The following is a 57671-nucleotide window of genomic DNA, read 5'->3' on the forward strand; positions in this document are numbered from 1 at the left end:
TACAAAGCCCGTCTTGAAGATATGAATTTTTTTTTAACCGGTAAAGAGAGTTCAGATTTCCCGGCAATCTACCTGTATGCTGAACCCAATTCTATTTAAAATCTAGCGCGTTAACGCTTAATTTTGCTGTCTTTGGATTTCTTTTTTGTTTTAATAAAGATGATTCCGTTTTGAGCTTTTCCATTAAAAAATTTAGATGCCTGGCTCGCATTTAAAACTTTAATGTCTTTAATTACATTCTGATCCAGATTAACAAATGTTGTATGATCAACCACTTTCCCATCTAAAACATATACCGGCTCACCATTTCCACGATAGACTGATGACATTCCCCCACGCATCATCGTAGGAGGTGCCGCAATCTCCTTCTGAATAGAAGGAACTGCTACCTTGCCTATTGACTGTTCCTGCACTTCATTCTGTTGATTATTAACTAAAAGATTTCCCGGTATTACTGTTGTTGATCCAAGCAGCTTTTTTTCATTTTTGTGACCATAAACTCTATAGAGCACAACATCTTTTATTTCTTCTGTTTGTAAAGTGTCATGGGGTTTCTTTTGCTGCGCATTTACAGAAACCAACCCTCCCGCCGTTAAAATAAAACCTACTGCGAATTTCATAAAAACTGAATTGATATAAGAATAATGCAGATTTCTATTGAGTTGAGATTCATAAAAATTTCCACAAATATCCTCTGAAGAATGAGATAAGACCTCTATGATTTCCTGATCAGAAGCAAGCGTAAAATCCCGGACAGTCTTAGAACAAACGGAACAAAATCTACCTTTCTCTTCGGGAGTCATCGTTTCCCAGTTTTCATGACACGGTTTTGGTATGGTGATTTTCATAGTCTCTTTTTATATAAAGATGCTTAATTGTAGGAAAAGGTTGGAAGACAAGACAGAAAAAATATTTAGCCACCATTTTTATTTTGATTAAAATAATATTTTCTACTTTTAATTGATGAAAGCTTACTTATTATACGAAGCCGGGGGAACCGACAAACTGACTTTGGGAGAAGTACCTGTACCTGCCTTAAAAAACGGAGAAGTTTTAGTGAAGGTCAAAGCCATTGGCATAAATCCGGCTGATACAATCTATCGTAATTCAGACGCATTTATCACGCATATATTCGGGGAAAAGCGACCTGTAATAATGGGTTGGGATATATCCGGAGAAATCGTAGAAAAGGCTGAGAATACAGATGGATTTGAGATTGGTGATGCCGTCTTTGCTCTTTTGCAAAATGCTGGCGGCTATGCTGAATTCGTTGCAGTCAATGTAGAATTATTAGCCCATAAGCCGGAGAACATTAAGTTCGAGGAAGCAGCAGCTGTACCGATGGCCGGTTTAACAGCCTGGCAGCCACTTATCCACGGAATGAATATTAAAAAAGGTGACAGAATCCTTATCCACGGAGCTTCTGGTGGTGTGGGGCATTATGCTGTGCAAATCGCTAAATATCTGGGAGCGGAAGTTATTGCAACCTCATCCGGCAAAAACCGTGATTTCGTTAAGTCTCTTGGTGCTGATCAACATATTGATTACCAAACCGAAAATTTTTGGGAAGCAATAGAAGAAGTTGATTTCGTGTTTGATACTATTGGAGGAGAAACTTTGGAACGTTCTATTGATATTACTAAACCAGGTGGCACAATTATATCAATTTTGGCTCTTACCAAAGAAGAAATGATGGCCAGAGCAGAGGAAAAAAACGTGAATTTGCGCCTATGGGGATTACAGTTCAACGGAAAAGACCTTAGAGCATTTGCAGATGTACTGGTACGGGGAATCATAAAACCACATATCGCTACAATATATCCTTTTACATCTATTGCAGAAGCGCATCAACAGGTGGAAACCCGCCGTACAGCTGGCAAAATTGTGATTACAGTTTAGTTGAAATTTCATGAAATAAAAGAGATACAACTTTGCATTAAAAATACTATCAATACTTAATTTGATATAAGATTTCAAAACCGTTCACACGAGTATATATAAGTATTGAAATTGATTTTCTGCTAAAATGAAGTAAGTAATTCTTATATTTTTCACCAATCAAATGATAGAACAGTAATCAATTTGATAAAAAGTTAAGATTTTATTAAAAAGCATAAAAATAAGTCTTCGTATAGGGAATATTGTTATATTTAGAATTCAACAAATAAAACAATTACTATGAAAAATCTAAAAAAGATTTCGAGGGAACAATTAAGACAAGTAAAGGGAGCTGGAAGTGTTCCCAACTGTAAAGTTGGATACATTTACAGATGTGATTCATATGGCATATGTGATGATATGACAGGCCAGGATGACTGCTTATGTGGATGCAGACCGGTAGTTCCTCACCCTTAATCATATAAACCCTCTTTTCAGAGGGTTTTTTATTGGTTTTATTTCTTCCGGTATTCTAAAACTTTTACGTTTTATTGCTCAATACACTGTTTATTGGCTCATAACCTACGAGCTCTTTCTTGCTGAACCATTTTCTTTGGTGGCTGTCACTGTAGAATTTTTCGCGGCCTTTACCAGTTCGTTCACATCATTATAGAACAGTTCGATGGTTTGTTTTACTAATGAGTATGAGGTTAGTAGCCTCCATTATGAAAAAATAGTTCCCATTAAGTTCATTTTTTTATATTTGATCATTATAGTTTTTAGTGTAGTTGTATTAATCTAAACAATAAAATCCTTCTACAAAACTGATAACAACAAAGAATTTAACATATGACAATAGACGAAATAATCGAAAAATTAAATTCAAAAAAATCTGCTGACCGAAGACGTGGGGCTAAGGAAATTGGAAAATTAAAAATTGTTCAGTTAGGGGAAGAACTTTATCAGAAATATGTAATTGAAAAATTAGATAAACGAACTTGGGAAACCCAATATGAGATGATAAAAGCTTTGGGAAGTATTGAGTTTAAAAAGGCAATTGAAGAAATTGAGCAAATTGTGCGGACTAATATTCCACACGATATGATAACTATGGCATCAGGAACAACATATGTGCAGCTGAAACGCAAATCCATACATGATGCAGCCCCAGTTTTAGAATTGTTAGAGTTTGGAAGTATTTCTGTAATTGACGGAGCACTGTTAGCCCTTGCTATTGACCAAATGAAACCTAACGAAAATGAAATAAGAAAAATTTTATCATACTGCAAAGACATTAATAAGCACAAAGACAGAATCGGACATGAATTTGGCCTTATAGACAGCAGGCAATATTTAGCTATCGCTTGTGCAAACTGGGATATAGAGCTTACAAAAGATTTTTTAAACCATTGCATTGACACAGCTTATGACATTAATAGCTTTGGAAAACCTGTAATAAACCAAAATCTGATTGACGTCTGCAAAAATTCATTAAAAGGAAAGTTTAGTAAAGCGTATTTGTTATAAAAATGCCCCTGACAAAAACGAATATTTAAAATATTATCTCGAAATGAACTTAATGCATTACAAATAGCATAAGCTTGGATTGGAATTACTGATGAGTGCAATTTTCATTTGTTTTTGTTTTAGAAAATATATTAAAAAGTTGTTAGGTTACAAACACTATTGCGCGTAATCTCCGGAGCACTTCTTTGGTTTCCTGCACCTTGCGCAAGACTTCCGGAGCCCTCCGGAGGTTACACCCACACTTGTTTTAAAGCTCCGGAGCGCTCCGGTAATTTGTTTCACTAGTAGGTGTGAGTTGCGGCGGGGTTGTAATTACGGAAATCCGTAATTTTATATGACTGGTGATATATATATATTTGAATATCATTAATTCCATAAAATTTAAACCATGACTAATTTCCTAACTAAAAAATTAGCTATTTTTTTAATAAAAAATAATTATAAAACTTTTGATTCAACATTAAAAACAAGTCTTATAACAAAATATGTATTAAAAGATGATATTGAACATGAAGGTCTTGTAATTATTGGACACGAGAAAAAACAAGAACCAGATTGGAAATACTTACTTCAAACAATTTGTAAGATGGATATTCCTGTTTTGAATAATTCTTCAAATAGAGCAGTTTTATTCTTTAAAACTGATAATCGAATTTATGCAATCTGTTTTGGTTATGGAAAATATTTATTAAAAGACGAATGTATTGAAAGAGAATTTGGACTTAAAACTGCTTTAAACCTAATTGATGCTGATAAGCTAATTAGTATTGATAAAGCTAATATTGGTGATTTGAACTTATTAACAAAAACTCAAGCATCTCAAAAAGGAAGTCCATATCATTTCGAAATTGATATATTAAGAGATTTGGTAAAAGGCATCACAGGTGAACCAAAAAAAGTTGATAATAAATTATTTGGTAATATAATAACTGGAAATGAGGCCTTACATATTTCACCTAAAGTAAAATTAAGAAGTATTCCAAGAATCTTAGGAGAATTAAATAAATCTTATTTATCAGATGAGTATAAAGATAGATTTGATTGGATAGATAATATTAAACCGGAAAAGGATCCTAAAATTTTAGAACAATTAAAATTGAAATTAGTTCAAGCAATTAATAAAAGAGAACAGAACTCTATTCATCTAGCCCCACCATATTTAATAGACTGGGAAAGTTTTGAATATTTATCATATACTCCAAAAGGTAAACAATTTAATGAGTTTGATATTAAATATTTTTACAAATATAAATTAGAAGATAATTTTGAATATGAAGACTGGGAAAAACTGACACATCAAAACTTTTATATAAAATTTTCAAGCTATCAAGAGCCTCTTTCAAACAAATTATGGAGATTTTTAAATTATGAGACAGAGCTTAATGGGTTTAGATATATTTTTACATCATCAAATTGGTATAAAATAAGTAAAAGTTATTTTGATGAAATTTATGAATATTGCAGTTTAATACCAGAGTCAGAATCAAATTTTATTGATTGTCACAAAAATTTAATTGGAAAATATGATGAGGGATTCTATAATGAACAGTTATCAAACTCAGATTCAAATTATATTTTATTTGATAAAAACTTGATAAAATCAGATGTTACTAGATCAAGAATTGAATTATGTGATGTTTTTAATAAATCTAATAATGAACTAATTCATGTTAAATTTAGAGAGAGTTCTTCAACATTAAGTCACTTATTTTCACAAGGAAAAGTTTCATCAAATTCTTTACAAAAAGATAAAACATTTCGAAAAAATATTAGAACATTTTTAAAAGCAGATAGAGATATTATTCCCCTGGAAAATAAAGATATAAATCCTAATAACTATACCGTGACTTACGCAATAATAGAAAATAAAAATAGAAATTTTGTTGATTCATTACCATTCTTTAGTTTAGTTAACTTTAGACTAACTCTTGATGATTTATTATCAAGAGGATTTAATGTAAGAGTAAAGAAAATATTAAAAAAATAAGTTTTGATAATAATAAATTTTTCCTTTTTATTTGATTTAGATTTTTATATTTAATGTTTATTTTTAAAATTGTTTCTGCACAGTTACTGATAATTGCAATTTTATAATAAGAACACATTTTATGTATAAAAAATTATTTCAACTATTAGCTTTAGTCTTTAATGTGTTATCATATGCTCAATCATACAAACAAGATACTTTGCGTGGTGAGTTCGCTTATCAGCTAAAAGCTAAAATCAATACACAAACTGATTATAAACATGAAGAACTATTTTCATTACAAATAGGAGATCATCGTGCATTCTTTGCGAGTGCCGTATCGCTGAAAGGTGATTCGGTAATGGCAACTTCAGGAACAATGACTCATAACCCAGATGGAAGTATAACGCTTGGCTGGAAAAAAGGAGTAGTGATTCCAAAAACAAGTTTTACGTTTACCATTATACAATCCAGTGAAAATATACAGTATTTTCAATTGGCAGGGATGTCATTACTGACCTATAAAGAACCCATCATAAAAAATTGGAAGCTTATAGATGAAACTAAAATTATCAATACCATTACCTGTAAAAAAGCGGAAGTAACCTTTAAAGGGAGAAACTGGACAGCATGGTATTCTACCGACATTCCGTTTCCGTATGGTCCGTATAAATTTAGTGGGTTACCAGGATTAATCATCAAAATAACAGATGATAAAGGAGATTATGATTTTGAACTGGTACAATCTATACCAAATTCTAAGTTGAAAGGTAAATTAATTACTGTAAATAAAAGAAGATATACTGAAGCGATAGAAACAACACAGCCTAAACTCAGACAAGCATTAAAAAATGCTAACGCCAATGCAGCTGCCGTCCTTGCAAGCTATGGAACCACCATCATAAAAGGGCAAGAGATTATCAGGCAAAGGCAGAAAGAACGGGAATTAAATATGAAATATGAAAACCCAATAGAACTGGAATAAATAAACAGGCAAGCATCATCTGATACTTGCCTGTTTATTTATATTTTGAAGCTTCATTCTTTATGAAGCGGTATTAAAAAGTTTTAAAACAAACTTTCATCCACAAAATTCGGAAGCGTTACTTTCAGATTGGGTTCTGCTTCCATGGCTCTTTTGATGGCGAAAACAGCGCCTTCATTTCTGGCCCAGCTTCTTCTTGAGATTCCGTTGTTCACGTCCCAGAACAGCATGGATTTTAATCTTCGGTCGGCATCATCAGAACCGTCGAGCAGCATTCCAAAACCACCGTTGATTACTTCTCCCCAGCCTACTCCACCACCGTTATGGATGGAAACCCAGGTCGCCCCACGGAAACTGTCACCAATCACATTCTGAATCGCCATATCGGCTGTAAATCTTGATCCGTCATAAATATTGGATGTCTCTCTGTACGGAGAATCTGTCCCGGAAACATCATGGTGATCTCTTCCCAGTACCACCGGTCCGATCTCTCCGTTTTTAATCGCTTTATTGAATGCTTCTGCAATCTTCATTCTTCCTTCTGCATCTGCATACAGGATTCTCGCCTGAGAACCTACGACCAGCTTATTTTCCTGCGCTCCTTTGATCCACTGGATATTATCTTTCATCTGCTGCTGGATTTCTTCGGGAGAGTTTTTCACCATTTCTTCCAACACGCCACATGCAATATCATCCGTCTTTTGCAGATCTTCAGGATTTCCACTGGCACATACCCAACGGAAAGGTCCGAAACCGTAATCGAAACACATTGGCCCCATAATATCCTGCACATAACTTGGGAACTTAAATTCTCTCCCCAATGTTGGATTTTCTGCCATTACATCCGCTCCGGCTCTTGAAGCCTCCAGCAGGAAAGCGTTTCCGTAATCGAAGAAATATGTTCCTTTTTGGGTATGTTTATTAATTGCTGCGGCGTGTCTTCTTAAAGTTTCCTGAACTTTTTCTTTGAATAATTCCGGATCTTCCGCCATCATCGTATTGGATTCTTCGAAGCTTTGTCCTGTAGGATAATATCCTCCTGCCCATGGATTGTGAAGCGAAGTCTGATCTGAACCGATATCAATTCTTACATTTTCCTGGTCGAATTTCTCCCAAACTTCTACAATATTTCCAAGGTACGCCAAAGAAACAGTTTCTTTATCTGCCTGCGCTTTTCTTACTCTTTCTACCAGTTCATCGAGGTTTTCATGGATTTCATTCACCCATTTCTGCTCATGACGGATCTTGGTGATCTTCGGATTCACTTCTGCACATACGGTAACACAGCCTGCAATATTTCCTGCTTTTGGCTGCGCACCACTCATTCCTCCTAATCCTGAAGTTACAAAAAGTCCGCCCTGAGGTTCTTTATTGATCTTTCTGAATGCATTTAAAACAGTGATGGTTGTTCCGTGAACAATTCCCTGCGGACCAATATACATATAGCTTCCCGCCGTCATCTGCCCGTACTGGGAAACCCCCAATGCATTGAATTTCTCCCAGTCATCCGGTTTGGAATAATTGGGAATCACCATTCCATTCGTCACCACGACTCTGGGTGCATCTTTATGAGACGGAAAAAGCCCCATCGGATGCCCTGAATACATAGTCAATGTCTGTTCATCGGTCATTTCAGACAAATATTTCATCGTCAAAAGATACTGCGCCCAGTTCTGGAACACCGCTCCGTTTCCACCGTACGTAATTAATTCATGCGGATGCTGAGCCACCGCATAATCCAGGTTATTCTGAATCATCAGCATAATTGATTTTGCCTGCTCCGATTTTCCGGGATAATCGGCAATCGGTCTCGCCTTCATTTCATAATCAGGACGGAAACGGTACATATAAATTCTTCCGTATTTTTCCAATTCTTCCTTAAATTCCGGTAATAATTCCGCATGAAATTGAGGCTCAAAATAACGCAAAGCATTCTTTAGCGCTAATTTTTTCTCTTCTTCACCTAAAATTTCTTTACGTTTCGGAGCGTGATTGATATTGGTTTCGTATGGTTTGGGCTGAGGCAGCTGTTGAGGGATGCCCTGTTGTATTTGTTCCTGGAAAGTCATTATATATGAGGTTTTCTACGTTTGAATGTTAAAATCTATTTCTGGTTTTAAAGATATTCAAATTAGAAAATATAGGCAACTAAAAAAGTGTGGTACTAAAAGGCCGGACAAGAAAAATTCCCCTCCCATGGAGGGGTGGATTTCAAAATTCCATGAATTTTGGAAGACGGGGTGGTTCCAAAATGCTGAATAATACCATCTTCGAGATCTTTGATAGCTATTGTACGGTTATGATGAACCACCCCGTCTTCGCCTTTCAGCCGAATCCACCCCTCCGCGGGAGGGGAATTTAGGAACTATAGTTTTCTATAATAAAATTCTCCAACTCTTTCATTACGACTCCTAAGTTGTTCTTTACATCAAAATCTATTATTCTGAATATTTTTAGTCCTAAAGATTTCAGGTATTCCTGTCTTTCCCTGTAGATTATAACTTCTTTCTTGCTCTGTTATGATGAACCACCCCGTCTTCGCCTTTCAGTCGAATCCACCCCTCCGCGGGAGGGGAATTTTAGGAACTATAGTTTTCAATAATAAATTTCTCTACATCTTTCATTACAACTCCTAAATTATTCTTTACATCAAAATCTGTTATTCTGAATATTTTTAATCCTAAAGATTCCAGGTATTCCTGTCTTTCGCCATCATACACCTGTTTTTCATCATGGCTTGATCCGTCAATTTCAATGACTAATCCTAATGTTTTCACATAAAAATCCACAATATAATTTCCGATAATTCTTTGACGGTCGAAATCTATCGCATGAAATGTTTTTGATCTCACTTTTTTCCAGAAAAGAACTTCACTGAGAATGCCTGCTTTACGTTTTTCTTTCAGCAATGGGATTAAATGAGGGCTAAAAGGTAGATTTTCCACAAAGTTTCTGTGGATGGGAATGTCATGAATATAGGTTATGATGTCTTTCATGCTTTGTGATTACATGCTTTGTTGTTATGAACCACCCCGTCTTCGCCCTTCGGGCGAATCCACCCCTCCAAGGGAGGGGAATTTTATACTGTTTCAGGATCCGGGGCGGATGTGTAGTGCAGGATAATAAATTGTTCCAGATCTTTCATTACAGCAGAAAGATCATGTTTAACCTCAACAGCCGTTTTTTTAAAAACTTTGATGCCTAAAGATTCAAGAAAATCCTGCCGGGTTTGGTCTTCAGATTGCTTCAAATCATTTCCCGGACGTCCGATTTCTATAGCCAAGCCTAGTTTCTTTGCATAAAAATCGATGATATGATCTCCAATAATTACCTGTCTTTCAAAATCAATTTTATGAAATGCTCTTGCCCGGACCTGTATCCAGAATAACATTTCACTTAAGATTCCTGTCTTCTGTTTATTTTTCAGAAGTGCTTTTATTTTTGGATTATAAGGAAGTTCTTCAACGAAATTGCTGGAGATGGGAACGTCATTGATATAGGTGAGAATCTGATTCATGCTTGTGTTTTACCGGGATACCCGGAGTTTCTTTATGGTTCAGGATTTCTCTAAAAAAGAAAAACTTCCATTCTCTAAGATAGAGAATAAAAGCTTATGTTTCTGTAACAAAAAACCTTACTCGGTGAGTAAGGTTGTATTTTTAGGTAAGGACATCATCATTTTCTTCTTCATGATCATCATTATTGTCACTGGTGCTCCAATAATTATTTTCTTCATCTTCCGAGCCGACTTCTTCCATATCATTGTCTTCATCAGATCCAGGAACATCCAGATCCATTTCCATATCGTTTTCTTCCTCCTGTTCATTGGTGATTGGGTTTCCATCGCCATCTAGAGGAATATGCTTTTCCTGGTTAAACAGATCTTCACTGGGACTGTAATTCATCTCTTTTAGTTTTCTGTTTTGCTCGTTTGTATTATCTTCTGGTATCATAATAGTGGAGTTTTGGGGTTTAGTGTTTAGTTGTTGGTTGTTGGTTGTTGGTTGTTGGTGTTTGGGACTATGTTGCGGGGTATAGAACAAAAATAATTCCAAGCTGGTGTATTATTTCAAAAGAATCGAATTTATTAGTTAGCAAGGTCTGTATTCGAGATACTGCGTTTCGTTGTTTTGATCTGATCTTTCAGCTTTCCAAATTTATAGTTGATATTAATACCAAATGACCGGTAATAGTCTCTGACATAATCGTTCTGATAAAAAGCACCACCATTAGTTTCAGTAACAGCTTTTCTGAAGGTATTGAACGGATTGTTGATATACGCTGAAAAGGAAAGCTGATCATCCAGTATACTTTTACTGATATTAAAAGACAATCCTGTATAGGCATTGGTAGCTTTCTGCAATCCTGCAGGCATTCTGCTCATGAATTCTATATTGGTGCCGACTCTCCAATGGTCTTCAAACTGATAATTGGCAGACAGATAAAGAGTATACGTAAACATATTATTTTTAATAAAGACATCATCTACTATTCCGCTGATGAAAAATACGGCAGCATTTCCATTTAAGCTGAGATTGAATTTCTTGCTCACAGGATAACTCAAATAATAATCCAGTCCCAATCTGCCGGCTTTATTAGAATTTCCATACGTTGTCTTTGTGATGTGGGTATCAGGATCATACGTAGAAACCTTAAGGTCTACTTTATTGGAAAAGGAGTAAGAAAGTCCCAGATTAAGATTGATTTTTTTATTGTATGAATATCCAGCCATCAAATCATTATTGATCACTGATTTCAAATAAGGATTTCCGCTGATTTGAAAATAGGGATTGGATTGATTGACAAAGGGATTAAGACGGATAATTCCCGGTCTTTTTATGCGCTGAGAAAACCCAAAACTCACTGTGTGATGGTCTTTCCAGGTTTTACTGATGGAAATATTGGGAATAAGGTTGAGGTAATTTTGATTGACGCTGGTATTTGTAGACGTGAAATCTACTTTTGTCTGTGTTCCTTCCAATCTGAGGCCTGTCTGGAAGTTCAGGCTTAACAGTGTGAATTGGGTAGAAATGTAGGCTCCAAAAATATTCTGGTTATTCATAAATTCATCCGAATTGTTGAGAGTTTCAGGAACTGAAGTATACCCACTGTTGTTTTTTCGTAGTATGGCTTTGACTCCTGTTTCCAAAGAAACATTTTTAATTTTCTTTACGAAATCAACCTGAAAAGTATGTTCGCTGTTATCATTATCATTCGTCTGATCAAGAGTATAGGATGAAGTATTGATCAGGTTTTGAACATCCGTGCTACTCATTATGTGGTAATCATAGGTGTTGAATTTATAGGACAGTGTTAAAAGCTGGGATTTATCATTTTTAAAACCAATCTGATAATTAGCCGCTGCTTCAAAACCATTTCCTCTGCTGTTGGAATTATTGAGCGAACGGTTATTTTCTGCCAGTGCATTTTGCTGGAAAAAATAAGAATCCAGGCCATCTTTTGATCTGCTGTTGGAAAAGTTCATTCCCAACTGAACATTCAGAAGCTGTAAACTGTCTATTTCATAGCTGATACTGGTATTAAAATAGCCTCCATTTCCTTTATTTGAGGTCCTTCCTTTCTGGCGAAGATTATCAGAGGAAGTCTGTTGAAAATTTTGATATTCAATTTCAGGCTGGTTGGTCAGAGAACCGCCGCCATAGGCAGAGATGCCCAGTTTTTTGTGCTGTATATTCATAGAAAAACCCATATTCTGCTCCTGCTTGGGAAACCTGGTCCCGAAGTTTACAGAGGCATTATATCCGTCACTCATCTTTTTGGTAGTGATGATATTAATAATTCCTGAAACGCCTTCCGCATCGTATTTCGAGGATGGATTGGTGATGATTTCTATGTTCTGAATGCTGCTGGCAGGAATGCTTTTCAATACTTCTTTTGCATTGGTATTCAGAAGCTGGGTTTCTTTACCGTTCATCAGGATTTTAAAATTAGTATTTCCTTTGAAGAGAACATTTTCATTAGGATCAACGGTGATGTAGGGCATCTTTTTCATCATTTCTATGAGACTTTTCGACTGGCTTTCAGGATCTGCCTGTACGTTATACACCAAACCGTCAATTTTATTTTTAATAAGAGGTTTCTTTACATTGATAACGACCGCTTTTATGTTGGAAACGGAATCTTTTACCGTTCCGGAAGTTGTTTCCTGAGCAGCTGTATTGCCTGTTATAAGGGCACAGGCAAGCCATGAAAGTACATATACTGTTTTCATAATAGGTTGGGTTATGGGCATAAGAATCCCGGGACAGTAGTTCTGTCTTTTTAAATGATCCGGGATGTGTATTGATTTATAGGAATAGGAAAATTATTTCTTCTGATTTTTCATTATGAAATAATAGGTAAGAAAACCGAGTGCAACAAAGACCGTCATCACTCCATAAGGAAGCGGCGTATTTTCATCGTGTGGAAGAAATTCCAGCACAATAAGACCTGCTCCGCCAAACAGTAAAATGATTCCCCATTTCAGCATTTCCGAATTAAATCCGGTAAGGTTGTTGAGGATCACAAACATCTTATCATCAAGATGCTCTTTATTCAGTATCTTTTTTTTCAGGTTGTAATTCGTGATCACCACGATCATGACAGAGACAGCGATGAGTATAGCGATCATGACGATAAAGGGTGCCAGATTTTTCATTTTGATTTCTATTTAGCCAATAGACAACATTCCATAGGTGAAGGTTACAAAAATTACAATATATTAGAAAGTTGTAACCTAAAGAAAAAAAAATGGTCTAATAGAATATGTTCAATGAAGAAAAAACCATTAACGATGTTCTGAAGGGAAACCTCAGTGCTTTCCAGCATATTGTAAAGCAATATCAGAATCTGGTGTATTCTATCTTGAACAGGATATTGAGCAATGATGAAGATATAGAAGATGTGGGACAGGAAGTTTTTATTAAGGTATTCAATAATCTTAAAAATTTTAAAAGAGAATCCAAACTTTCTACATGGATTGCCAAGATCACTTATCATGTAGCCCTTAATTATATAAAGAAAAATTCAAGGCATTATTTTGATACGATTGATGAAAATTCGGATTTTCAGTTCGCTTCTGAAACTCCGGAAACAAAGCTTATAGGAAAGGAATTTGACACATATATCAATAGACTGATCGGCGAACTTCCTTTGCAGTACAGAACGGTGATTACGCTGTATCATCTGGATGAATTCAGTATTCAGGAGATTCAGGAGATTCAGAATATCACCCAATTTCCTGAAGGAACCATTAAAGGATATTTATTCAGAGCCCGAAAATTATTAAAAGAAAAACTTGAAAACGATGGATACCCGTAAAGACAAAATACTTGAGCAATTCCAGGATCATGAGGATCGAATTATTCCGGAAAAGGATATAGAAACCTATGAATTCCTCTATGATGCATTGGAAAAGTCTCCGGATGCAGGATTCTCACTGGGATTTTCTCATCAGATCATCAGAAAAATTGAAGCTAAACAGCAACGTAAAGTTACTGTAAAGCTCTATTCTTTAGCCGCAGTTCTGATTGCAATGACATTAGGTTTCTCCGCTGTTTTTTTCAGTGAAGAACAATGTGCAATACTTTTCTCTATGATTTTGAAATATAAATTTGTGGTTATATTTTTACTTTCAGCTGTCAGTTTAATCCAGATAGGTACGAGAATATTTTCAACAAGAGAATTGGAGAATTAATCTAATATTATCCGTTAACTTCAACCCTCAGATCTGATGTCTGAAATCTAATTACCATACACATCCGGATTTACACAATGAGGCATTCTTTCACCCTTTGAGAAAGCAATGATATTTTCAGCGGCAATTCTAGCCATTCCGTCCCGGGCTTCTATGGTAGCCGAACCTATATGTGGCAATACACATACATTGGAAAGTCCTAAAATAGGATCATCTTTCATCATCGGCTCCGGATTGGTAACGTCCAGCCCTGCTCCCCAAAGTTCTCTTGCCACTAAAGCTTCATACAGATCTGTCTGTTGATGAAAACCACCTCTCGCCGTATTGATAAAGATCGCATTGGGTTTCATTTTTTCAAAAACCGAGCGGTTGAAAATATCTTTATGGTCCGGAGTAAAATTAGCATGAATACTTAAAACATCAGACTGTTCTACAAGCTCATCAAAAGAAACATAGGTTGCATTAAGCTCCTTTTCTGCCTCTTCATTTTGATGCCTGTTATGGTAGATAATATTCATATCAAAAGCTTTCTGAGCTTTTTTGCCCATCTCGAAACCGATTCTACCCAATCCGAAAATACCCAGCGTCTTACCGTATAATTCCTGTCCCAAAGCATGCAACGGATCAAAATCACCCCAATTCCCTTCTTTAACCTTCTGAAAATTGTAGGAAGCTCTTCTTGCGACAGATTGCATCAAAAGAAAAGCAACGTCTGAAGTCGCTTTGCTCAATACATCCGGTGTATTTCCAATGGGTACATTTCCCTGGTTGGCAGCCGCGATATCAACATGGTCAAAACCTACAGAATATAAAGCGATTGCCTTTACATTGGGGCATTCTTCAAAAAAATCTTTACCAAAAGTATGGTGCCCAACGTTGAGAATAGCATCGGTATCTTTACAGTAGCTTAGCCATTCTTCATGAGACAGGTTATCGTTTTCAGGAATACTAACGTCGAGTCCCGCTTCTTTCAGCAGGTTGATTCCTATTTCAGGAATTCTTTTATTGATAAATACTCTCATTATTTTTATTTTGTGATGCGTAATGTTAACAAAAAAAGCCTTGCTTCCGCAAAAAAGCAAGGCTGCTGAACTTCACTATTAAATTAAAAATTATTTTTTCTCATCCGACTGTATTGGTTATTTCTAAAGTAAAAACAGACTTCTACATTATTTTTTTGTTGTGAATTTTTTTCCAACTATTATTTAAATTGTATTATAATTTAAACAACTGTTCTAATATTTAAAAACAATTTTCATTCCGAAATGCTTTTTAAATCATGATAAAAATTTTACCGTCTATGATAAACAGAGGTGTTTTTCGGCTAAAGCCGGATGATTTTCAATCTATTATGAACGGGCTGAAGCCGTTTCTATTGAATGGAAAAGGTGATATTTATTTAATTTGATAGGTAATAGAATTGAAGGCAACAAGGCCTACTGCCTATTGATTGGTTTTTCCTAACATAGGAACAAATTTATAGGCTCCAAATTCTTCTTTTTCGAATTCTGTAGGTGATACTTTTGTAAATCTGAATAAAACCTGTTCGTCTGTAGGCCCTAATGGAATCACCATTTTACCGCCAACTTTTAACTGTTTTAATAATTCAGTGGGCAGTATTGAAGCTCCACAGGTAACAATAATCCGGTCAAAAGGTGCAAAAGTGGGAAGCCCTGCAAAACCATCCCCAAAGCTCTGAAACTTAGGATACAGGTGAAGTTCCCGGAATTTTTTCTTTGAAAAATCAAAAAGGTCTTTTTGTCTTTCCACTGTATATACCAAAGCCTTCATAGCGAGTAATACGGCGGTCTGATATCCACATCCGGTTCCTATTTCAAGTACTTTGTCTCCGGGCATTACTTTGAGAAGTTCCGACTGCTCGGCAACGGTTGAGGGATGTGAAATAGTCTGATGTGCCAGAATCGGAAAAGCCCGGTCTTCATAAGCAAAGTCTTCAAAAATACTTTCAATAAAAAGGTGTCTCGGAACCTCATTCATTGCCGAAAGTACATTTTCATCCGAAATTCCGATTCTCTGTCGAAGGTAATCGACCAAAATCTTTCTTTTTCCTTTGTGTACAAACGAATCTTGCGTCATTAGATGGTAATTATTAGGTATCAGGGTTTAGTTTCTCACAAAAATAAGGATTAGATTTTAGATTTCAGAATTTGGATGCACATTTTGACGATTAAGTCTAAAGTCTTATATCTGAAATATCGCATCTAATTTATATCTTTACAAAAATTAAAAAAGCTATGTTGAAAGCAGGTTTGGTAGGTGCCGGACATTTAGGAAAAATACATTTAAGACTTCTTAATCAATCTGATAAGTATGAATTTGTAGGCTTCCATGATAAAGATGTAGAAAACGGAAAAAAAATAGAAACCGAATTCGGATATAAATATTTTGAAAATTTTGATGATCTTCTGGATCAGATTGAGATGCTGGATATTGTAACTCCCACACTCTATCATTATGATTATGCCTTAAAAGCGATTGCTAAAGGACTTCATTTTTTCATCGAAAAACCCGTTACCCATACGCTTGAACAGGCAGAAGAAATCCTCTATAAATGCCGTGAGAATAGGATAAAAGCCCAGGTAGGTCATGTTGAAAGATACAACCCTGCTTTTATGGCTACCAAGGATTATATCAAAGATCCTATGTTTATTGAGATCCATAGGCTGGCTGAATTTAATCCGCGTGGAACTGATGTTTCTGTAGTGCTGGATTTAATGATTCATGATCTGGATATTTTATTGAGTATGGTGAAATCTAAGGTTAAAATTATCCATGCAAGCGGTGTTTGTGTGGTAAGTAAAACTCCGGACATAGCCAATGCCAGAATAGAATTTGAAAATGGATGCGTAGCCAATCTTACGACTTCAAGAATATCTATGAAAGCGATGAGAAAAAGCCGTTTCTTCCAGAAAGATGCTTATATTTCTGTTGATTTCCTGGAGAAAAAAGCAGAGGTGATCAAAATGCAGGATGCTCCCGAAGTGCCTACTCCATTTGATATGATTATTGAAAATGCAGAAGGAGAGAAAAACCAGATCCTGTTTGAATATCCAAATATTCAGCCTAATAATGCTATTTTAGATGAGCTAAACTCTTTTGCAGATGCCATTACAGAAAATAAAAATGTAGAAGTTTCCCTTGAAGATGGAACGGAAGCGCTAAAAGTAGCACTGGAAATTATGAAACTGATCAGCCGGTAATGAAGAAAGCTGAAACCTATCTCCTGCCCACCATATTTTTATATTTATCGTTGATGTGTTTATATGTCAGCTATTCGTATATCACTAAAGATTATAATACGACCAAAAGTATTTATCAGCCATATAAAAGCTTTGTTCAGTTGTCATCCTCCCATTACAACAATGTAATCATTACTATTTTAAAAGGCCTTGCCGGAGTTATAGGATTTGGTGTTTTTTTATCCAAGGGTAAAAAAAATAATTATTTTACTTCATTATTTTTATTGATGAATCTATTTGAACTCATCATCGTGGCTTCTTTACACTTTTTAGTTTTTAAAGTTTCTTCAAGCTATATTGACAATACAGGAATTGTTGTATCAGCCATTTTATGTATGATTCTCAGTTTTTTTTACTTTAAAAATGCTGAAATTAAAAAAGTAACCGGTCCAATCCTGCTGAGTTTATTTTTAACGGTAATTTCTTATTATTTGCATTAATTACAAGGGACCTAATTTTCATGATCCTTCTCTTATAACTCGGCAAATGTGGAAAAAGGAGAAAACAAAATCAGAATCTATTTTGAAAATGAAGGAGTAAACCTCAACTATTTTGAAATAAATAAGGTGGTTATATACCATTCTACCTCTATTCTCATTCCGACGAAGGAGGAATCTGTTTAATAGATAAGATTCTTCATTTCACTTCGTTACATTCTGAATGACAGCAGAAATAAGCAGATCACACAGTCTGTTGTAAAATTGTATATTCTTACCTAAAATAATAATTTCCTTAAAATGCAAATCCCTTTTAGATGTAAAAGGGATTTTTTTTATCTTTGAAACTATGAAAAAAATAGGGTTTCTTTTATTGTTGGTTTCAGGTTTTGTTTTTTCTCAAAACTCGCAACTGGAACAAAAAATCAGTTCATTCACTAAGGATAAAAAGGCTACAGTAGGTGTTTCTGTATTAGGCTTTGAGAATGGGTTTAAATACAATAAAAACGGAGACAAAAAACTCCCTACAATGAGTGTTTTCAAGTTTCATATTGCCTGTGCTGTTTTGGATCTTGTAGATCAAGGAAAGTTTTCATTAGACCAAAAAATCGTTATTAAAAAATCCGATCTTCATGAAAATACCTGGTCTCCATTCCGGGAGAAGTACCCTAATGGAAATACTGAAACTACTTTGAGTGAAATTATTGATTATACGGTCGCATTAAGCGATAATAATCTTTGTGATGTTCTGATAAAACTTGCCGGAGGTACTCAAGCTATTCAGAAATTTATAGATTCTAAAGGAGTAAAAGACTTCCAGATCAAATATACTGAACATGACATGGCAGTTAATGATTGGAAAGCATTGTATGAAAATTACAGTACTCCCAATTCTGCAGTAGAGATTCTGAAAAAGCTTTATGATGGAAAATTACTTTCTAAAAAATCTACAGATTATTTAATGCAGATTATGCTGGGAACCAAAACCGGAACTAATAAAATAATAGAACAACTCCCAAAAGGCACTCCGGTCGCGCATAAAACGGGATCTTCCGGTAAACCTGATCACATTCTTACCATTGCAGAAAATGATATGGGAATTGTTACCCTTCCAAATGGAAAACATTATGCAATTGCCGTATTTGTAAGTAATTCCACGGAGTCTGAATCTGTAAATTGTAAAATAATTTCTGATGTTTCAAAAGCGATCTGGGATTATTTTAACAAGTAATTTTTAAAGCTTACTTTTAGAGTTCGGGAAAATAAACTTCGGACCACACAAATCTGGTCTTGGCAAGACATCCTATAAAAGTATTCATCATTAAAAAACAATATAAATATGAAAAAAATAGCATTATTATTCAGCCTGTTGTGTTGTACCTTCTTTTTTGCACAAAAGAGCCAAAACTATGTACAGGTAAGCTATGGAAGTATCTGTTGCGGTACTCCGTCGCCGGATCCTGTAATCAGTTATCTGGAAAAGTTTGCGAAAAAAAACAAGAAAAAAAGCTTCGAAGTTTACAGCCAAAGCGGTTTGGGAAGAGAAGGTGAATTCAAACTTTATATTGGAATTGACAGTCTTTCAAAAAAACAGCAAAACACTTTTATCAAAGGGCTGCAAGCAGTAGTCGAGTCACAAAACAACCAACGGAATAAGAGCCGTGACGGGCATGTGAGTTTTGATGATCAGAAAGTGATCACGAAGGCTGATCTGGCGAATTCAAGAAATTTAACTATCTATAAAAAATAAAAGAAAAATGATCAAAAACATTGTAGTTATTGGAGCAGGAACCATGGGAAATGGTATTGCACATACTTTTGCACAAAGCGGTTTTAACGTAAATCTGGTAGATGTATCTCAAGATGCTTTGGACAAAGGATTAAAAACCATTACTACCAACCTTGACAGAATAATTGCAAAAGGAAACCTTACAGAAGAACAAAAAGCAGAAACATTAGGAAATATTACTACTTTCACAGCCCTTCAGGATGCTGTAGGAGCTGCTGACCTTATCGTAGAAGCAGCCACTGAAAACCAGGATTTAAAACTGAAAATTTTCGGACAAATGGATGAGTTTGCACCGGAAAATTGTATCCTGGCAACCAATACATCTTCTATTTCTATCACTAAAATTGCTGCAGCTACCAAAAGACCGGACAAAGTAGTAGGTATGCACTTTATGAACCCGGTTCCTATCATGAAACTGGTAGAGATCATCAAGGGCTACTCTACTTCGAAAGAAACTTTTGATGTGATCTATGAAATGAGCAAAGCATTAGGAAAAGTACCTGTAGAAGTTAATGATTACCCAGGTTTTGTAGCTAACAGAATTTTGATGCCGATGATTAATGAATCCATCGAAACTCTTTACAATGGTGTGGCTGGTGTAGAAGAGATCGACACGGTAATGAAATTGGGAATGGCTCATCCTATGGGACCTTTGCAGCTGGCAGATTTCATCGGTCTTGATGTATGCCTTGCGATATTAAATGTAATGTATGACGGCTTTAAAAACCCTAAATATGCACCTAATCCATTACTTGTAAACATGGTAATGGCTGGGAAATTAGGCGTAAAATCCGGAGAAGGCTTCTATGATTATTCTGAAAGCAAAAAGGCTGAAAAAGTTGCTAAAATGTTTTCTAAATAATCAGATTTTGATGAATGAATTGTCCATGGCCAATTTTTACTTCGCAATTGAATGATCAATAGTAAACGTTGAGCATCACTTCGGAGAATATGGGCTGATAAGACAAAATTCAATTTCTTCCATGAAAATAAAAGAAAAAAATATTCAAATAACAATGGTCATCATTACTTTAGTGATGACCATTTTACGTTTTTTATTCAATGAGAAAGGACGCGTAAATCCTGATTCCATACGGTATATGAGGTTTGCCCACGTCTTTCCGACTATTGATAATACAACAACTCCATTAGGTTATCCTTTAAGCATTAAATTCTTTACTTTATTTGGCCTGGATGAATTCTGGGGCAGCAAAGCAGTAGGAATTGCTGCATTTTTATTCATCATCTATTTTTGCTGGAAAAAGAAATTTTATCAGAGAGAATCTATTGTTATAAGTGCATTATTTAGTTTTGTTTCTACGTATGCCTACACGATGAGCGAGGCGTTGATCCTTCCTTTTGTCTTTCTCTTTTTATATACTGCACATCTTGTGATTACGGGCAAACTGGAAAAAGGAAAAGCCATTTTCTACCTTTCCTTATCGCTGATCGCTCTTTATAACATTAGATACAGTGCTTTATTTATTATAGGAGCTACAGGGCTTTTCGGGCTGATTTTCTGGAAACGAAAGTATTCACCTTCCTTTATTATTTCTGGTGCTATAGGGCTTGTTTTCATCGTACTGTACAAGTTTTTGTTTATCGACTATTTTAACGAAAATTATGTCAAGCAATTCCTGGAAATAGGGCTGCATCCAACTTCAAAACTATTGGTTGAGCTTTTTCAGGGACTTACCACTTCTTTCAATCCGTTTGTGCATATTGCCAATCCGGGTGGAGGGTTAATAAATTATGCTATTTATGGAATCGGGCTGCTGAATATCGCACTCATGATCTACCTGTTCACCAGAAAAAAGCTTACAGAAACAGAATCTTTTTTTATATTGATCGGAATTACCGGTATTATCTGTTCGTATTTTATTCAATATTTTTATTCCGTAATTCCAATAGATTACAGAATTCTTGCTCCCTTTATTGTTCCGCTGTGGCTTTTATATTTCAGCAGACTCTTTGAACTTTTGAATACCAAAGTGTACGCGATCGGTGCATTAAGCTTATTATCAGGAATGGCTTTTACCTGGCTTTCCAAAGGAAATTATCTGGAAAACAGAAAAGCAATATCCGTTTATTTAAAAAGTGAAAACCTGGATCAGGTACCTATCCAATTTTTTGTATTGAAGGACGACAATATGGAAGAAATACGCGTTGCGGAACTTATCAGCACTGTAAATCCCCGTATTACGCTTACTTTCAAACCTAAAGATAGCTTGCAGAGAACGACTTTGACCCGGTATAAAGTTTTTCAAAAAATTAAAATCGACAAGAACAAATACCAATAATTTTATTATCTTTGGTCAAAGTTAAAACATTAAAAAAATGAAATTACCTAAGTTTTTATTAGCAGATAATTCAGAATTTCCAGAAGATTTATTCGTAGTACACACAGAATATCCAAGATTTATTTTAAACGTTGAGGAAGAAGAAGTTGAGTGGCTGGATGATTTAGAAGGTGATGATGAAGAGACCATGGCAGATGAGGCTACTAAAGTAGTAGAAGCTGCTTTCAAATGGTGTGACGAAGAGTTGGCTAAGTACGACGAGGAAGAGGAAGATTAATAATTACTCTAAACATAAAAAAGGAACTCAATTGAGTTCCTTTTGTTTTTATTCAGCTTTATTGAATTTCAATAATAAAAGATTGTCTTTGTATAATTCTAAGGTATTCCCAGAAACTACATATTTATTAGCTTTTCCGATCATATCCATGAAGTTTTGCTCTACCGTCATATTATCACACATCATTCTTGTAGAACCCATTTGCCCTGCAGTGAAGTTCCCTGAGGCAGCATCCAGTTTTACTGTTCCGAAATAGTTATTACATCCTGCATTTCCGTTAATTTTTTCCCCTTCAATACTTAAAGTCGGAACCTTACCTTTTACATTGTCTGCTAACGTCCATTTTGTATTGGTTAATGAAGGTTGGGCCTTTCCTACTTTCGAAGCAGACGGGCTCGACATGGTACCACACGATGCCAGCATTGCAGCTGCACATATACTTAAAAAAAGATTTTTCATTTTTTTCTTTTTTGATTTACTCAAATTTACGGAAATTATATTATCTAAACGGCTTTCAAAGGATTTTATTATGTTTAGTAATCGATCTTTTGGTATTTATTCTATATGCAAAACATCAAAATCACCTCTCAAAACAGCTGGATTCTTTTTATAATAAAAAAACAAATAATCTGTTAAATCCGTTAATCTATGTGAAATAAAAAGGAGTTGTATTTTGAAAAACGGCAATAAAAAAACGGGCCGAAGCCCGTTTCTAATGATATATTAGATCAATATTATCTTTTAAGAACGCAATTCTGCATTAAACTCTTTCTGGAAAGATTTGATCAGAGAATCCATTACTTCTGAAATCTCCTTTTCTTCAAGCGTTTTCTCTTCATTTAAAAGCTCAAAACTCATCGCGTAAGACTTTTTGCCTTCCGGTAGATTTTTACCTTCGTAAACGTCAAATAAGTTAATACTCTTAATGAATGGTGATTTATTCTTTTTAGCAGTCTGATAAAGCTCCTGATAATTAATATTTTTATCAATAAGCAATGCCAAATCTCTTCTTATTTTGTTGAACTTAGGAATATCTCTAAACTTCAGTTCATTTCCTAAACGTAATTCCTGAGCAAATTCCAGTTCGATTTCGGCATAGAAACAATCCTGATCGATATCAAAATCTTTCAACATAGCAGGAGCTACTTTTCCTATTCTCACCAAGATTTTTCCATCTGCTTCATACGCTACTGCATCAGAGAATCTCTCGTCTGACAAAGCCGTTTCTCTATAATCAATTGACAGCCTTTCCAGTAAAACCTTTACATACGCTTTCAATCGGTAGAAATCTGTAGCTGATTTTGGCTGCTGCCAGTTTTCTGCCGCTTCTCTTCCCGAAACTAATACGGCCAATTGTTTTCTTTCTTCGTAACGTTCTCTTTTATGATAAATTTTCCCGAATTCGAAGAATTTAATATCCTGATTCTTTCTGTTGATGTTGTAGATTGCATTCTGAAGAAGACCTTCCAATAAAGATTTTCTCATGAAAGCCAGATCACCGCTTAACGGATTCAATAGCTTTACAGCATCTTTTTCATCTTTTACAGAAGTCAGTGAGTTGTTCATCACTTCATTGAAACCAAGGCTCTGTAAAGTTCTTGCCCAGTTGCTTTCCAGCTCATCCTGATCGTTGGCATTCTGTTTAACAGGGGTAAACGAAATTTTCTGAGGAGCTTCAATCTTATTATATCCATAAATTCTTAGAATCTCTTCAATAACGTCGATTTCTCTGGTTACATCTGCTCTGTATGCAGGAACAGAAATTTCAAGTCCATTCTGAATTTCATTTAAAACCTGAATTTCAAGGGCTTTTAAAATTTCTTTTACTTTTTCTCTATGGATTTTTGTTCCTAAAATCTGTTCAATTTTAGAGAATCTGATGATCACATAATGATCTTCTATTTTCTTAGGATATTCTTCCAGCAGCTCTCCTACCAGTTTTCCTCCAGCTAACTCCTGAATCATTTTTACCGCATGGGTAATGGCTGTTCTGGTGATATTAGGATCAACCCCTCTTTCAAATCTGAAAGAAGCATCTGTATTCAATCCGTGGGCTTTGGCAGCTTTTCTTACAGCTACCGCATTGAAATAAGCACTTTCAAGGAAAATAGTCTTGGTTTCTCCAGAAACTCCTGAATGAGCACCACCAAAAACTCCTGCAATACACATCGGAGTATCTTTCCCGTCCTTGATGATGATTTCAGAACCGTTTAACGTTCTTTCAACTCCATCTAAAGTCGTGAATTTAGTTCCTTCTTTTACGGTACCTACTTTTACTTTTTTGTCAGCGATTTTATCTGCGTCAAAGGCATGAAGCGGCTGTCCCAATCCATGAAGAACATAGTTGGTAATATCTACAATATTGTTAATCGGGCTTAACCCAATCGCTTTGATTCTGTTTTTCAGCCAAGCTGGTGATTCCGCTACCTGCACATCTTCAATCACAGCACCGATATATCTTGGAGTCAATTCTTTATCTTCAACTTCCAGAGTAAAGCTGTGGGAACCTTCGTTATTTAATACCTCAGAAGAAATTTTCTCAAATTCTGATTTCTGTTTATTGGTTGAAAGGTAAGCAAACAGATCTCTTGCCACCCCATAATGAGACATTGCATCCGTTCTGTTTGGTGTTAAACCGATCTCAAAAACATCGTCATTTGTCAATTCAAAATAGTCTGCAAAATTCTTTCCGACTTCATACTGAGTTTCATCCAGTACCATAATTCCCCCGTGATCTTCACTAAGATCTAGTTCGTCTTCAGCACAGATCATCCCCTGTGAAACCTCTCCTCTGATTTTCGCTTCTTTAATCTCAAAAAAACTTCCGGTTTTGTCGTAGATTTTTGTTCCAACAACTGCTACAGGAACCGTCTGCCCTGCCTCCACATTCGGAGCACCGCAAACGATGTTCAGTACCTTTCCATTACCTACCTCTACTGTTGTTTTCTTTAGCTTATCTGCATTCGGATGTTTTTCGCAGGTTAATACTTTCCCTACTACAATACCTTCCAAACTTCCTTTTATGCTTTCAAATTTATCTATTCCTTCAACCTCAAGACCAATATCAGTAAGGAATTCACCGATTCTTTCAGGTTTCAATTCCGTTTTTATGTAATCTTTCAGCCAGTTATTTGATATCTTCATCCGTTTATTTTGAAAATTTTATTTGAATTTTTGTCCCTACAAATGTCGTGTTTTTTTGAGAAATAGAGAAATTTAGAAGGAACTTTAAAATAATACTTTTATCAGCTCTGCATTTTTATTTCTCCTGCAGAATCATTGCTACCACAGGTATTTGAAGATCAAACATAGTAGTTTCTGCATAATCGTACATGTAACTCAATGCATAGCATATTTGTTCTTATCATAAAAAAGAGATCTTGAAAAATCAAAATCTCTTTTTATTATTTATTTCTTAATGATTACAATCCGATTACCGGCATTGATAACATCAGGATATTTTCGTTGTCTTCAAGACCATCTAAAGGCTCGATGATTCCCGGTCTGTTTGGTTGAGACATTTTCATGGTGATATCATCAGAACTCAAAATAGTCAGCATTTCTGTTAAGAATTTAGAGCTGAATCCGATATTGATATCTTCTCCGTTATAGTCGCAAGGAATCTGCATATCTGCTTTGTTTGCATATTCAGTGTCTTCAGCATGAAGGTGAAGAATATTGGCAGACAATTTAAATCTCACCTGGTTGGTAGATTTATTAGACATGATAGAGGCTCTTTTAATCGCTCCTAATAAAAGATTTCTGTTGATAGTCAGTACATTCGGGTTCTCTTTTGGAATTACCGCTGTATAGTTAGGATATTTCCCATCAATCAATCGGCAGATCCAGATGTGTTTCCCAAAAGTAAATTTAGCCATATTCTCGTTGAAGTCGATTTTCACGTCTTCATTGGAGCTTGCTAAAATATTTTTAAAAATGTTTAACGGTTTTTTAGGCATGATGAATTCCATGGGTTCGGCATTCATCAGGTCCATTCTTTTGTATACTACCAATCTGTGCGAGTCTGTAGAAACGAAATTCGTTTCATTCTCACCAAACTGGAAAAGAACACCTGTCATTACTGGACGAAGAGAGTCGTTGCTCGTAGCGAAAAGGGTGTTTGTAAGGGCTTCAGACAAAACTCCGGCCGTCATGGTCACACTTTGCGAAGCATCGAATTCCGGTAATTCTGGGTAATCATCAGCATTATCCAATGCCACCGCGAAATTATCTTTCTCATCTAATATCTCAAGCTGACTTCCCGTTCCTTCTGCATTATCCTTTACGGCTAATGTCAGAGGCTGTTCGCCGTACGTCTTGATAAAATCCTGAAAAATTTTAGCAGGAACAGCAAATTTCCCAGCATCATCGGATTTAACATCCAATGAAGTTACAAGGGTTGTTTCGCCATCAGATGCTGTAATGGTAACTTGAGTTTCGTTTAACTCAAAAAGATAGTTTTCTAAAATCGGTCTCGATTGAGAGCTTGATATTACGCCACTTACAGTTTGCAAAGCCTTCTGCAGTTCACCACTTGAAATAATAAATTTCATAGATTTATAAAATAAGTTTGTACAAATATAACAAATAGATGTAAGAATGAAAAAAATAATGTATAGTAGTTTTTAACAAACATCATTAATTTGTTTTCAGACCTCGTATTACATTCAAATTTTTGCCATTAATCGTTTTAGAATTAAAAATATTCACTTTACAATAGCCGGTGGCTATTTTTTATTTACGAAAACCGATCCTTTTTGAACAGGTATGGATATCATTTATCCTTTTAAAACTTATGTAAAAGCTTATGCTATGCATCAATACTTCTTTCTTTGTTGATCTCAACGGCAATCAAAATACATATCTTATATTTGCTAAAAAGAATTCATGCGAAAGCCGCCTATTCATAGAAGTTTTATCAATGCTTTACGAGGTGTTTTTTATATGCTGCAATCGGAAAGGAATTTCCAGATTGAATTTCTGGCTCTTTTGATCAATCTCTTTTTAATTTTCTACTTACCACTTTCGGGTCTTGACACGATTCTCATTCTTGTGGTTTCTTTCGGAGTTTTAAGCGCTGAAATATTCAATACCGCGATAGAGAAGATCTGTGACATCATTCAGCCTGATTTTGACAAAAGGATCGGCTTTATTAAAGATATTTCGGCAGGAGCTGTTATTTTGATGACAATAGTATCCATTATAGTAGGAATTATAGTATACTGCAAGTATATTGTAGATGTATTGAGTTAATTCTTTATTACTATATTGAAAATATCCCCTTCATTAATTGTAAAACTACTTTCCTACATATATAAATCCCTTATTCCCAGATTTAAAAGTAATTTCGATTCTTTGGTAATCATCTACTTCGTATGCATCCGCCTGCAGAATTTCTTTTTCTGTAACTTCCAAAAGAACACCTTCCACTTCATCTTCCTGATTTCCGGAAAACTCCAGCATCGGATGGTATTTCTCCCCGCTCTTCCGTAAGACTTCGGGATCGGTAATTTCAAGCATTCTGATCCTGTAGCCTGATAAAAAATCCTTTTTTCCCTTAAGAATTCTTCCAAATGTTTCAAGCTGTACCTGCTCTTTCTGCAGGGTTCCGTATGAAAATAAATTGGGCATTATAAATATTTTTCTATAATTGGGATGGCAATTTCAGCCATCATTCCGTATCCTTTTTCGTTGGGATGCACACCGTCTTCAAAAAGAAGAATCTCTCTGTCTTCAAGAAACGCAGTATAAAAATCAATATAGATCAAGCCGTTTTCAGTTGCAATGTGCTGTAGAATCTGATTATATCTTATTACATCTTCGTTTATCCTTAGCTTTCCTGAAGCGGCCACTACTCCATCTACTTTTTGGGAAAAAGGTAAAATGCTTACGAGATAAATGTCACTGGAAAACTGTTTTGCATGTTCTACCGCCGTTTTTATGTTATTTCTGAACTGTTCCGGATCTACAATCTGTTTTCCGTCTTTTACCGCCAGATCATTAGCTCCATATCCTATAAAAACAATATTTCCATCTGCGGCATTCCGGGCGCTCAATTCATAGGGCATCCTTTTGAGAAGACCTTCCGTAGATTCTCCGCCGATTCCTAAATTGAAAAGAATCAGTTCATCACTTCCTTCATGGAATTTCTGTAGGGCATATCGTTTCAGGATGTCTACCCAGCCTCCAAAAACACCGTCATATTCACCGTAAGTAATACTGTCCCCGAAAAACAGACCGTATCTCATTTTTTTCATTTGCGTATATGTATTTTTATATTTGTAATGAAAATATATTACTCTAAAATAAGGGTAATATTTTTGTGTGCTTCTATAATTTCGATCACAATATCAAACAGAGTTTGCCCGTTTCCGGCCATCAATTCATCCAGTTTTTGCTGAATTAATTCTGTATTGAAAGGTTTTCCCTGGTTGATTTTGTGCTGGTAAAAATCACGGGTTGCATCAAAACCTAATTCGTTTTTTGATTTCTCTGCGTTTTTCCAGGTCAGTTCAACTTCATCTTTATTTTCAAAGACTCCAAATCCGCCGTATAGAATATCATTAAAACCATCCAGAGTTCCTACTTTCCAATCTGCATCCTTCATCAGGACACCGGAGACTTCATCGTAGAATCCTGACAGGGTAGAAAAAAGGCCGCCATTAATGACGGCCGTTTTTTTATGATGTTTATTTGAAATATTCGACACCGTTTTTAAAGATGTTATGGTAATTGGCAGTAGGAATGTTTTTCATCAACCCTTCTGCAAAACGTTCAGGGTGTCCCATTCTTCCATAAATTTTGCCGCATGTACTGGTGATTCCTTCTATTCCGAACAATGAATTGTTTGGGTTAAACGGCATTCCGTGAGCAATATTTCCATCGAAATCGATGTATTGTGTTGCAATCTGTCCGTTTTTGTACAATCTTTCAAGTTCTTCCTGTGAAGCCATGAAACGTCCTTCCCCGTGAGAGATCGGAATGGTGAATACCTGATCTTTCATTCCTTTTAACCATGGACTGTCATCATTGATTACTTTTACATTCACCATTTGAGAGATGTGTCTTCTGATGGCATTGTGGGCAAGTGTAGGAGAATTTTCATCCAGATCTCTGATCTGTCCGTAAGGCAATAGTCCTGATTTAACTAAAGCCTGGAACCCGTTACAAATTCCGATAATCATTCCGTCTCTTTCCAATAATTCGTGAACGGCATTTTTCATCTTTTCGTTTTTCAGAACATTGACGATGAATTTCGCAGAACCATCCGGCTCGTCTCCCGCAGAGAATCCTCCAGAGAATGCCAGAATCTGAGACTGCCCGATTTCTTTCACCCATGCATCGATGCTTTCATCAAGCAATTGATGGCTGATATTTTTAAGCGGAAGACTGCTGACTAAAGCTCCTTCTTTCTGGAATGCATTCAGCGTTTCATATTCACAGTTGGTACCCGGGAAAACCGGAGCGAAAACTCTTGGCTGGGCAATACCGTGTTTTTTAATAATGATATTTCTTGGGTTAACTGAGTTTAGTTTTTCATCCAGTTCAACCGTTAATTTTTCTTTTTCAACCGTTGGGAAAAGATTTTCAAATGTTTTTGTATTAGCTTCAAGTAATTTTTCAATGCTGAATTCAAAATTATTGATTTTCAAAATATTAGAATCCTGAACTTCACCAATCAATTGAAGACTAGCAATATTCAATTCTTCTGTAGATTCTATGAGTAAGCTTCCTATATTTTTAGCTAATATAATGGTCTCATCAGCGAGGGTTACTGTTGCTCCCAATTTGTTTCCGAAACTCATTTTTGCTAAAGCAACGGCAACTCCGCCTTCTTTCACTGTCTTCACAGAAACCACTTTTCCCGCTTTAATATTTTCAAAAATATTATCGAAAATTGTTTTTAAAGCTTCGTAGTTTGGAAGTCCGTTTTCCTGCGGAGTGTGATTGAAGAAATACAATTTATTCCCGGCTTTCTTAAATTCCGGAGAGATAATATTTTTCTTTTGTCCGTCTGCACATGCAAATGAAATCAAGGTTGGCGGAACATTAAGATCCTGGTATGTTCCACTCATGGAATCTTTACCACCAATTGCAGCCAGACCAAGATTGATTTGAGCATCATATGCTCCCAACAATGACGCTAATGGTTTACCCCATTTCTCAGGGTTCTGGCCTAGTTTCTCAAAATACTCCTGGAAACTTAAGCGTATGTTTTTGTAATCGCCACCCATTGCAGCGATTTTAGCCACACTTTCCACTACTGCGTAAGACGCTCCCAATAATGAGTTTTGCTTCGAAATACCGGCATCAAATCCCCAACTTGCCAGGGAAACGGTTTCTATATCTTTAGCTCCCAATATCGGCAGGGTCTGCACACTTCCTTCCATCAGGGTCTGCTGATACTTACCTCCTAAAGGCATCGCAACGGTAGTCCCACCAACTGAACCATCGAACATCTCCAACAGTCCTTTTTGGGAAGCTACATTTTTATCGCCTAGAATCTTTAAGAATTCTTCTTCTGAAAATGCGGTTTTTTCTGATTTCAGCTCTTCAAGATGGGTAATTTTCACCTCCTGATTTTTAGAACATCCATTGGTGTCTAAAAATGCTCTTGAAAGATCAACAATCTTATTTCCTTTCCAGAACATCTGCATTCTTCCTGAGTCGGTCACTTTTGCAACTTCTACGGCAACAATGTTTTCGTCTTCACAGAATTTGATGAACTGTTCTTTATCTTTAGGTTCTACCACAACCGCCATTCTTTCCTGAGATTCAGAAATAGCAAGCTCGGTTCCGTTCAACCCTTCATATTTTAATGGTAATACATCCAGATTAACGTCTAATGAATCGGCAATTTCACCGATGGCTACAGAAACACCTCCTGCTCCGAAGTCATTGGATTTTTTGATCAGTCTCGTCACTTCCGGATTTCTGAATAATCTCTGGATTTTACGTTCTTCAACGGCATTTCCTTTCTGAACTTCCGTAGACATGGTATGGATACTGTTTTCGTCCTGTACTTTAGAACTTCCGCTTGCTCCCCCAACACCGTCTCTTCCTGTTGCGCCTCCTAAAATAATTACAGAGTCACCATTTTCAGGTTTTTCACGTCTTACCCAGTCGATAGGAACAGCTCCGGCAACGAATCCAACTTCCATTCTTTTCGCTTTGTAACCTTCGTCATAGATCTCGGAAACCATTGTAGTAGCCAGACCGATCTGGTTACCATATGAAGAATATCCGTTGGCAGCCTGCTTGGTAATTGTTTTCTGCGGTAATTTTCCCGGTAAGGTTTGATCAACAGCCTCTAATACATCTGCTGCTCCTGTTAATCTCATCGCCTGGAATACAAATGATCTTCCGGACAATGGGTCTCTGATTGCACCTCCTAAACATGTAGAAGCCCCTCCGAAAGGTTCAATTTCCGTAGGGTGATTGTGAGTTTCGTTTTTGAATAACAGATACCATGGCTCTTTTTTTCCATCGTATTCTGCTTCAATCTGGATGGTACATGCATTGATCTCGTCAGAAACCACAAGATTCTCAAGGTTTCCTGTTTTATGGAAGTATCTTGCGCATACTGTTGCCAAATCCATTAAGGAAATAGGCTTTAATTCACGGCCTAAGAATTTTCTTTTCTCAATATAATCGTTGAAAATAGTATCTAATGTATGTTTGAATTGTCCTTCGAACTGAATATTGGATAATTCAGTTTCAAATGTGGTGTGACGACAGTGGTCGCTCCAGTAGGTATCTAAAACTTTTAATTCTGTTTCTGTAGGATTTCTTTTTTCAGTTTTAAAATATTCCTGAATGAATTTTAAATCGTCTAATTCTAATGCAAAACCGTGACTGTTATAGAAATCTTCCAGTTCGGCATCATTGAACGTAATAAAATTTTCATGAATCAAAACCTCTGATGGAATTTCATCTGCAGGAATATTCAATACGGAAAGGTCTTTTTCCTGAGATTCTACTTTATTGATCAGCAGTTCTTTGATTTTAGCAAGGTCAGCTTCTGATACTCCTTCCAACTGGATCAGTCTTCCGCTTCTCACTTTGGATTTTTCATTACCCGTCAGCAACGCTATGCACTGCTGCGCAGAATCGGCACGCTGATCATACTGACCCGGCAAAAACTCCATCGCAAAATGGATCGATTGTGCAGGATTTTCTGTATGCAAAATATCGGTAACAGGGTCTACGAATGTGCTGTTGACCACTTTCCCGAATTCACCTTCCTGCAATCCGAAAATGTCATACACATTGTATACTTTTATATTTTTGACTGATGGAGCTACCGCTTTTACCTCATCAAAAATTTTTGGACTTTCTACATCGAAAACTCCCCTTTTTTCTACGAAAATTCTTTTGTTATTAGACATTAGATGCCAGATATTAAATATTATTAGACTTTATTTTTTTAACTTGTTCGGATGATCCGGATGCTCTTTTTGAAATTTTTCAGCTTCTTTCATTTCTTTCTTAAGCCATTTCTCAAAAGGCAGCTTTTCAACTTCATAGTCCTGAGCGTAAAAATTTTTACCGTCTTCGGAAACTAAGAAATTAAAACGTGATGATCCTGAATTTATTTTTCCTGTATCATAGGTATTCACCTGAAAATAGGGAAAGTTTTCTTTTGGTCTTTCAACGATTTCAAAGAAAAGCTTCTTATCATTTTCAGCTAATGTATTATAATGGTTTACATAATAGATATCGGAAAGCTCTTTATTTTGTTTTTCGAAAAACTGAAGAATCTCCTTCTCTTTTTCATTGTATTGAAATGGATAGGGATATAATTCTCCGTTCAGCTCCACATCTTTTTCAGATTGTTTTACTGCAGGCTGTACCGCTTCTCCTCTGTTATTCATAACACCCCAGGTTCCTCCTACGATTGCTTTATGCTCATCGTTTGTTTTTTCCCAGTCGCATCCGTCACAGAATGCTGCATATCCAAAATTAAAAGGTGATACAAAATCATGGATGGGTTCGATAACCGTTTTTCCATTTCTATCTGCAAATCCTACTTTTCCGTTTTTAACGAATCTTCTTACGCCTTCTTCGAAATAATCGGCTCCGTTATCATATAGAAAAGGTCTGTACAGAAAATTACCTTTTCGGTCATACACATATCCCCATGCATTATTTTCCTTATCCTCGTCTTTTTTAAAACCGTCAAAGTAAATAGTTTCTTCTTTGACCAGTTCACCATTCTCAATGATTGAAAAAATTTTAAACTGAGCAGGAACAATAATCTTCCCTTTTTCATTTTTTACTCCCACCAAAGAATCTTTCGAAATAAAATACTGTAAAATCTCCTTCTTTTGCGAAAAGGAAACCATTGGTATTAATGAAACCAGTACAAGTATTTTTCTCATGGTTGGGTTAAAATAAAATATGCAGCCGAAAAGACTGCATATGGTTTTATACTTTAAGATCAGCCTCCAATCCTATCAGGTCTTTGTTCTGGTCCAGAATCGGCTGAACTTCATTCTTGATGAATTCTTCCGTCTGAATCGGAGCAAAACCGATAAAGTTTTTAGGGTCTAATACTTCTTTTAATTTTGATTTATCTAATTTTAAAGATTCGTCATTTAAGATTCTCTCAATCAGATCATTTTCTTTTCCTTCTTCTTTCACCTTTTTAGAAGCTTCCATGGAGTGAACTCTGATCACTTCGTGGATCTCCTGGCGATCTCCTCCTGCTTTCACCTCTTCCATGATGATATATTCTGTCGCCATGAAAGGAAGTTCTTCTTCAATGTGCTTGTTGATTCTGTTTGGATATACCACAATTCCGTTCATGATATTGTTCCAGATCAATAAGATGGCATCAACCGCTAAAAACGCCTGAGGAATCGTTAATCTTTTGTTGGCTGAATCATCCAGCGTTCTTTCAAACCACTGTGTAGAGGCTACCATCGCAGAACTTGTCGTTAATGACATTACATATTTTGCCAAAGCACCAATTCTTTCGCTTCTCATTGGATTACGTTTGTAAGCCATTGCTGAGGAACCGATCTGGTTTTTTTCAAATGGCTCTTCTACCTCTTTGAGGTTTTGAAGAAGACGTAAGTCATTAGAGAATTTATGAGCAGACTGAGCAATATTTGATAATAATGCTACTACTTTAGCATCAATCTTTCTGTCGTAAGTCTGTCCTGAAACTCCAAATACTCTGTCGAAACCGAATCTTTTTGAAAGTTCCTTATCTAAGTGTTTTACTTTAGAATAATCTCCGTTGAAAAGTTCCAAGAAACTTGCTGCTGTTCCTGTGGTTCCTTTTACTCCTCTGAAACGCAGTGTTTCAAGGAAGAAATCAAGTTCTTCAATATCAAGAACCAAACTTTGTAACCAAAGGGTTGCTCTTTTCCCCACTGTTGTTAACTGAGCCGGCTGAAAGTGCGTGAATCCTAGTGTAGGAAGATCTTTGTATTGGATAGAGAAATCAGCCAGGTTTTTCATTACGTTGACCAATTTCTTCTTTAGGATTAAAAGTCCGTCACGGATCTGGATAAGGTCCGTATTGTCTCCTACAAAAGCTGAAGTAGCTCCTAAATGTATAATTCCTTTTGCTGAAGGCGCCACATCACCATAGGTGTGAACGTGAGCCATTACATCATGACGGAATTTTTTCTCATACTCTGCTGCTTTATCATAATCGATATTTTCAGCGTTTGCTTTAAGCTCAGCAATCTGCTCGTCAGAAATTTCAAGACCTAAGTCTTTTTCTATTTCAGCAAGAGCGATCCAAAGCTTTCTCCAAGTACGGAATTTATTATTATGTGAGAAATTAAATAACATTTCTTCACTGGAGTACCGCTCTTCCAATGGATTTTTGTAGGAATTCATTCTTTCTTATTACTTTTTAGATGTACAAAAATAAGGTTTTTCGGTGAGAGATGAAAATCCTGTCTTACTGATTTTTGCCTGAGAAATTGTTTTTTGTTTTCGTGCTTAGACAAACCTTTCATTAGGTGGCTTCATTGTTTTATTCTGTCATACATTCTTTAAACGTAGTCAACCCTAGCCCCGATAGAAACGGATACCCCGCAGTATGTAAGGGAAAAGCGTTGGCACGAGGAGTATGAGTGGATAGCGGGATTGAGCTTCTCATCCCGTTTTGCTCTTGTGAATTTTCAACATATTGGAAGTATGGAATGTTTTGCTCTACCTTTGCGCTTCGTTTTAAAACACTATTTATGGAGGGCATGATGAAACTGGAGATCAAGAAAAACATTCAGAAAGAGGAAGATAAAAACCTATCATTCCGTGTTTTTGACCTGAATACAGACAACCTTGAAACGTACCTGCAGCCTCACAAGAAAGATCATTTTTTCATTCTTGTCATTGAAAGCGGCAAAATCCGGATTCATATTGAAGAGAAAGTTCATCTGCTGACCGCCGGAAAAATTTCTGTGATATTTCCTGAGCAGGTTCATTGTCTATCAAATCCCAGTGCAGATCTGAAGGGTAAGATTATTTTATTTGAAGAAATCCTTTTTTGTTCAGATATTTTAAAGAACGAACTGAGCACGTACAATGTCAACCTTTCTACCCAGCTTAACTGCACCATGCTTTCTCTTGAAGATTTTAAACAAAGCCTTTATACGATCGATATCATTCAGGAAATTTATACAAAACCCAGTCTTATCAAGAAAGAACAGGCCCGTTTTCATATTAAAATTTTCCTTTTAGGTCTGATAGAATCTGTACACGGACTGCATCCGATCCTGCATATGGAAACGGCAGACAAACCGATTTACGTCCGTTTTAAAAAACTCCTCAACCAACATTATAAACAAGAGCGGACGGTTCAATATTATGCCGGGAAACTGGCGGTAACTGCTAAGAAACTTAATACGGTAACTAAAAAGCATTGTGGAGAAACGGCCATTCAGGCGATCCACAACCGTATTCTAATAGAAATCAAACGCCAGCTTCTGTTTTCAGACCTCACGCATAAAGAGATTGCTTTTGATCTTGGTTTTAACTCACCATCAGCACTTAATAAGTTTGTAAAGGCCAAACTTAAAGAAACTCCAACGGAACTTCAGCAGGAACTGGCGCAAAAGTATATCGGATAGTCTTATTTGTATAACATCAGGCATTCTGGTCTGGCTAATTTTGTCTCATTAAATTAAAGAAAAAAAATGAGTAAATTATTTATTGCCGGAGAGGTATTCCATGGTGCGGGAAGTCTTGAAGAATTAAAAAATATCAACGGTAAAAAAGCGGTTATCGTAACTGGTGGCGGTTCGATGAGAAAAAGCGGGACTTTAGATAAAGCGGTTGCTTTTCTACAGGAAGCCGGAATAGAAACCCAGATTTTTGAAGGTGTGGAAGAGGATCCTTCTTCTGCAACCTGTGCTAAAGGCGCAGAATTTATCCAGAATTTCCAGCCGGACTGGATCATCGGTTTGGGAGGCTGTTCTGCTATTGATGCGGCAAAGATCATGTGGGTGTTTTATGAATATCCTGATGCTGATTTCGATGCCATGATCAAGCCTTTCACCGTACCTGTTTTAAGAAATAAAGCTAAATTTATTGCAATCCCTTCTACAAGCGGAACAGGAACCGAAACTACAGGTCTGGCAGTAATTACTGATCGTGAAAAAGGAGTAAAATATCCGATTGTTTCTTATGAACTGACTCCTGATATTGCTATTATTGATGGTGAAATCTGTGCTTCAATGCCAGCTCATGTAACTTCAAATACAGGTCTTGATGTTTTGACTCACTGTGTGGAAGCTTATGTTTCAAATATTGAAAATAATATCGCTGATGCTCTTTCTAAAGGAGGATTGGAACTGGTTTTTGACAATTTGAAAGAAGTGGTGGACAATCCAACCAACATCAAAGCCCGTCAGAATATGCATGATGCTTCTTTTATGGGAGGATTGGCCTTTAATAATGCATGGTTAGGAATTGTTCATTCTCTGTCTCACCAAGTTGGTGCTTTGTATGGAATTCCTCATGGAGCTTCGAATGCTATTTTCTTACCTAATGTTATTCGTTTCAATGCTCAGGTAACCGACCGTTATCCTGATTTGGCAAAAGTAATCGGTAAAGAAACTGCTGAAGAATTGGCACAGGCTGTTGAAATACTTCGTTCTGAAGTTAACAATCAATCTGCGATCAAAGAATTCGGTATTTCAAAAGAAGACTGGGAAAAGAACTTGGATTATATCGCTAACAATGCGCTGATAGATCCATGTACAGGATTTAACCCAAGAGTGCCTACATTGGATGAATTGAAAGCTATTTACAATGCTTGTTATGAGGGTGCTGTATATGCTGAGGAATTGGTTGCAGGATAATTTATATTTAAAATTTAGGCAAAAAAAACAGGAAGTCAAATTGATTTCCTGTTTTTTATTTTTATTGATAGATGACCACATCATCTTTTTTAATTTGATAGCCTGCTTTTTTGTAAGGAACTAAAACATAGCTTTCTTTAATATGGCTTCCACTTTTCCAGATTTTGCCTTTTCCTTGTCTGTCGAGAATAATGCTTTTTGCATTTCCATCCGGAATGAAAATTTCAGCTTTCTTCATATCCTTACTGAAAATAACAGCGGTCATTGAGGTATAGCTCTTATCTGAGCCTACCTCTTTCAATTTAATTTTCTGTTCAAAAACTCTTACACAATCGTTTTTGATTTGCGAATAGGTATATCCTGCTGACCCTATACATCCGTGAACGTCTCTATCTCCGCCAACTTTCTGTGCGAAAAATAATGAACCGAGGAACATAGCGCTGAGTACAATTGTTTTTTTCATATTTTAATTTTAAATGTTTTCAATTTGGTGAAAATCGTGCCAAAATAGGCTATTAGTTTATGGTCATTCCAAGATACAAAAAAAGCCGCTCAATACGAGCGGCTTACATAAAAATTATTTTGTCCAGTTGATTTTTGAATGTTTCAATTCTTCGGAATTGGTTCCGACCATGATATCAAATTCTCCCGGCTCCCAATCGAATTTTAAAGCTCCGTTGTAGAATTTCAGACTTTCCGGAGTAATATCAAAGGTAACTTTCTTAGATTCTCCTTTTTTAAGGAAAACTTTCTGGAATCCTTTTAATTCTTTTACGGGTCTGGTAATGCTTCCTACCATGTCTCTGATGTATAACTGTACCACTTCTGCTCCATCATAATTTCCAGTGTTGGTTACGGTAACCGAAGCCTGAACGGTTTGGTTTCCTTTTGGATTGGCATTGGATACGGCAAGGTCAGAATAGTTGAATTTGGTGTAGCTTAATCCATATCCAAACGGATATAATGGAGTATTACATTCGTCCATATAGTTGGAACGGAATCTCTGATATTCACATTTATCAGTAAGTTCCTGGCTTAACGGGCGCCCTGTATTTTTAGCGTTATAATAAATTGGTACCTGTCCTAAACTTCTAGGAAATGTCATTGGCAGTTTTCCGGAAGGGTTTACTTTCCCGAATAATACATCGGAAATGGCATTTCCTGCTTCGGAACCTGCAAACCACACATTAAGAATGGCATCAGGAGTATCTTTTACATTCGTTAATGCTAACGGACGACCTGTGAAAAGTACCATCGCAATAGGCTTTCCTGTCTTTTTTAACTCGTTTAATAAGTCTACCTGAGACTGAGGAATGGTAATTTCAGTTCTTGAAGACGATTCTCCACTCATTTCTGCAGATTCTCCGATTGCTAAAACAATTACATCAGCTTTGTTCGCTACATCCACTGCTTCTTTTAAAAGAGCTTCTTTAGAACGGTTGTCTCTGTCGGTTTTTTTACCGTGGGCTGCATAGATATCTTCTAATTTGGCATCGTAATCAATGTTTGCACCTTTAGCAGAAATGAATTTCACTTCTTTTCCTGCATTAGCCTGGAGACCCTGCATCAAATTAACCGACTTGTCATGCTGCGCTGCCACACTCCAGGTTCCGGCCATGTTTAATGAATTGTTAACCAATGGTCCGATCACGGCCACTGTTCCTGATTTTTTCAAAGGAAGAACCTGATTGTCATTTTTCATCAAAACCATTGACTGAGCTGCTGCATTTCTCGCGATGTTACGGTTTTCCATGCTGTACACCTCTTTCGCTGCTAATTTTGCATCTCCATGTTTGTAAGGATTATCAAACAATCCTAAGTCGTATTTTGATTCAAGAACTCTTCTTGCTGCCATATCAATTTCAGCCTGAGTTACTTTTCCTTCGGATAAAGATTTTTTTAATGTTGTTAAGAATCCTTCTCCTACCATATCCATATCAACACCGGCTTTTAATGCTAAAGCAGAAACCTGCTGAAGATCTCCCATTCCGTGGTCAACCATTTCGTTGATTCCGGTGTAATCGGTTACCACAAAACCTTTAAAGTTCCATTGGTTTCTCAATACTTCAGTTTGCAGCCATCTGTTTCCTGTTGCCGGAACGCCGTCAACTTCATTGAAAGAAGCCATTACAGAAGCTACCCCTGCATCTACAGCTGCTTTGTAAGGTGGGAAATATTCATTGAACATTCTTATATGGCTCATGTCAACGGTATTGTAATCTCTACCGGATTCACCTGCTCCATATAATGCAAAGTGCTTAACACAAGCTAAAATATTGGTTCCATTGGCTAAATCCTTCCCCTGATATCCATATACCATATTTTTAGCAATCTCACTTCCTAAATATGGATCTTCCCCGGAACCTTCGGATACTCTCCCCCATCTTGGTTCTCTTGAGATGTCTACCATCGGCGAGAATGTCCAGTTGATTCCATCAGCTGCAGCTTCTTTTGCTGCAACTCTTGCAGACTGCTGAATCAGATTCATATCCCACGAAGCCGCTAAGCCTAAAGGAATCGGAAAAGTGGTTTCGTAACCATGAATAACGTCCATTCCGAAAATCAAAGGAATTTTCAGACGGCTTTTTTCAACAGCTACTTTCTGAACTGCTTTGATTTTATCTGCTCCTTTTATGTTGAATAGTCCACCGACTAATCCTTGTTCAACTTTTTTTCCGATATCGGAACTTTGAGCCAGCCCTGTGGTAAAATCTCCTGAGCTTGGCAAATTCAGCTGTCCGATTTTCTCATCTAATGTCATCTTTGACAAAAGATTGTCTACAAAAGCTTTCTTTTTAGCTTGATATTGAGCCGTCTGATAAGACTGAACGGGCTTATTGACCATTTCCTGCGCAGAAAACACAGGTGCCAGTGCTAATGTGGCGATTACAATTAACTTTTTCATAAATCTATCTTCTTAAATTATAGTTCTGTTTTGTTTTTAGTTATAAGTAAGCTGTTTTACTTCACTAAGATTCCTAAGTGGATATCAATCCTATTTTTTTAATGATAACACTTACTTCCTTACCTTTTATTTGGGCATATTTTCTTTTTTCTGTGACAGCATCCATTCGTATAGTTTAGGATCAGAGTAGGTAGAATCCCAGGAATTATGGTTATCATCAGGAAAAATAGTTAATGTAACCGTTGGATTTACTTTTTTTAAAGCCTGGTACATTTCTATAGAATTCATTGGAGAAACGACATCATCATTTCCACCGTGAAAAATTTTTATAGGTAACTGTTTAAACTGATCAATACTGGCTTCCATTATTCTATCTGCCGGAGCACATACGGGAGCTATTGCCGCAAACATTTCCGGGTGCTCCATGGCTAATTTCCAGGTTCCCCAGCCGCCCATAGAAAGTCCTGTAAGGTAAATTCTTGAGGCATCAATTTTATATTTTTTCTGAATTTCTTTTATCAAATTATAAAGCGTAACCGTATCCCACCATGAATCTGCAGGACATTGCGGTGCTAAAATCGCTACCGGTTCCTTGATCAGATTTTTATACGTGAACGGGCTGTGCGCTTTTACCATTTCAAGATTATTTCCTCTTTCTCCGGAACCGTGGAGAAATACGATCAAAGGTACATTTCCTTTTACTTTTTGAGGGTAATCGAGAATGTAGGATATTTTTTCCTGTCTTTTGAATTCTTTGTTTAATTCTCCTTTAATTTCCTGAGCGTTGAGACTCAATGAAAATGGTAAAAGTAAGATGGGGAGGTGCTTTAATTTAATTTTCATTTTAATATGTAAGTTTTGGCTAAAGCCGTTTGATTTTTGATTTTTTCAAACGGGTTAAAACTCGTTCCTATTGGTGTAAAATGTTATTCTAAAATTCAATTATTTTATTCCATATTTTGTAGATTGGAAGCTCAATTTCTTAAGTCCCTGCTGGATTTCTGGAGCATTCATGAATAATTTCCATAAAAATCCGGTTCTGTAATTTTCAATCATTGGGGCAATCGTCCCCTGATCTATCGCCAGATATCTCGGTGTAAACCAGTTGTTGTAATTGATTGAAGTAGCATCATAAGGTCCTGCTGAACCTATAAACTGAGGCTTTTGAGTATAGATAAACCTCAAAAAGTCCATTGATTCTTTTGGGGTGTAAGGGAAACTGCTCAATGCAGCGGTAGGAGTAATTACTCCGTTATCATTGGTAGGCATGTGTGCTGTGTAGCCTGTGCTGCCATCTTCATTTCTTGTGTACCCTGCGGTTAATCCCCAATAGTTTGGTCCGTAACCGTTCCATTGTTTTGGATTTTCAACACAGTATTTGTAGTCGATTAAGACCTGGTTTTTGTTAAGGTCAAAGTAATTTTTAACCAGTTTATCAGACAATCCCGTAGGATCGAGACCGATATATGAATATTGAGACCAGAATAATGGCCCGCCGTATTCTTCGGCATAGTTGTGTTTTACATACAGAGGAAGTCCGTATTTTGTTTTGTCTGTAAGGTAGGCTCCATTTCTTGCCCAGCCTTTGTAGTAGGTTTCAGCATCGATAGAATAAGTTGGTGAAGATGCTGCTAAGATATAAGTGATCAGACATTCGTTGTATCCTTCTAATGGAAAATTCATATCCCACTGATAATCAGAAGACCAATGCCAGTAGAGTACTTTCTCTCCTCCTTTGGTATACCAGTTCCATTGAATTCCTTTCCATAGTTCATCACATTTTTTTGCCAGGGCTTTTTCTTCGGCATTTCCATTTTTGAAATATTCACGAACCATTAAAATCCCTGAGGTAAGGAACGCTGTTTCTACCAAATCTCCGCCATTGTCTTTTTTGCCGAAAGGAACGGTCTTTCCTGTTTCTCCATTGATCCAGTGTGACCACGCTCCTTTATGACGGTCTGCTTTTGCCAGAAAATCCATCATATTGGTGAGTCTTTTCACGGCTTCTTTTCTTGGAACAAAACCTCTTTCCACTCCAACTAATACAGTTGCGAGCCCGAAGCCGGAACCGCCTGTAGTCACTACATGTTTATCGTTATCCGGATAGATATTGTCTTCATGGTAACGTTCGCATCCTAACATTGAATGGGGTTCTGCATAGTCCCAGAAATACTTCAATGCTTCTTTTTGAACTTTATCCATCAACTGCTCATCGGTAATGGTGTGATTTACTATTGTATTTTGAGCGGTTTCCTCTTTCTTTACCTGAGCATTTTTGCAGGAAACCATCAGTGACACTGCAAGAATAGAAACAATACCTAACTTCATATGATATACATTTATATAGATTAAATAAAAAAATAGCCAAAGATGAACTTTGGCTATTCTATATAGTTATAGATTAATAACCGGGGTTTTGTACGAAAAGTCCGTTACTTTGGTTCATCGCATCCAAAGGAATTGGGAAAAGTTCATTTTTTCCGGCTACAAATCCTTTAGAAGCTAACACTGTAGCAGCCTGTCCTGTTCTCACTAGATCTGGGAATCTATCATTCTCCATCGCTAATTCTACTCTTCTTTCCTGCCAGATAGCAGTTCTAAGAGCAGCCTGAGTTGAAGCCGTTGTATCCGCAAGGTGAGCTCTTGTTCTTACTTTATTGATATTGGTAACAGCAACAGCCGTATTACCTAATTCATTGGCTGCTTCTGCATTGATTAAAAGAATATCAGCAAATCTTAAAATTCTTATATTCTGTATAGAACCGTAACCACATGCATTATTGTTTAAAGATGTTGGTACATACACTTTTTGATTCCATACATTTCCTGCCTGAGGATCTCCTTTCTTAATTAAATCTCCTTCAAGAGTTGTTTCTCCTTCTCTCAGAATAGATAATTCTTTTCTGATATCTCCCGGCTCAAATGCACTTTCCAGTGCTGGCGTAGGGGTAAAGAAGCCCCAACCAAATTGGTTCCTAACCCCTTGAACTTCTGCGTACTGACTACCTCCAAATGCTGCAGAACAATCACAGTTTACTTCAAAAACAGATTCTGAACCGAATTCTCCTGCCGGTCTGAACAAATGATTGAAATCAGGATCCAATGCATATCCCATTGACATAACCTGGTTAGAAGTATCATATGCTTTTTGATAATCTTTCATATAAAGATATACTTTTGAAAGCAATCCTAGGGCACCTCCTTTTGTAACTCTTCCAAGATCTGATGCAGGATAACTCTGAGGTAAAACTGCAGCTGCAGCAGTAAGGTCAGCAACAATGAAGTTATACACTTCTGCCGTAGAGTTTCTTCCTTTCAGATAATTACCGTCTGGAGGTAATCCGTCATAGATAGGAACTCCTCCATAAATCCTTACCAAGTTAAAATAGAAATAGGCTCTTAACATTCTGGCTTCAGCAATCAGTCTGTTTTTAACGGTAGCATCCATATCTATTTTCGGAACGTTTGTAATCACCTGATTCGTTCTGTTAACAGCCTGCCATTGTCCGATCCAATATCCTCTTACTCCATCATCACTTACTGTAAATGTAAAGTTATCATATGCATTGATGAATGATGAATCTCCTGGATTAGATCCTTTTTCCACATCATCACCAGGGACTCCAAATACATATTGAGCAGGGAAACCTGAATTTTCCCAACTTCTTAAAAAGCTGTAAATCGCATTGGTCGCCTGCATGGCATCATCCTGCGTAGTGAAGAAATTTTTCACTTCAGTCTGTCCTTCATCTTTAATATCTACAAAATCATCATTACAACTTGCGATTAATGACAATATAGAAAGTGTTAAAAATACTTTTTTCATGATTCTTTTAATTAAAATGTTAGATTCATACCTATTGTATAAATTGCAGAGATTGGATACACATTATTATCAATTCCCATCTGTACTCTATCCGAGTTTGTAATCTCTGGAGAGAAGCCGCTATATTTGAAACTTGTCCATGGATTCTGTGCACTTAAATATAATCTCAATTTTGTGATAGAAAGTGCTTTGGCGAATTCTTTCGGCAAATTATATCCCACCTGGATATTTCTCAGTCTGATATAGCTACCATCCTCTACATAGAAACTATTAGGTAAAATAATGGATTGATTAGAGGTAATCATTGAATTTGTATTAGAAGTACCCGCTCCATGCCATCTGTTATTATACATATCTAAATCCCATGTCTCATTTCCATAACGCTGTTCACGGTTGTAATTGTATATTTTATTACCAAATACGCCCTGGAAATCTACTGCAATATCAAAATCATAGACATTTACATTAACTCCAAAACCATAGGTTCCCTTTGGAATCGGACTTCCTAAGAATTTTTTATCTCTTGTGTCAATAACACCATTACCATCCTGATCTTCGAACTTAAACCATCCTGCTTTTGCTCCAGGCTGTCCTGATGCTGCAGCTTCTGCATCAGTTTGGAAAACACCGGTAACCTGATACCCATAATAAGAACCTACTGACTGACCAGACTGTAATCTAACAATAGAGTTTCCAAATAAACTCGCTCCCGTTTCCAAGTATGATCCACCATACACTGAGGTAATTTCGTTTTTAAGTGAGGTAAAGTTACCATATACTCCTAAACCGATATTATCACTGATTTTAGTATTGTAATTTACCGATACTTCAAAACCTCTGTTATTAAAAGAATACGCATTGGTTACGAAATTATTCCAGTTAGCTGCACCAGATACAGTTCCCTGGTTTACACCATACACTACATTCTTAGAATCTTTGTCGTAATAGGCTGCATCAATTTTAAGTTTATTATTAAACAATGCCATTTCCAACCCTACATCTCTTCCTGTTGTAGTCTCCCATCCAATATTAGGATTGATAAACTGATCAATTGTTTGAGCCGGATATCCTGTATTCCCAAAATAAGCACCACCTGCTATAAGAGATGTATTAGCAGTATATCCTCTTCCGATATTAGGATTTCCTAATTCTCCGTAGCTGGCTCTTAGTTTTAATAAATTAAAGACATTCTGATTGCTCATAAAATCTTCTTTAGATATTACCCAACCCGCACTAATGGCAGGAAACGTTCTTGATCTGTCAACACTCACCTGGGAGCTGGCATCTCTACGTATAGAGGCATTTACAAGGTATTTGCCTTTATAATCATAGTTTATTCTTCCGAAGAAAGATTGAATTCTTTGCTGATCTTGATTAATATTTAAATCAGACCTATCTACACCGCTTATATACACAAGGTCTGTTCCGTTTGCCACATTCAGAGAACCATTGGTTCCATCATAATGAACATTTTTGGCAGACACATAATCCTGAGACAAAGATGTTCTTGTTCTGGAAAAACCAGCAAGTACATCAAAATTGTGGTTCCCTAAGCTTTTTTTCCAGTTGATGGTGTTATCCCAAACGTAATTTCTGTTTCTAAAGTTCCTTGTTACCAATGTAGAGGCTACCTGATTCGCTACAGGAACATACGTAAGAGTTGGAGTATACTCATACTGGCTAGGGCTATAATTATCATTAGAATAGCTGATTCTGAATGTGAAATCTTGCAAGAATTTCAATTCTCCCCATACATTATTAAGCAATCTTTCCTGTCTTATCTGAGAACGGTAAAGATCAAGCATCGCCCTTGGGTTGGCAATAGAATACCCATTGAAATATTGATAATCCCCTGTAGCAGGATTCATTGGTGAAAATATTGGCGGAGCAATAAAAGAAGTTAACACCGGGTTTTGTGCTACGTCAGTACGCATTTTGGAAAAACTGAAGTTATCTCCAATGGTAATATTATCCGTTATTTTATAACTAAGGTTTAATTTGCTGTTAAATCTGTTAAAACCACTTCCTGAGTTAATTCCCCTTCCTGCAGCAAGGTTACCTTCATCCTGAAGATATCCTAAACTGGCATAATAGTTAAGTTTTCCTAAGCTTCCTGTTGCAGAAAAATCATTAGAATTGATGATGCTTGTTCTGAAGATCTCTTTATACCAGTCTGTATCCGCAGGAAACTGACTTCTGTTAATAGATCCTGTAGTAGAACCGGTATCGTTAATTAGTTTTTCATTATATAATTCTATATACTGATCAGAATTAACCATTTTAGGAATATTAGTTACTTTTTTAATCCCTAAATAGGAATTGAAACTATAAACAGGTTTTCCTTTTCCGGTTTTGGTCTTAATAATAACCGCACCATTAGCAGCCTGAGCTCCAAAAATAGCTAAACTTGATGGGTCTTTCAAAACACTCATCGATTCTATATCCTGAGAACTAAGATAAGAGATATCGGTAGTAATCATACCGTCTACAATAAAAACAGTATTTCCGGATAAAGAACCCACTCCTCTGATGTCTACTTTTGGAGAACCTCCGGGAGTACCTGAATTGGTAATGTTTACCCCGGCAAGTTTACCCTGAATAGAACTAAGAGGATTGGCATTGGGTTTGTCTGCAAGATCTTTTGCAGATACGGTCCCGATGCTTCCGGTCACATTTTCTTTTTTCTGAGATCCATATCCAATTAGGACTACTTCCTCAATCTTCTGCTCTTTCTGTACAGAATCTTTTGGCGTAACCTGTGCATTGACATTCATACCGAAGTATAGAACCGCAATGAGACATGAATACTTTAAATCACGTTGTTTCATATAGTTTAATTTTATTCGTACAATCAATTTTAAATAAAAAAGGCTGAAACCTTTTATATGTGCCTCTGTTTAGTGAATTATTACTAATTCTCAAAAAAAGACATTAGCCAAAATTATATAAAAATATTTAACCTTGTTAATTTATCTTAAAAATTTTAAAATATATCCACATTTTTAAATAAATCATTGATATCACTACATTTTCTTGATGTTTAAACAATATCAATGTTAAATTTTAATCAAATTTTCAATTAAAAAAAATAAAATTTCAGTAAAAAAACACCCAAATCGTAATGATAAATTAATATTTTGTTAAAAAGATAATAGTGTTTACCTTTGGCGTAATAATTGAGAAAATAAGCAAAAAGAGTAATGAAAAAATACATCATTGCAGCAGCCCTTTTCATAGGAGCCGGTGCAGTTATTATAACAATTCCGCATTCATGCACCACCCTGGCTACGACAGATCTGGGATTGTCTGTTATCCGAAAGATTTTAAGAAACGGAATTGATAAAGGAATGGGCATTTACGGAAACAAAGAGGCATTCCTTCAAAATAACCTGATCGATAAAGCTCTTCCTAAAGAACTGAGAGATATTAATTCTACACTGGAAAAAATATCTCCTTCCCTGGTTGCCAAAGAAAAAGACTTTATCGCTGAAGCAGCCTCTTATACGGTTAATATCTCAAGACCTATCCTCGATGATGCCGTCAACAGTTTAAACGCACAGGATGTCACCAGAATTGCTCAGGGGACTACAGCAACACAAATCCTTAAAGAGAAAACATCCCAGCGTCTGGTGGATGCCATTGCACCAAAGGTTGATGAAAAATTAAATGAATATGGAATAGCCAAAACGCTTAACACCGCATTATCCGGCAATAATTTATTAGGAAGTCTTCTTGGAGGAAAAAGCAGCAATGCCAATGCGGGAAGCATTAGTAAGCTGGCTTCTGAACAGTTAGTAAACGGTCTGTTCAATATTATTGAAGATTACGAACATCAAAACTCCAAAGCTCTGCTGGGACCTCTTGGAAAATAGAAAAAAATTCATTAAATTTATATATAATTAATATTTGGAGATGGATATATTACAAGGAAATCAACACGCAAACCCCGAAGACTTTTACAATTCTTTAAAAGAAAAACTGGATGATCATCATGATTTTCCGGAGGACTATTTATTCAAATTTATCATTCCAACAGATCAGTCGAAACTTACTGAAATCTATAGGGTTTTTGACGGTATCAAGTTTACCTTGGGAAACCGTGAAAGTAAAAATGGAAAATATACAGCCTGCAACATCAACGCATTTGTCTTGGATGCTGATCAGGTGGTTCGTATCTATAAAGAAGTCGGAAAAATAGAAGGGGTTATTCTATTATAAAAAGCAAAACCAGCTGTACAGCTGGTTTTTTTATGTTTTATTCTTGTCTCTATTATTTTTCAATAAAGAATTTTACATTTTCAATGGGTCTTCCCAACATCGCTACTGAACCTTTTATTAAAATCGGTCTCTGTATTAAGGACGGATTAGCAGATAAAATTTCTATCCATTCATCTTCAGAATAATTCTTATCGGCAAACTTTTCCTGATACAGTTTTTCTGTTTTCCTGATAATATGAAATACGCTTTGATTAAGCTTCTTTAATACCGTTTTGATCTCCAGGATACTCAACGGATCTTCAATCATATTAATAATCTCAAATGGCACCCCGTTCTCATCCAAATACTCTAAAACAGCATTTGATTTTGAACAATGACCGTTATGTAAAACCTTAACTAACATTTTTGATTATTTTAAAAATTAAACTTGCTCTCTACAAAGGTAGACAGAATCAGGTTACAAAAACCTTAATATATCCTAAATAATTGTTAAAACAAACCGTTCAGCTCTGCTTCTATCTTTTCTAAAATAAATCCAAAATCCTCAGGTTTTTCTACAAAATCCAAATCATCCACTTCAATAACCAGCAGCTTTCCTTCGGTATATTCAGCGATCCATTTTTCATATTTCTGGTTCAGCTTTGAAAGATATTCAATGCTGATTGAGGCTTCATATTCCCGTCCTCTTTTGTAGATCTTTTTTACCAGATTGGGAACATCAGATTTTAGATAAATTAATAAGTCAGGTGCAGAAACAAAGGATTTCATCAAATTAAAAACCGAAGCATAATTATTGAAATCTCTGTCTGAAAGCAGCTTCATATCATTTAAATTTTCTGCAAAAATATGGGCATCTTCATAAATCGTACGATCCTGAATAATATTTTTACCGCTTTCTCTGATCTCCTTCACCTGACGGAATCTGCTTCCCAGGAAATACACCTGTAAAGCAAAACTCCATTTGCTCATATCTGCATAAAAATCCTCCAAATAAGGATTATGATCTACATCTTCAAATTGTGCATCCCATCCATAATGCTTTGAGAGCATAGTCGTTAACGTAGTTTTCCCTGCTCCGATATTTCCTGTAACTGCAATATGCATATTTTCCTTAGTATTTTACTGATTAATTGCTTACCACTAAACACCTACAGCCTGAACTTCAGAAGTTTCCTCAATCAGCTTTTCTAACACATTATCGCCTTTTGGCTTTTCCTCTATTTTTTCTACAGGCTTTTCTGATGAATCTTCCGTTGTTTTTTCAGCCGGATGATCAATCGTCTGTTCTGTAGTTTTTTCTTTCGGTTCGGGTTCTGTTCTTAGTTTAGTTTCTTTACTTTTTTCGAGGCTGTAAAGATAAAGCTTGTTGCCTTTGATTTCAAAATAAGATGATGTATTTTTATCCACAATTTTAGCATCAGGATCTTCAAAAACCTTCACCATCTCTTTTTCAGGAATATATTTTAATATGGAATTGTTCGTAATCACCAGAATAAATTCATTTTCTCTTCTGAACCGTTTTCCATTTTCAATCGGTGCTTCAAACAGTTTTTCAAACTTCAGACTGTAGATCATGATGTGTTTTCTCGTTAAAATATAGACTTTATTTTCAAACACCAGCAGATCCATCAGATCATCGAAACTGGCATCAAAAGGATAGGAATTAATGGTAGTTTCATTTCTGAAATTATACTGTATCAGACGTTTTGTACTGTCGTCCAACAGCCACAACTGCTGCAGATCTTCTGCGTAAGCCATCCGGATAAAGCCAAATTTCTGTTTAAAATCCAATCGCTGGATCTCATTCATATTTTGGTCGACAAACTTCATTTCCTGTGCATTTTCCGAAAACAAAGGAACAGTCAACGGATTTTGTACGGTCTGTACTTTATAGGGAACGGTAAACATCAGCTGCCCGATCTGCTTCCCCAGCGAATCATATTTTGTAAAACTGAAATCCTTATTTTTATAGATATAGATACTTCCATAGTCGTCTGCAAGCATGTCTTTTGCTTCTTTGAGCTTTAACGTATCTAATGGAAGGGACTTCTGCGCAGCGGCTGCACAGAAAATAAAAATGAATATTAGTGGTAGTATTCTCAAAATTCTCTTTACTAAAGATAGCGCTCCTAAGGAACGCTACCAATTTACTTTATTTTATTGAAATAGAAATCGTTAATTGTTTTATTTAAAAGCAATTTCATAAATTTTCTTCCAGTTTTTGCCGGTAATCAGCATATTATCTCCTTTAAAGGCAATTCCGTTTAATACATCATTGGCTCCTTTGGTGTTCTTTTTAGCAAAATAGGTAAAATCGAATATTCCAACAACCTCTCCGTTATCTGGATTTATTTTTAAGACAAAAGGCTTCTCCCAGACGTTGGCATAGATAAATCCGTTGTGATATTCCAGCTCATTCAGCTTCTTGTAGGTTTGATTACTTCCTGCCACTGCAATGGATTTAATCAACCGGGAAGGATTGTTTGGATTCAGGAAATACAACATCTTGCTTCCATCTGATGCAATCAGATTTTTTCCGTCATATGTCAATCCCCAACCTTCAGCCATTCCCTTTGGATAAGCAAATTCTGAAAGTAACTTCAGTGAATTCTTATCATAAATATATCCTTTTCGGCTCTTCCAGGTTAACTGATATATTTTGCTCCCTACAATCGTGCATCCTTCAGAAAAATCTTCATCTGACTGCGGCGTTGAAGCCAGCAGAGTTGTCGTTCCCAATGTATATTTTACAATTTTGGAGGATCCGTTCTGACCGTCACTTTCGTAGATTATATTTCCTTCTATCTGAAAACCCTGTACAAAATTTTCAGGATCGTGCGGATATTCTGCTATAATCTGGTAAGGAATATTCTTCTCCTGATTTTTCGTAAATACATTGACCGTGACATCCTGAGGTAAGTCTTTATCATTTTTGTGATGACAAGAAATCAGCAGAAGCGCTGATACAATCATTGCGATCATATTTTTTCACCGGATTTATATGGATTTTAATTTGGCAGGCTATGTTTTTAACCTTATTTAATAGCTACTTCATAAATTTTAGACCAGTTTTTACCGGTAACGAGCATATTCTCACCTTTAAAGGCAATTCCGTTTAATACATCATCGCTTCCTGTGGTGTTCTTTTTGGCAATATCCGTAAAATCAAATGTTCCGACTACTTCTCCGGTCGCTGGGTTGATTTTTAGGATAATAGGTTTCTGCCAAACGTTCGCATAGATGAATCCGTTATGGTATTCCAACTCATTCAGCTGATCGTATGCCTGAGTGCTGCCTGCTACTGCAATATACTTAATCAGATTGGATGGATTGTTCGGATCAAGGAAGTACAGCAATTTGCTTCCGTCTGATGCGATAAGGTTTTTCCCGTCATACGTTAACCCCCAACCTTCACCCAATACATTTGGATAGGCAAAATCGGAAAGGAGTTTCAACGAATTTTTATCGTAAATGTATCCTTTTTTGCTCTGCCATGTTAGTTGGTATACTTTATCTCCTACAATGGTACTTCCTTCAGAGAAATCCTCCTGTGCCTGCTTGGTAGAAGCTAGCGGAGTTGTCGTTCCCAATGTATATTTTAAGATCTGAGAAGCTCCGTTCTGGCCATCACTTTCATAGATGGTATTTCCTTCCACCTGGAATCCCTGTACAAAATTCTTAGGATCGTGAGGATATTCTGCTATGATTTCGTAAGCAATCTTTTTTTCAGGACTTTTAGCAAAAACATTAATGGTTGCATCCTGATTCAGGGTTTCTCCCCCTTTTGTTTTTATATTGAACGTTACCGCGTTATCTCCTAATGTGAAAAATTTAGGATCAATGACAAGGTTTGAGGTTTCTTTGTCTCCAAAACTGATGGCCACACTTTCTGCATTATCAGCAACATCGCTTGGAAGTGCCAGTTTATCCCCGAAGTGATATCCTTTTGACACCATAGAATTGTTGTAATCGTTTAAACTGTTCAGAATTTTTTCGTCTTTGTTACAAGAAGCCAGCAACAAAACTGCTGCAAACCCTGCTATTATATTTTTTTTCATTGAATTTCTAAATATTTCCCCAAAAATAGCAAAATTTATTCCGCTTTACTAATTTCCTCTACAGGTTGACCAAATTGTAATATATAACCATTGTTGTCGTATATCGCAAATTCTCTCATTTCCCATTCGAAGGTTTCTATTTCATAACAGACTTTGGTTTTCGTTCTGAGCTTTTCCCAAAGTTCATCCACCTTATCCACATTAAAATAAAATGATCCTGTAAAACCGACTTTATGAAATTCTTCATGTTCATTAGGATGGGAAAGCATGATCTGTACATCGTCTTTTTTAAGAGATGCCCATTGCCAGTCTTCATTTTTTCCTAATAGGGTAAAACCTAATGTTCTCGTATAAAATTCAATGGTTTGTTCTAGATTTTCCGTCCAGAGTATGGGACGAAGGAAGGTGAATTTCGTCATGATATCAGGGTTTATAATTTTTTACATTCATTTTCATATTGATGGAAGTCCACTTTTCGCCTTCAAAATAGACTTCACTCATAACAGTAGGATCTATTTCAAAACCTGCTTTTTTATAACACTCAATGGCGCCGGTGTTCCAGTTATAAACGTTCAATTCTGCAGTGTCTTTATCAAAATTGCTGAACCCATATTCTGTCAATTGCAGGACTAATTTTTTGCCATATCCTTTTCCTCTGTTATCTTCATCCCAAATGAGTATTCTTCCGAGTAAAAAGGTTTTCTCTTTTAAAAAGATCTGTGCATGTCCAATGGTCGTTCCGCTTGCTGTTTCCACCACTCTGAAAAAGGTTCTGTTTTCATTAGACAGATCCTGGGCAAGCTGTTCTTTTGTCAAAGGAAAATGATAGGCCGGCCCTGCAAACTGGAGGAGCATTTTTTCATCTTTTATTTCGGAAATTAGCTCAGGAGCATGGCTGATATTAAATGGGAGCAATTCAATCATACAAATTAATTTTCCGTATACATTTTCAGACTTTGTCCAATGATTGCATTCCAGCCTTCTGTAAAGTTTTTTCTGGAAAAGCCTTCTCCCAGGTCTTTGAAGTTATCAATATCTTCGTGGATGAGCGTAATGAACGTTACTCCTTCTTCCGGATGAAGTTCCCAGGTAACGAATGTTTTTTCTTTGGAAAAGTCAGGATAAGACCAACTGTATTTTAATCTTTGATTGGGAATAATTTCTAATAATTCTCCCTGGTGATGGTACTTCTTTTCTTCTCCGGGTTCATAGAAATTGAATTCCTTCCCTACTTCCAGTTCAAAATCCGGAATATCGAAATACCAGGATTTCATTTCGTTTTTATCTGTTAATGCTTTCCAGATGGTTTCTACGGGAGCATTGATTTTGTACTGAACAATAATAGGTGTGCTCATACGCTGTGTTTTTATTTGATTACTAAAATGACGGTTTGTTCCCGGATTATTTGGTAAATACCTATTCAAAAAAAGGTACATCGTCCGAGTCAGTTAAACTTTCTACGATATAGATAAAGCCTTCATTTAATAAGTGGGTATCAATGGAAGCTGCATCTTTTTTGTCATCTAAAATGGTTTGGTCCTTTTCGTACAGATAAAGGAATGCCTCGGCTAATAACTGTTCCTCCAATTCGAAATCTTTGGCCTTTACATATTCTTCTTCGAGTTCCGGATGAAGAGCCGCAAGATCTTCATGAAGAAAGCTTTTTAAATGAATATAGTACGGTGATTTTGTGATATCAAAATGGTCTGGAAATAAAGGATCAGCCGAAAAATCTACTGTAAAGGATTCGCTTCTTATCCTCATCATTATCTTTTTAAAAATTGGTTAGTGAAATTTACAATTTAAATTTCAAATTGGAGGATTTTGTTATTTTTTTGATGGGTTGAATCTTGTGATTTTTATAGAATATATGTTTTGTATATCTGTTTAAATACCCCACGCTACCGCACTAAATCCTTTCGTGTGGTTAAAAAACTATAAATTAAATATTCTAATAATTACAATCTCATCAAAAACCCTTTTTCATCAGAATAATTCCATTGCTATATCTATGATCTGTTTTATGTAAAGATATAAAATGTGGTAGTTTACTAAAAGTAATTATTAATAAAAATGCCGCACGAAAGGATTCGTGCGGCAGCTTGCGCAATCATTATGAACAAGAATATTCTTCTCAGAAACATAATAATTATGGTTGCCTTCTATTACAAAATATTAAAGAGTAGCCTTGACTACTCTTTAAACTTAATGCCTTATAATAAAATTAAGAACGTTAAAAATTACATACCATGTTGATTTCTCTAATTTCAAAGTGTGAATATCAGAGTTCTTTTTAACAATTTCTAAACTCTCACATTCCGAATTGCTTTTTCCTTCATCAAAAACTTCTGGGATGTTAATTATTTTAATGTCATCAAGATAAATAATAAAACTATCTGTTATTAATCTCATATCTGTTAAAAACCAATAACTATTTGCAGAAACGAAATAACCCAAAATAGGAATTTCATTATTTATAAATAACATTTTATCCTTTATTTGCTCTTGTACATTATTATCTAAATTTTCGTATAACTCTGTTTTAAAAAAATCTTTTTTAATTCTTTTAAACTTAGATTTAATAATATTTATATTTTTTATCATTTTAGAAATTTTACTAATTCTATACTATTTTTACTAAGTTCTCGATAAGTGTAACCTAATATTCGTGCACCTGTTTCATTCATTAATCTAGTTTCTTCAATATCAATACCTCTAATTATAACTTTATCCACACCTGCTTTTTGTGCTTGTGCTTCAAAAGCTCTAACAAGATTAAACAGACTTTTACCCTCATAATTTGCAAGTCCTTGTACTATTCTTGTATAAACTCCATTTTCTATTGAAGTCATACCTCTTACATAAAACCCTTGAATAAATTCTTTTGTGTATTCACAGTTATTATGCACCAAAATCGCTTTCTCAGAAACAAAATAGTTATGGTTATCTTCTACTTCAAAGTTATAGACTTTACTTTCTCATCCAAGAAATTAATAGATTCTACAGGAGAAGTTGTTCCGTCTAAAGTGGTAAGAAGTGTACGTTTTGTTAGATTTTTGGCTTCTATCCAGTTTACGTCTACATAAAAAGGGTGTTCCGGTGTACAGGTAATTTCTGTACCGTTTACAGAGATTTTCACTAATGAAGAAGATGTATTGCAGGATAGCTCAACTACTTTTTTCAGTTCTTTTTTGCCTGTTTCTTCGTTGTAGCTCCATACAAGATCATTTACTTTAGTATTTTTAATCTTTTTTTACTGTTTTTTATGGCAACAAGAATCCCTTTTTTTGAAACATAATAAAATTAGAGTATTGAAAAATCAACACTCTAATTTGTTATTAAATAATATTTTAAAGATACTTTTCTAATTTTTGAGAAAAGTTATTTTCAATTTCAGATAATTCTTCTTTTAAAATAACTTTTGGGATATATTTTTTTTCTTTTAAGTTATCCATAAATTCTTTTCCTAAATCGAAAAATTTGTCTCTTTCTAAATAATAAACCAAATATGATGGCCAAATCCATTCTCCATCAGTATAATAAATTTGGGGTGCAATAAAATTTTTATTCTCTGCATCAATAAATACGCCCATCCAACTTAGTGCAATATTTCCATTTTTTAAGTAATTAATAATACTTTCGATCTCTTTATTACTGCCATTTTGATTCCTATAAGTACTCAATGGAAAACTTTCAGGAATATTATTGTACTCTTTTATAAATCCAATATACTTCATTTTTAATTTATTTTATTGTTGTATTAAAAAATGTTCTAAATCGACCATTTCCAAAAACTTGATAGCTACCATCTTCTAATACCCTGACTAAATTAGCAGGTGCAGTTACTGGTGATTTTAAATATCTAGATAATTGATAAGCGGCACCATCTCCAAAAACTCCAGTTCTACATGAAATTAATCTAACAGAAGTTCCTTTTTCAAATCCATTTTGAAGCATCATTTTAGCTAGTCCTTTTGCAGTAGTATATGTTGATTGTTTTTGATGGGGTCGAATCTTGTGATTTTTATAGGATATATGTTTTGTATATCTGTTTAAATACCCCACGCTACCGCATGAATCCTTTCGTGTGGTAAAAAAAACTATAAATTAAACATTCTAAGAATTACAATCTCATCCAAAATTCCTTTCTCAGAAACATAATAATTATGGTTGCCTTCAACCTCAAAGTTATAGACTTTTACTTTCTCATCCAAAAAATTAATAGATTCTACAGGAGAAGTTCTTCCGTCTAAAGTGGTTAAAAGTATACCTTTTGTTAGGTTTTTGGCTTCTATCTAGCTTACGTTTATTAAAATTAAAGGAGACTGTCTAAAAAGCTCAGTCTCCTTATTGATTTTATATTATAGAATCATCTTTATAATATTTTAATTCACTTTCACTGTCTACTGACTGATCTAAATTACTTTGACATAGAAAGTCAAAGTATTTATAATTGCTTTTCTTAAATTATCCTCATCATATCTAATCATTTCTTTCTTCTTTTCTATTGGAAAAGTTATAAATACAGTGTATTGTTTATCTACTCTCATCCCATCTAATTTTATCACCATAACATCCCCATTTTTTTTTACTTGTTCTATACAATCAAACAATTCTTCTATAGTGGAGTTTTCTTTCTCTAAAATTTTTTTAATATCCATATTACTACTTTATTAACATTCTTGAAATTTGATATATATCACTTAATTGTCCTGTTGCTACTTGATTAGAAATATTCATCATTTCAGCATGGCTAACAGTATTTAATCCATTCTTTTCAGCAAAATATTTAAAAACTTCAACCGCAGTTCGTTTATTACCATCCATAAACATATGTCCACCGGAAATAGATCTAAATATGGAAGCTCCTTGTTCTGCGGCAGTTTCATAATACATAGCAGAATTAACTGCAGATGACGGAGTACCATTTAATAAAACTCCACCTCCTTCTGTTGCTCGATTTATAGAAACAATTTTTTCTAAAAGAGAATCAAAGAATCCGCAATCATTATGAACAAGAATATTCTTCTTAGAAACATAATAATTATGGTTGCCTTCAACCTCAAAGTTATAGACTTTTAATTTCAATAAAAATTCCCTTGCCATTTTAACAAGGGAATACTTAAATAGTTATAGCTATTTTTTAAATAAATGATATTCTCTAAAGAATACATCTACTGAATTCAAATTTTCTTTTTTGCTAATCTCACTTATAATGTTTGACCA

62 protein-coding genes (1 of these 62 only partly in view) are annotated in these 57671 nt (G+C 35.8%); 20 read left to right on the top strand and 42 right to left on the bottom strand.

The genetic code is table 11. The features are described from left to right. Positions 1-110: 110 nt before the first annotated feature. The gene (locus SB679_RS21120) at positions 111-848 is read right to left on the bottom strand and encodes a hypothetical protein (protein ID WP_410704288.1); all 738 of its coding nucleotides are present in this window, start codon (positions 846-848) and stop codon (positions 111-113) included. Positions 849-963: 115 nt separating this feature from the next. Between SB679_RS21120 and SB679_RS21125 the strand changes: the two genes are divergently transcribed. The 5 genes from SB679_RS21125 to SB679_RS21145 all read left to right on the top strand — a co-directional run bounded on the left by SB679_RS21125 (position 964) and on the right by SB679_RS21145 (position 6356). Beyond that, positions 964-1899: an NADP-dependent oxidoreductase gene (locus SB679_RS21125; RefSeq protein ID WP_410704289.1), complete on the top strand. Its 936-nt coding sequence runs from the start codon at positions 964-966 to the stop codon at positions 1897-1899. 279 nt (positions 1900-2178) lie between these two features. Then, a complete protein-coding gene (locus tag SB679_RS21130; protein WP_410699326.1) occupies positions 2179-2355 on the top strand; it encodes a bacteriocin-like protein in 177 nt (58 codons plus the stop codon). A 372-nt stretch (positions 2356-2727) separates the two neighbouring features. After that, positions 2728-3405, top strand: a complete 678-nt coding sequence (locus SB679_RS21135) for a hypothetical protein (protein ID WP_410704290.1) — start codon at positions 2728-2730, stop codon at positions 3403-3405. Positions 3406-3793: 388 nt separating this feature from the next. Beyond that, a complete protein-coding gene (locus SB679_RS21140) occupies positions 3794-5392 on the top strand; it encodes a TIGR04141 family sporadically distributed protein (protein ID WP_410704291.1) in 1599 nt (532 codons plus the stop codon). Between the two features lie 121 nt (positions 5393-5513). Further along, positions 5514-6356 carry a GLPGLI family protein gene (locus SB679_RS21145; RefSeq protein ID WP_410704292.1) on the top strand — a complete coding sequence of 281 codons (843 nt, stop codon included), beginning with the start codon at positions 5514-5516 and terminating at the stop codon, positions 6354-6356. Between the two features lie 83 nt (positions 6357-6439). Here SB679_RS21145 and SB679_RS21150 read toward each other — a convergent pair whose 3' ends face one another. The 6 genes from SB679_RS21150 to SB679_RS21175 form a co-directional block, all read right to left on the bottom strand. Then, positions 6440-8425 carry a urocanate hydratase gene (locus tag SB679_RS21150; RefSeq protein WP_410704293.1) on the bottom strand — a complete coding sequence of 662 codons (1986 nt, stop codon included), beginning with the start codon at positions 8423-8425 and terminating at the stop codon, positions 6440-6442. A 510-nt stretch (positions 8426-8935) separates the two neighbouring features. Further along, positions 8936-9352, bottom strand: a complete 417-nt coding sequence (locus tag SB679_RS21155; RefSeq protein WP_410704294.1) for an endonuclease domain-containing protein — start codon at positions 9350-9352, stop codon at positions 8936-8938. Between the two features lie 83 nt (positions 9353-9435). Continuing rightward, positions 9436-9873, bottom strand: a complete 438-nt coding sequence (locus SB679_RS21160; protein ID WP_410704295.1) for an endonuclease domain-containing protein — start codon at positions 9871-9873, stop codon at positions 9436-9438. A 142-nt stretch (positions 9874-10015) separates the two neighbouring features. Beyond that, positions 10016-10309: a hypothetical protein gene (locus SB679_RS21165; RefSeq protein ID WP_410704296.1), complete on the bottom strand. Its 294-nt coding sequence runs from the start codon at positions 10307-10309 to the stop codon at positions 10016-10018. Positions 10310-10443: 134 nt separating this feature from the next. Then, entirely contained in the window at positions 10444-12588 is a 2145-nt protein-coding gene (locus SB679_RS21170; protein ID WP_410704297.1) for an outer membrane beta-barrel protein, read from the bottom strand. Positions 12589-12681: 93 nt separating this feature from the next. After that, entirely contained in the window at positions 12682-13014 is a 333-nt protein-coding gene (locus SB679_RS21175; RefSeq protein WP_410704298.1) for a DUF6249 domain-containing protein, read from the bottom strand. Positions 13015-13121: 107 nt separating this feature from the next. Between SB679_RS21175 and SB679_RS21180 the strand changes: the two genes are divergently transcribed. After that, entirely contained in the window at positions 13122-13676 is a 555-nt protein-coding gene (locus tag SB679_RS21180; RefSeq protein ID WP_410704299.1) for an RNA polymerase sigma factor, read from the top strand. Beyond that, on the top strand, positions 13663-14052 hold the full coding sequence (locus SB679_RS21185) for a hypothetical protein (protein WP_410704300.1): 390 nt from the start codon (positions 13663-13665) through the stop codon (positions 14050-14052). The genes SB679_RS21180 and SB679_RS21185 overlap by 14 nt, the downstream gene beginning before the upstream one ends. A 47-nt stretch (positions 14053-14099) precedes the next feature. Here SB679_RS21185 and SB679_RS21190 read toward each other — a convergent pair whose 3' ends face one another. Further along, positions 14100-15074, bottom strand: a complete 975-nt coding sequence (locus tag SB679_RS21190; protein WP_410704301.1) for a 2-hydroxyacid dehydrogenase — start codon at positions 15072-15074, stop codon at positions 14100-14102. Between the two features lie 421 nt (positions 15075-15495). Continuing rightward, entirely contained in the window at positions 15496-16149 is a 654-nt protein-coding gene (locus SB679_RS21195) for a protein-L-isoaspartate(D-aspartate) O-methyltransferase (protein WP_317742649.1), read from the bottom strand. 158 nt (positions 16150-16307) lie between these two features. On the opposite strand from SB679_RS21195, the gene SB679_RS21200 reads away from it, so the two are divergent. The 8 genes from SB679_RS21200 (at position 16308) to SB679_RS21235 (ending at position 22115) form a co-directional block, all read left to right on the top strand. Then, positions 16308-17273 carry a Gfo/Idh/MocA family protein gene (locus tag SB679_RS21200; RefSeq protein WP_410704302.1) on the top strand — a complete coding sequence of 322 codons (966 nt, stop codon included), beginning with the start codon at positions 16308-16310 and terminating at the stop codon, positions 17271-17273. After that, positions 17273-17752 carry a hypothetical protein gene (locus SB679_RS21205; protein WP_410704303.1) on the top strand — a complete coding sequence of 160 codons (480 nt, stop codon included), beginning with the start codon at positions 17273-17275 and terminating at the stop codon, positions 17750-17752. The genes SB679_RS21200 and SB679_RS21205 overlap by 1 nt, the downstream gene beginning before the upstream one ends. A 48-nt stretch (positions 17753-17800) precedes the next feature. Then, the gene (locus tag SB679_RS21210; protein ID WP_410704304.1) at positions 17801-17935 is read left to right on the top strand and encodes a hypothetical protein; all 135 of its coding nucleotides are present in this window, start codon (positions 17801-17803) and stop codon (positions 17933-17935) included. Positions 17936-18098: 163 nt separating this feature from the next. Further along, complete coding sequence (gene bla-A, locus SB679_RS21215) at positions 18099-18980, top strand: CGA/CIA family class A beta-lactamase (protein ID WP_410704305.1); 882 nt, start codon at positions 18099-18101, stop codon at positions 18978-18980. A gap of 108 nt (positions 18981-19088) precedes the next feature. After that, positions 19089-19499 (top strand): hypothetical protein, encoded by a 411-nt coding sequence (locus SB679_RS21220; RefSeq protein ID WP_410704306.1) that lies wholly within the window; start codon positions 19089-19091, stop codon positions 19497-19499. Positions 19500-19509: 10 nt separating this feature from the next. Beyond that, positions 19510-20400, top strand: a complete 891-nt coding sequence (locus tag SB679_RS21225; protein ID WP_410704341.1) for a 3-hydroxybutyryl-CoA dehydrogenase — start codon at positions 19510-19512, stop codon at positions 20398-20400. Between the two features lie 121 nt (positions 20401-20521). Next, positions 20522-21838, top strand: a complete 1317-nt coding sequence (locus SB679_RS21230) for a hypothetical protein (RefSeq protein WP_410704307.1) — start codon at positions 20522-20524, stop codon at positions 21836-21838. Between the two features lie 37 nt (positions 21839-21875). Further along, complete coding sequence (locus tag SB679_RS21235; protein ID WP_002977986.1) at positions 21876-22115, top strand: hypothetical protein; 240 nt, start codon at positions 21876-21878, stop codon at positions 22113-22115. Positions 22116-22163: 48 nt separating this feature from the next. On the opposite strand, the gene SB679_RS21240 is transcribed toward SB679_RS21235, so the two are convergent. From SB679_RS21240 to dnaN, 3 genes are all read right to left on the bottom strand, one after another. After that, positions 22164-22574, bottom strand: coding sequence for an META domain-containing protein (locus SB679_RS21240; protein ID WP_410704308.1), 411 nt, complete (start codon positions 22572-22574; stop codon positions 22164-22166). A 282-nt stretch (positions 22575-22856) separates the two neighbouring features. Then, positions 22857-25259, bottom strand: coding sequence for a phenylalanine--tRNA ligase subunit beta (pheT, locus tag SB679_RS21245; RefSeq protein WP_410704309.1), 2403 nt, complete (start codon positions 25257-25259; stop codon positions 22857-22859). A 278-nt stretch (positions 25260-25537) separates the two neighbouring features. After that, entirely contained in the window at positions 25538-26668 is a 1131-nt protein-coding gene (gene dnaN, locus SB679_RS21250; RefSeq protein WP_034711779.1) for a DNA polymerase III subunit beta, read from the bottom strand. Between the two features lie 334 nt (positions 26669-27002). Between dnaN and SB679_RS21255 the strand changes: the two genes are divergently transcribed. Further along, positions 27003-27368, top strand: a complete 366-nt coding sequence (locus SB679_RS21255) for a diacylglycerol kinase family protein (RefSeq protein ID WP_410704310.1) — start codon at positions 27003-27005, stop codon at positions 27366-27368. A gap of 45 nt (positions 27369-27413) precedes the next feature. Here the strand turns inward: SB679_RS21255 and SB679_RS21260 are convergent, their stop codons facing one another. From SB679_RS21260 to purB, 6 genes are read right to left on the bottom strand one after another with little or no spacing between them, the layout of a single operon-like run. Continuing rightward, positions 27414-27746 carry a gamma-glutamylcyclotransferase family protein gene (locus SB679_RS21260; protein WP_410704311.1) on the bottom strand — a complete coding sequence of 111 codons (333 nt, stop codon included), beginning with the start codon at positions 27744-27746 and terminating at the stop codon, positions 27414-27416. After that, positions 27746-28372 carry an SGNH/GDSL hydrolase family protein gene (locus tag SB679_RS21265; RefSeq protein ID WP_410704312.1) on the bottom strand — a complete coding sequence of 209 codons (627 nt, stop codon included), beginning with the start codon at positions 28370-28372 and terminating at the stop codon, positions 27746-27748. Before SB679_RS21265 ends, SB679_RS21260 begins: the two co-directional genes overlap by 1 nt. A gap of 38 nt (positions 28373-28410) precedes the next feature. Further along, positions 28411-28824, bottom strand: a complete 414-nt coding sequence (locus SB679_RS21270) for a ribonuclease inhibitor (RefSeq protein WP_410704313.1) — start codon at positions 28822-28824, stop codon at positions 28411-28413. Beyond that, positions 28805-32503, bottom strand: coding sequence for a phosphoribosylformylglycinamidine synthase (locus SB679_RS21275; protein ID WP_410704314.1), 3699 nt, complete (start codon positions 32501-32503; stop codon positions 28805-28807). Before SB679_RS21275 ends, SB679_RS21270 begins: the two co-directional genes overlap by 20 nt. A 30-nt stretch (positions 32504-32533) precedes the next feature. Further along, positions 32534-33496, bottom strand: a complete 963-nt coding sequence (locus SB679_RS21280) for a WG repeat-containing protein (protein WP_410704315.1) — start codon at positions 33494-33496, stop codon at positions 32534-32536. A gap of 46 nt (positions 33497-33542) precedes the next feature. Continuing rightward, positions 33543-34970, bottom strand: a complete 1428-nt coding sequence (gene purB / locus SB679_RS21285; RefSeq protein WP_034711787.1) for an adenylosuccinate lyase — start codon at positions 34968-34970, stop codon at positions 33543-33545. Between the two features lie 350 nt (positions 34971-35320). On the opposite strand from purB, the gene SB679_RS21290 reads away from it, so the two are divergent. Together SB679_RS21290 and SB679_RS21295 are read left to right on the top strand one after the other, a co-directional pair. Continuing rightward, complete coding sequence (locus SB679_RS21290) at positions 35321-36205, top strand: helix-turn-helix domain-containing protein (protein WP_410704316.1); 885 nt, start codon at positions 35321-35323, stop codon at positions 36203-36205. A 66-nt stretch (positions 36206-36271) separates the two neighbouring features. Continuing rightward, a complete protein-coding gene (locus SB679_RS21295) occupies positions 36272-37438 on the top strand; it encodes an iron-containing alcohol dehydrogenase (RefSeq protein ID WP_410704317.1) in 1167 nt (388 codons plus the stop codon). A 61-nt stretch (positions 37439-37499) separates the two neighbouring features. On the opposite strand, the gene SB679_RS21300 is transcribed toward SB679_RS21295, so the two are convergent. The 6 genes from SB679_RS21300 to SB679_RS21325 all read right to left on the bottom strand — a co-directional run bounded on the left by SB679_RS21300 (position 37500) and on the right by SB679_RS21325 (position 46997). Then, complete coding sequence (locus SB679_RS21300) at positions 37500-37901, bottom strand: hypothetical protein (RefSeq protein ID WP_410704318.1); 402 nt, start codon at positions 37899-37901, stop codon at positions 37500-37502. Between the two features lie 114 nt (positions 37902-38015). Continuing rightward, positions 38016-40343 carry a beta-glucosidase BglX gene (gene bglX, locus SB679_RS21305; RefSeq protein ID WP_410704319.1) on the bottom strand — a complete coding sequence of 776 codons (2328 nt, stop codon included), beginning with the start codon at positions 40341-40343 and terminating at the stop codon, positions 38016-38018. A gap of 126 nt (positions 40344-40469) precedes the next feature. Next, positions 40470-41186 carry a prolyl oligopeptidase family serine peptidase gene (locus SB679_RS21310; RefSeq protein WP_410704320.1) on the bottom strand — a complete coding sequence of 239 codons (717 nt, stop codon included), beginning with the start codon at positions 41184-41186 and terminating at the stop codon, positions 40470-40472. Between the two features lie 99 nt (positions 41187-41285). Further along, positions 41286-42671, bottom strand: a complete 1386-nt coding sequence (locus SB679_RS21315; RefSeq protein WP_410704321.1) for a glucoamylase family protein — start codon at positions 42669-42671, stop codon at positions 41286-41288. A gap of 73 nt (positions 42672-42744) precedes the next feature. Beyond that, complete coding sequence (locus SB679_RS21320; RefSeq protein ID WP_410704322.1) at positions 42745-44169, bottom strand: RagB/SusD family nutrient uptake outer membrane protein; 1425 nt, start codon at positions 44167-44169, stop codon at positions 42745-42747. 11 nt (positions 44170-44180) lie between these two features. Then, positions 44181-46997 (bottom strand): SusC/RagA family TonB-linked outer membrane protein, encoded by a 2817-nt coding sequence (locus tag SB679_RS21325; protein ID WP_410704323.1) that lies wholly within the window; start codon positions 46995-46997, stop codon positions 44181-44183. Positions 46998-47369: 372 nt separating this feature from the next. Here SB679_RS21325 and SB679_RS21330 point away from each other — a divergent pair, with 372 nt between their 5' ends. Together SB679_RS21330 and SB679_RS21335 are read left to right on the top strand one after the other, a co-directional pair. Further along, a complete protein-coding gene (locus SB679_RS21330) occupies positions 47370-48041 on the top strand; it encodes a DUF4197 family protein (RefSeq protein ID WP_410704324.1) in 672 nt (223 codons plus the stop codon). 40 nt (positions 48042-48081) lie between these two features. Beyond that, positions 48082-48387 carry a DUF493 family protein gene (locus SB679_RS21335; RefSeq protein WP_410704325.1) on the top strand — a complete coding sequence of 102 codons (306 nt, stop codon included), beginning with the start codon at positions 48082-48084 and terminating at the stop codon, positions 48385-48387. A gap of 52 nt (positions 48388-48439) precedes the next feature. On the opposite strand, the gene SB679_RS21340 is transcribed toward SB679_RS21335, so the two are convergent. From SB679_RS21340 to SB679_RS21425, 18 genes are all read right to left on the bottom strand, one after another. Next, on the bottom strand, positions 48440-48790 hold the full coding sequence (locus SB679_RS21340) for an ArsC/Spx/MgsR family protein (protein WP_034711806.1): 351 nt from the start codon (positions 48788-48790) through the stop codon (positions 48440-48442). A gap of 86 nt (positions 48791-48876) precedes the next feature. Continuing rightward, the gene (locus SB679_RS21345) at positions 48877-49491 is read right to left on the bottom strand and encodes a deoxynucleoside kinase (protein WP_034711808.1); all 615 of its coding nucleotides are present in this window, start codon (positions 49489-49491) and stop codon (positions 48877-48879) included. Positions 49492-49527: 36 nt separating this feature from the next. Further along, positions 49528-50490 (bottom strand): hypothetical protein, encoded by a 963-nt coding sequence (locus SB679_RS21350; RefSeq protein ID WP_410704326.1) that lies wholly within the window; start codon positions 50488-50490, stop codon positions 49528-49530. Positions 50491-50571: 81 nt separating this feature from the next. Beyond that, positions 50572-51360, bottom strand: coding sequence for a glutaminyl-peptide cyclotransferase (locus tag SB679_RS21355; protein ID WP_410704342.1), 789 nt, complete (start codon positions 51358-51360; stop codon positions 50572-50574). Positions 51361-51422: 62 nt separating this feature from the next. After that, a complete protein-coding gene (locus tag SB679_RS21360) occupies positions 51423-52445 on the bottom strand; it encodes a glutaminyl-peptide cyclotransferase (RefSeq protein WP_410704327.1) in 1023 nt (340 codons plus the stop codon). 35 nt (positions 52446-52480) lie between these two features. Next, the gene (locus SB679_RS21365; RefSeq protein ID WP_410704328.1) at positions 52481-52864 is read right to left on the bottom strand and encodes a VOC family protein; all 384 of its coding nucleotides are present in this window, start codon (positions 52862-52864) and stop codon (positions 52481-52483) included. A gap of 4 nt (positions 52865-52868) precedes the next feature. After that, on the bottom strand, positions 52869-53369 hold the full coding sequence (locus tag SB679_RS21370; protein WP_410704329.1) for a GNAT family N-acetyltransferase: 501 nt from the start codon (positions 53367-53369) through the stop codon (positions 52869-52871). A 5-nt stretch (positions 53370-53374) separates the two neighbouring features. Further along, a complete protein-coding gene (locus SB679_RS21375; protein WP_410704330.1) occupies positions 53375-53800 on the bottom strand; it encodes an SRPBCC family protein in 426 nt (141 codons plus the stop codon). Positions 53801-53861: 61 nt separating this feature from the next. Continuing rightward, a complete protein-coding gene (locus tag SB679_RS21380; RefSeq protein ID WP_410704331.1) occupies positions 53862-54212 on the bottom strand; it encodes a hypothetical protein in 351 nt (116 codons plus the stop codon). 438 nt (positions 54213-54650) lie between these two features. Further along, entirely contained in the window at positions 54651-55049 is a 399-nt protein-coding gene (locus SB679_RS21385) for a hypothetical protein (protein WP_410704332.1), read from the bottom strand. After that, positions 55046-55297 (bottom strand): hypothetical protein, encoded by a 252-nt coding sequence (locus SB679_RS21390; RefSeq protein WP_410704333.1) that lies wholly within the window; start codon positions 55295-55297, stop codon positions 55046-55048. The genes SB679_RS21385 and SB679_RS21390 overlap by 4 nt, the downstream gene beginning before the upstream one ends. A 98-nt stretch (positions 55298-55395) precedes the next feature. Beyond that, the gene (locus SB679_RS21395; protein WP_410704343.1) at positions 55396-55692 is read right to left on the bottom strand and encodes a polymorphic toxin-type HINT domain-containing protein; all 297 of its coding nucleotides are present in this window, start codon (positions 55690-55692) and stop codon (positions 55396-55398) included. A gap of 103 nt (positions 55693-55795) precedes the next feature. Next, entirely contained in the window at positions 55796-56182 is a 387-nt protein-coding gene (locus SB679_RS21400; RefSeq protein WP_410704334.1) for a hypothetical protein, read from the bottom strand. A gap of 7 nt (positions 56183-56189) precedes the next feature. Further along, positions 56190-56405, bottom strand: coding sequence for a hypothetical protein (locus SB679_RS21405; protein ID WP_410704335.1), 216 nt, complete (start codon positions 56403-56405; stop codon positions 56190-56192). Positions 56406-56545: 140 nt separating this feature from the next. Continuing rightward, positions 56546-56740, bottom strand: a complete 195-nt coding sequence (locus tag SB679_RS21410; RefSeq protein WP_410704344.1) for a polymorphic toxin-type HINT domain-containing protein — start codon at positions 56738-56740, stop codon at positions 56546-56548. 120 nt (positions 56741-56860) lie between these two features. Beyond that, positions 56861-57106 carry a hypothetical protein gene (locus tag SB679_RS21415; protein ID WP_317742613.1) on the bottom strand — a complete coding sequence of 82 codons (246 nt, stop codon included), beginning with the start codon at positions 57104-57106 and terminating at the stop codon, positions 56861-56863. Between the two features lie 4 nt (positions 57107-57110). Further along, a complete protein-coding gene (locus SB679_RS21420) occupies positions 57111-57551 on the bottom strand; it encodes a type II toxin-antitoxin system death-on-curing family toxin (RefSeq protein ID WP_410704336.1) in 441 nt (146 codons plus the stop codon). A gap of 30 nt (positions 57552-57581) precedes the next feature. Further along, positions 57582-57671: the 3' portion of a hypothetical protein gene (locus SB679_RS21425; RefSeq protein WP_410704337.1), read on the bottom strand. The gene runs 204 nt beyond the window's last position; only the last 90 of its 294 coding nucleotides appear in the window; its start codon lies off the right edge, out of view; it ends in the stop codon at positions 57582-57584.

The organism is Chryseobacterium sp. SIMBA_029 (genome assembly GCF_046535275.1).
Lineage (GTDB): Bacteria > Bacteroidota > Bacteroidia > Flavobacteriales > Weeksellaceae > Chryseobacterium.

What these genes read in the sequence shown, in the direction of transcription:
- SB679_RS21200 (WP_410704302.1), top strand. Translation starts at nt 16,308, where the DNA reads ATGTTGAAAGCAGGTTTGGTAGGTGCCGGACATTTAGGAAAAATACAT.
- SB679_RS21150 (WP_410704293.1), bottom strand. Translation starts at nt 8,425, where the DNA reads ATGACTTTCCAGGAACAAATACAACAGGGCATCCCTCAACAGCTGCCT.
- SB679_RS21390 (WP_410704333.1), bottom strand. Translation starts at nt 55,297, where the DNA reads ATGACTTCAATAGAAAATGGAGTTTATACAAGAATAGTACAAGGACTT.
- SB679_RS21415 (WP_317742613.1), bottom strand. Translation starts at nt 57,106, where the DNA reads ATGGATATTAAAAAAATTTTAGAGAAAGAAAACTCCACTATAGAAGAA.
- SB679_RS21195 (WP_317742649.1), bottom strand. Translation starts at nt 16,149, where the DNA reads ATGACGCAAGATTCGTTTGTACACAAAGGAAAAAGAAAGATTTTGGTC.
- SB679_RS21190 (WP_410704301.1), bottom strand. Translation starts at nt 15,074, where the DNA reads ATGAGAGTATTTATCAATAAAAGAATTCCTGAAATAGGAATCAACCTG.
- SB679_RS21135 (WP_410704290.1), top strand. Translation starts at nt 2,728, where the DNA reads ATGACAATAGACGAAATAATCGAAAAATTAAATTCAAAAAAATCTGCT.
- SB679_RS21255 (WP_410704310.1), top strand. Translation starts at nt 27,003, where the DNA reads ATGCGAAAGCCGCCTATTCATAGAAGTTTTATCAATGCTTTACGAGGT.
- SB679_RS21220 (WP_410704306.1), top strand. Translation starts at nt 19,089, where the DNA reads ATGAAAAAAATAGCATTATTATTCAGCCTGTTGTGTTGTACCTTCTTT.
- SB679_RS21330 (WP_410704324.1), top strand. Translation starts at nt 47,370, where the DNA reads ATGAAAAAATACATCATTGCAGCAGCCCTTTTCATAGGAGCCGGTGCA.
- SB679_RS21300 (WP_410704318.1), bottom strand. Translation starts at nt 37,901, where the DNA reads ATGAAAAAAACAATTGTACTCAGCGCTATGTTCCTCGGTTCATTATTT.
- pheT (WP_410704309.1), bottom strand. Translation starts at nt 25,259, where the DNA reads ATGAAGATATCAAATAACTGGCTGAAAGATTACATAAAAACGGAATTG.
- SB679_RS21380 (WP_410704331.1), bottom strand. Translation starts at nt 54,212, where the DNA reads ATGATGAGGATAAGAAGCGAATCCTTTACAGTAGATTTTTCGGCTGAT.
- purB (WP_034711787.1), bottom strand. Translation starts at nt 34,970, where the DNA reads ATGAATTCCTACAAAAATCCATTGGAAGAGCGGTACTCCAGTGAAGAA.
- SB679_RS21130 (WP_410699326.1), top strand. Translation starts at nt 2,179, where the DNA reads ATGAAAAATCTAAAAAAGATTTCGAGGGAACAATTAAGACAAGTAAAG.
- SB679_RS21140 (WP_410704291.1), top strand. Translation starts at nt 3,794, where the DNA reads ATGACTAATTTCCTAACTAAAAAATTAGCTATTTTTTTAATAAAAAAT.
- SB679_RS21120 (WP_410704288.1), bottom strand. Translation starts at nt 848, where the DNA reads ATGAAAATCACCATACCAAAACCGTGTCATGAAAACTGGGAAACGATG.
- SB679_RS21400 (WP_410704334.1), bottom strand. Translation starts at nt 56,182, where the DNA reads ATGAAGTATATTGGATTTATAAAAGAGTACAATAATATTCCTGAAAGT.
- SB679_RS21385 (WP_410704332.1), bottom strand. Translation starts at nt 55,049, where the DNA reads ATGATAAAAAATATAAATATTATTAAATCTAAGTTTAAAAGAATTAAA.
- SB679_RS21315 (WP_410704321.1), bottom strand. Translation starts at nt 42,671, where the DNA reads ATGAAGTTAGGTATTGTTTCTATTCTTGCAGTGTCACTGATGGTTTCC.
- SB679_RS21355 (WP_410704342.1), bottom strand. Translation starts at nt 51,360, where the DNA reads ATGATTGTATCAGCGCTTCTGCTGATTTCTTGTCATCACAAAAATGAT.
- SB679_RS21160 (WP_410704295.1), bottom strand. Translation starts at nt 9,873, where the DNA reads ATGAATCAGATTCTCACCTATATCAATGACGTTCCCATCTCCAGCAAT.
- bla-A (WP_410704305.1), top strand. Translation starts at nt 18,099, where the DNA reads ATGAAAAAAATAGGGTTTCTTTTATTGTTGGTTTCAGGTTTTGTTTTT.
- SB679_RS21365 (WP_410704328.1), bottom strand. Translation starts at nt 52,864, where the DNA reads ATGACGAAATTCACCTTCCTTCGTCCCATACTCTGGACGGAAAATCTA.
- SB679_RS21370 (WP_410704329.1), bottom strand. Translation starts at nt 53,369, where the DNA reads ATGATTGAATTGCTCCCATTTAATATCAGCCATGCTCCTGAGCTAATT.
- SB679_RS21345 (WP_034711808.1), bottom strand. Translation starts at nt 49,491, where the DNA reads ATGCATATTGCAGTTACAGGAAATATCGGAGCAGGGAAAACTACGTTA.
- SB679_RS21290 (WP_410704316.1), top strand. Translation starts at nt 35,321, where the DNA reads ATGGAGGGCATGATGAAACTGGAGATCAAGAAAAACATTCAGAAAGAG.
- SB679_RS21360 (WP_410704327.1), bottom strand. Translation starts at nt 52,445, where the DNA reads ATGAAAAAAAATATAATAGCAGGGTTTGCAGCAGTTTTGTTGCTGGCT.
- SB679_RS21405 (WP_410704335.1), bottom strand. Translation starts at nt 56,405, where the DNA reads ATGATGCTTCAAAATGGATTTGAAAAAGGAACTTCTGTTAGATTAATT.
- SB679_RS21155 (WP_410704294.1), bottom strand. Translation starts at nt 9,352, where the DNA reads ATGAAAGACATCATAACCTATATTCATGACATTCCCATCCACAGAAAC.
- SB679_RS21265 (WP_410704312.1), bottom strand. Translation starts at nt 28,372, where the DNA reads ATGAAAAAAATGAGATACGGTCTGTTTTTCGGGGACAGTATTACTTAC.
- dnaN (WP_034711779.1), bottom strand. Translation starts at nt 26,668, where the DNA reads ATGAAATTTATTATTTCAAGTGGTGAACTGCAGAAGGCTTTGCAAACT.
- SB679_RS21335 (WP_410704325.1), top strand. Translation starts at nt 48,082, where the DNA reads ATGGATATATTACAAGGAAATCAACACGCAAACCCCGAAGACTTTTAC.
- SB679_RS21240 (WP_410704308.1), bottom strand. Translation starts at nt 22,574, where the DNA reads ATGAAAAATCTTTTTTTAAGTATATGTGCAGCTGCAATGCTGGCATCG.
- SB679_RS21170 (WP_410704297.1), bottom strand. Translation starts at nt 12,588, where the DNA reads ATGAAAACAGTATATGTACTTTCATGGCTTGCCTGTGCCCTTATAACA.
- SB679_RS21340 (WP_034711806.1), bottom strand. Translation starts at nt 48,790, where the DNA reads ATGTTAGTTAAGGTTTTACATAACGGTCATTGTTCAAAATCAAATGCT.
- SB679_RS21180 (WP_410704299.1), top strand. Translation starts at nt 13,122, where the DNA reads ATGTTCAATGAAGAAAAAACCATTAACGATGTTCTGAAGGGAAACCTC.
- SB679_RS21375 (WP_410704330.1), bottom strand. Translation starts at nt 53,800, where the DNA reads ATGAGCACACCTATTATTGTTCAGTACAAAATCAATGCTCCCGTAGAA.
- bglX (WP_410704319.1), bottom strand. Translation starts at nt 40,343, where the DNA reads ATGAAAAAGTTAATTGTAATCGCCACATTAGCACTGGCACCTGTGTTT.
- SB679_RS21230 (WP_410704307.1), top strand. Translation starts at nt 20,522, where the DNA reads ATGAAAATAAAAGAAAAAAATATTCAAATAACAATGGTCATCATTACT.
- SB679_RS21295 (WP_410704317.1), top strand. Translation starts at nt 36,272, where the DNA reads ATGAGTAAATTATTTATTGCCGGAGAGGTATTCCATGGTGCGGGAAGT.
- SB679_RS21145 (WP_410704292.1), top strand. Translation starts at nt 5,514, where the DNA reads ATGTATAAAAAATTATTTCAACTATTAGCTTTAGTCTTTAATGTGTTA.
- SB679_RS21260 (WP_410704311.1), bottom strand. Translation starts at nt 27,746, where the DNA reads ATGCCCAATTTATTTTCATACGGAACCCTGCAGAAAGAGCAGGTACAG.
- SB679_RS21235 (WP_002977986.1), top strand. Translation starts at nt 21,876, where the DNA reads ATGAAATTACCTAAGTTTTTATTAGCAGATAATTCAGAATTTCCAGAA.
- SB679_RS21185 (WP_410704300.1), top strand. Translation starts at nt 13,663, where the DNA reads ATGGATACCCGTAAAGACAAAATACTTGAGCAATTCCAGGATCATGAG.
- SB679_RS21325 (WP_410704323.1), bottom strand. Translation starts at nt 46,997, where the DNA reads ATGAAACAACGTGATTTAAAGTATTCATGTCTCATTGCGGTTCTATAC.
- SB679_RS21280 (WP_410704315.1), bottom strand. Translation starts at nt 33,496, where the DNA reads ATGAGAAAAATACTTGTACTGGTTTCATTAATACCAATGGTTTCCTTT.
- SB679_RS21420 (WP_410704336.1), bottom strand. Translation starts at nt 57,551, where the DNA reads ATGGCAAGGGAATTTTTATTGAAATTAAAAGTCTATAACTTTGAGGTT.
- SB679_RS21175 (WP_410704298.1), bottom strand. Translation starts at nt 13,014, where the DNA reads ATGAAAAATCTGGCACCCTTTATCGTCATGATCGCTATACTCATCGCT.
- SB679_RS21205 (WP_410704303.1), top strand. Translation starts at nt 17,273, where the DNA reads ATGAAGAAAGCTGAAACCTATCTCCTGCCCACCATATTTTTATATTTA.
- SB679_RS21310 (WP_410704320.1), bottom strand. Translation starts at nt 41,186, where the DNA reads ATGAAAATTAAATTAAAGCACCTCCCCATCTTACTTTTACCATTTTCA.
- SB679_RS21275 (WP_410704314.1), bottom strand. Translation starts at nt 32,503, where the DNA reads ATGTCTAATAACAAAAGAATTTTCGTAGAAAAAAGGGGAGTTTTCGAT.
- SB679_RS21165 (WP_410704296.1), bottom strand. Translation starts at nt 10,309, where the DNA reads ATGATACCAGAAGATAATACAAACGAGCAAAACAGAAAACTAAAAGAG.
- SB679_RS21320 (WP_410704322.1), bottom strand. Translation starts at nt 44,169, where the DNA reads ATGAAAAAAGTATTTTTAACACTTTCTATATTGTCATTAATCGCAAGT.
- SB679_RS21125 (WP_410704289.1), top strand. Translation starts at nt 964, where the DNA reads ATGAAAGCTTACTTATTATACGAAGCCGGGGGAACCGACAAACTGACT.